Raw genomic sequence first — 57308 nt, forward strand, 5'->3', positions numbered from 1 at the left:
AGGGCGTCATCGGCGCGGCGGGTCAGGGGTCTCCATCTGCGCCGAGGATAGCGGCTGCGGCCTGCTCGCTCGACATTCTCGAACGGCAACCGGCTCGGTCCACATCGCCGCCCGCCGTCGGATGTCGAGCGCCCCTGCTGAGGCTTGCAGGGGACGCTCGGCTGCGAAGGATGATTGGGACCCGTCAGCGATTGAGCCAGACGTTTTCCAGCCGGAGCTCGAGGGTCGGGTTGACCGTCGAGCCCACGACATCCTTCTTCATGAGGTAGTTGATCGTCTCGTAGTGGGCGAAGATCAGCGGCGCGTCCTCGAAGACGATTTGGCGGATCGCGACGTACAGATCCTTGCGCTTGGCAACATCGGTCTGGGATCGGGCCTGATCGATGAGCTGATCCAGTTGCGGGTTCGAGTAGAACGTCGTATTGATCGAGCCGCCAGTTCGCAGGACGATCGCGTAGAAGTTGTCCGGGTCGATCGTCCGCTCCTGGTACGCCGACGTGATCTCGTAGTTCCCTTTGGTGAAACGATCGAACCAGACCGAGACGTCGACCTGCTCGATCGTCAGGTTGATCCCGATCGCCTTGAGCTGGTCGCGAACGACCTCTCCGGTCTTGAGCAGTTCAGGGTATTGCGGCAGGCCCAGGTACTTGATCGTGAACGGCGTCGTGATGCCCGCCGCTGCGAGTTGGGCCTTCGCCTTGACCAGATCAGGCCCATTGGCATCCGGATCGCTGCCCCCGAACCACGGTGAACCGCTGGGCACTTCCTCCGAGCCGACTTCACCGGCACCGAAGTAGGCGACATCGCGGATCTGCTTACGGTCCAGGGCCCAGGCGATCGCCTGGCGGAGAGCCTTGTTGTTGAACGGCGGCTTGGCCGTGTTCATCGCGAGAAAGTCCGGGATCCCGGCTATCGGTGAGGTGATGTGCGTGAAGGTCGGGTCCGCGGAGAGGGCCTTGAGCGACTGGAGCGGGATAGCGTCGGCCCAATCGAGGTTCCCCGAGCGGAGCGACTCGATCCGACTCTGGTCGACGAGCAGGAACTTGAACTGGACGCCGTCGAGGTACGGCCTGCCGGCTCGGAAGTAGCCGTCGAACTTCTTGAGCGTGATGTGGTCCCCCTGGACCCATTCCACGAACTGGAAGGGCCCGGTACCGACCGGGTTGCGGGCAGGATCCTTGGCTGAGATCGCCTTCTTGTTGACGATCTCGCCGTTGTTGGCGAGATTATTCAGGAAGGGCCCGAAGGGCGTCTTGAGTTTGAAAGTCACGCGGGTGGGGCTGGTCGCCTCGATCGAGGCGATCGCGTCGTACAGGGGAGCGTAGCCGCTGGCTGTCTTCGGATCGAGCATCCGCTCGAAGGTGTACTTGACATCGGCCGCCCCGAATTTCTCGCCGTTGTGGAACGTCGCGTTGTCAACGAGATCGAACACCCACGTCAGTGGATCCGGCTGCGCCCACTTCGTCGCGAGGACGCCGACGATCTGGTTGTTCTCGTCGAGGTCGACGAGTTTGCTGAAGATGTTGTCGTAGACCTGCGCACCGGTGTAGATCGAAGACGTCGCCGGGTCGAGGGAATCAGGCTCCCCGGTGAGGGCCGCCTGGAGGGTTCCTCCGGACTTCGCCGCTGCGCTGGCTGCGGCTGACGCGCTCGCTGGCGCCGAACTCGAGCCTTGGCTCGCGCCGCCCGCCGGGGACGCGGTAGCCGACGTGCCACCGCACGCGGTTACGACCGAACCTAGGCTGGTGGCTGCGAGGACCGCACCACTGAAGCCGGCCGCGCGGCGCAGGAAGTCGCGTCGCGAGAGGTCGCCGCGCATGAAGCTCCGAGCGAGCGCTTCCGCTCGTCGCTGCTCAGGATCGTGGGGATGGGACACGGATCTCCTCCTTCGGTGCTGGGCCGCAGTCTCAGCGGTGTCGGGCGATGAACGCGAGAACGGATTCGTTGAATGGCTTCGGGTGCTCCCAGATCGAGGCGTGGCCCCCGGGCGTCGTCGCCCACTCCGCCCCATCGATGGCTTCGTGCAGCCGGCGCGAGAGTTCGACCGGGATGAGGATGTCTTCCGCGCCGGCGATAACGAGCGTTGGTACCGAGATTCGGTTGAGCCGACCGTTCGTGTCGTGGGTTCGAATCGAGCTCAGCTGGGCGAGATACGCGTCGAGCGGTTGCGCGAGGTCGGCCATCGCTATCTCGAATTCCCCGAGCTCGGCCTCCCGGCTCTCGAAAAACGGCACCGTAAACGCCCAGAGGGTCACGTCGCGCATGACGAACGACACGCCGAGTACGGGCGCGAGATCCGCCCACATCGCGAACATCCGACCGCAGAACGGACCAGGTGCCGCGTAGGTCGAGCTGAGGACGAGGCTCTTGAGATCCGAGCCATACGCGATCGCGTATTCCTGGGCGATCATCCCGCCCATGCTGGTGCCGAGTAGGTGGAAACTGCCGATTCGAAGATGGTCGACGAGCGCCTTCGTATCCTCGGCAAAGAGCCGGGTCGTGTATGGGCCGGGAGGCTTGCTCGTCTGGCCAGCGCCGCGGTTGTCGAACCGAAGGACTCGGTGGCCGGCGGCCAGGAAGTCTTCGGTCTGATAGGCCCACGACTCAAGGTCATCGGCCAGGCCGTTGACCATGACGATCGTCTCAGGGCCGTCCCCTTCGAGGCGATAGTTGATCTCGATGTCGTTAACAGTGGCGACTGGCATGGGCGCTTCCTCCTGATCCGGTCAGTGGCTGGTCGCTGCGTGGACGACTGGATCGCCCGCTTCCGACCCGCAGGCCGAGTCAGCCCGGACGCGAGCGACGTGGCAGGCCGCGCGGTGCCGAAGGCCGAAGGCGGTGAGCTCCGGCACCTCGGTCCGGCAGCGCTCGATGGCGACCGGACAACGAGGGTGGAACCGGCAACCGGTCGGTGGGTTGATCGGACTCGGGATCTCGCCGTTGATGCGGGCTGCGGTCACCCGGCGTCCCGGGTCCGGGTACGGGATCGCGGCGATCAACGCCTGCGTGTATGGGTGCTCGGCCCGGGCGAAAAGCGCGTCGGTCGGGCCCTCCTCAGCCAGCCGACCGAGGTAGAGGACCGCCGCCCGATCGCAGACGTGCTCGACGACCGCGAGGTTATGGGTGATCAGGACAAGGGCCAGCCCAAGATCGCGCTGGAGTTCGGCGAGCAGGTTGAGGATCTGCGCCTGAACCGAGACATCGAGGGCCGACACCGGCTCATCGGCGATGATGAGCTCGGGCTCCAGGGCGAGCGCTGCCGCGATTCCGACACGCTGACGCTGGCCGCCCGACAGCTCGTGGGGTCGCCGGGCGGCGAGCCGGCGCGACAAGCCAACCCGGTCGAGAAGCGTCGCGACCCGCGTCTCGCGCTCGGCAGGCCGGCCGATCTTGAACGCGTCAAGCGGCTCGCGGATCGTCCGAGAGATCGGCCAGCGCGGGTCGAGCGAGGCATACGGGTCCTGGAAGATCGGCTGGACTCGTCGGCGGAACTCGCGCCTGTCGGCGCCGCGCAGGCGGGTGACGTCCGCGCCATGAAACCAGATCTCGCCGTCCGTCACGGCCGTCAAACCGAGGACACAGCGGGCGAGCGTCGTCTTGCCGGATCCGGACTCCCCGACGATCGCGACGAGCTCACCCGGAGCTACGATCAGATCCACACCATCAAGGGCGTGGACGACCGTCGACCGACCCAGGAGCGCACCGCGAACAGGGAAGTGCTTGACGAGTCCGCGGACTTCGAGCAGCGCGCCGTTCATCGGGCCGCCTCAGAGGCCTGGCCGGTCATCTCCGCTGCGGCGCGGGTCGCCAGATCATTCCAGCACGCGATCGCATGGTCTGGTGAGGCGATGGCGAGAGGCGGTACGTGATCGCACTCGTCGCGCCGGACGGGGCAACGGGGCGAGAAGCGGCATCCGGCCGGCGGCGCGGACAGCTCTGGCACCTGTCCGTCGATGACGTGCAGCGAGCCGCGCGCCTGCGCCCTGGTCGGGAGCGCGCCGATGAGCGCCTGAGTGTACGGGTGACGAGGGGAGGCGAAGATCTGGGCTACTGGAGCAATCTCGACAAGCTGGCCGGCGTACATGACACCGACCCGGTCGCAGGTCTGCGCGATGACGCCCAAGTCATGCGTGATGAGGACGACCGTGGTCCGGTGGCGCTCACGGAGTACCTTGATCAGTTCGATGATCTGGGCCTGGATCGTCACGTCGAGGGCCGTCGTGGGCTCGTCGGCGATGAGCAGAGCTGGCTCGTTGGCGAGGGCCGTCGCGACGACGACGCGCTGACGCATGCCGCCGGAGAACCGGTGCGGTGGCTCCGCGTAGCGCTCCTCGGCCGATGGGATTCCGACCTCTCGCAGAAGCTCGAGAGCCCGATCGCGGGCGCCAGACCGATCGGTCCTTCGGTGAGCGCGGATCGTCTCCGCCACCTGGTCGCCGATCCCGTAGGTCGGGTCGAGCGCGGTGAGCGGGTCCTGGAAGATCATGCTCATCCGGTCGCCACGCAGTGCTCGTAGCTCCCTCTCACCGAGACCGACGAGGTCGCGGCCGAGAAAGGTGATCTGCCCTTTGACGGCAGCGGTACTCGGCAGGAGCCCCATGATCGCCAATGCGAGGGTCGACTTGCCGCAACCAGATTCGCCGACGAGACCGAAGATCTCACCACGGTTGATCCGCAGTGACACGTCGGCCACGGCCGAGATTCGGTCGTCCTCGACCCGGAACTCGACGCCGACGCGGCGGAGGACCAGGACCTCGTCCAAGCCTCCGGCTGCTTGCGTCGACGCCGGACTCACGGTGGTCGAGATCATCGAGCCATCCCGCGAGGATCGAGTCGCCGTCTCAGTCCGTCACCGACGAGGTTGAACCCGAGCACCGTCACTGCAAGGGCGAGACCAGGAAAGATCTCCACCCAAGGCGCCAGGGTCAGGACGTCACGACCTTCGTTGAGCATGGTGCCAAGCGACGCGGTCGGAGGCTGGGCGCCGAGGCCCAGGAACGAGAGCGCCGCCTCGATCTGGATCGCGAAACCCATGAGGACGGACGCCTGGACGAGGGCGGGTCCGAGCGAGTTCGGCAGGACATGACGGAGCATGATCGAGATCTCCGAGGCACCGCGGGCCCGGGCTCCGTCCACGTACGGCTGCGCTTCGACGACGATCGCAGCGCTGCGGACGATCCTCGCGATGATCGGTAGGTAGATCACGGCGATCGCGACGAGCGCGATGAGCGAGCCTGGACCGACGATGGCGATGAGTGCGACGGCGAGGAGAAGAGCCGGCAGCGCGAGGAGGAGGTCCATCGGGCGCATGAGGAGCCCATCGACCCAACCGCCGCGGAAACCGGCCACGAGGCCGATGGGCGCACCGATCGCGCACGCCAGGGCGACCGAGCCAAAGGCGACGGTCAGCGAAACGCGATAGGCGAACAGGACCCGCGTAAGTACGTCGCGCCCGAGGGCATCGAAGCCAAACGGGTGGCGGAGGTCCGGTGGCGCAAGGAGCCTGGCGGAGTCGATCGCCTCGGGATCGTGCGGTGATATGAGGGGTGCAAGAACCGCGAGCGTAACGAGCCCGGCGAGGATGACCACGCCAACGAATGCTTCCCAACCGCCGACGCGGCGGACGAGTCGTCCGGCGAGCGACGCTCGGTGATGGGAGCCAGGAAGACTCCGCGCCGTCATGCTTCGTCTCCCTCGGCCAATCGCGGATCGAGGACGCCGTAGAGGAGATCCGTGAGGAGATTGACGAGGATGAAGAGCACTGCCACGACGAGCACCCCGGCCTGCACGACCGGATAGTTGCGCTGATTGATCGCCGTGACGATGAGCCGCCCGACACCCGGCAGGGCGAACAGACTCTCGACGACGATCGCTCCGCCGAGGAGCACGCCGAACTGGATACCGACGACGGTGACGATCGGAACGGCGGCGTTGCGCAGGGCGTGGCGGAAGGTGATCTCGCTCTGGCTCAATCCCTTGGCCCGCAGGAAGAGGACAAATGGGCTTCCGAGCGTGGCCTCCATCGCGCCACGGGTCGTCCGAAGGATGTATGCCGCCTCGCCCGCGGCAAGGGTCAGGACGGGAAGGATCATGTCGCGCAGGTTCGAGGCAGGGTCGTCGACGAACGGCGTGTAGCCCGACGGCGGTAAGAGGCGCATCGTGCCGGCGAAGAGGAGGACCAGCATGATCCCGAGCCAGAAGTCGGGCACGCTGATCGCGGCTACGACGAACGCACTCGTCAGACGGCCGGTCCAGCGACCACGGGTCGCCGCCAGGACGCCGAGCGGAACGCCGACGATCAGTGCAACGGCCATCGCCAGGACGGTCAGCTCGAGGGTCACCGACAGGCGCTCGGCGAGCAGGCTGGTAAGCGGCGCCTTACTGATGAAGTCCTGACCGAGATCGCCGTGGAGCAAGCCGCCTAGCCACGCGACGTACTGATCAGCAAGCGGGCGGTCGAGGCCGAGCGCCGCCCGGATCGTGGCAACGTTCTCGTCCGTCGCTCTGAAGCCGAGCATCGTGCGGACCGGGTCGCCAGGCACGAGGCGGATCATGAGGAAGACGAAGATGCTCATCATGACCAAGACCGGGATGGTCAGTAGGAGACGGCGCACGAGGTATCCGAGTCGCGGACTCATCCGATACCCGGCTCGCCGCCTGCGGTGCGCGTCCGGTCATACAGCTCGCGCAGACGCTCCTCCGTGATTGTGAAGTGACGGGCGGCGATTGCCGCCGCCTGGTCGGTGGCGCCAGCAATCACGGCATTGGCAAGATCGCCGTGCTCACCGATCGCCCGCTCCCGGATGGGAAGGCTGTATGGCTCGGCGCGGAAGCCGAGGCTCACGCCGTGGCGGATACGCTCGGAGAGGTCGACCAGATATGGGTTGTGGGCAGCCTCTGCGATAGATCGGTGGAGCGCCTCATCCGCCGTACTCGAAGCCTCGCGGTCCAAGCCTGCCCCGCGGTAATCGGCGAGCGCGCCCTGGATACGATCGATGTCAGATGGGGTTCGGCGAGCAGCCGCCGTCCGGGCGATGAGCGGCTCCACAAGCGTGCGGAAGTCGAACAGCTGCTCGAGTTGCGGCCAGCCCGGGACGAGCGTTCGCCGGATCATCTCGTCCGCGTCGGGGCGAATACCAGCAAGGACGAACGCGCCGCCGTGGCGGCCGCGCCGCACCTCTACGTAGCCGGTGGCCGCGAGTCGAGAGATCGCCTCGCGAACGGTGGTGCGGCTGACCTCAAGCGTCACAGCGAGGTCACGTTCTGTGGGCAGTCGCTGGCCAGGCACGAACTCGCCCAGGGCGAGCGCTGTCACGAGCCGCTCCGCGACGAGCTCGCCAGCGTTCCGAAGGCGGAGCGGAGCGAAGAGGCCAGCGACCAACGCGTTGCCGCCGGGGCCGATCTGCTTCAGATGCGCGCGTCGCGCGGGAGGCTGCGGCGTCGTCCGGGCCGGCGTACCGCTCACGCCCTCTTCTCCGGTTGAGCGTACCAAGCGGCCAGGAACCTGCCGAGCGTTTGAGCGCCAGCGACGATGCTTGCAAGTTCGACCCCCTCGTCGATGCCGTGCATGCGAGTCGTCCGCGGGCCGTAGCAGATCGCGGGAATGTTGTACCGATTCAGGTAGGTTCGGGCGTCAGTCGTGGTTCCCATGACGGACATCTGAGGATCCGATCCGTGGGCGGCGCGATGGGCCGCTCCAAGGAGCCGCGCGAGTGGTTCATCTCCAGAGAGGTCATACCCTTCTGCGCGAAACCCGGATGCACGGACAGTCGGCGGATTGACAGACAACCATGGATCCCGATCTGCGGCCTCCGTGAGTCGCTTTCGAACGAGGGACTCGGCTTTGTCCGCCGTCCAGGTCCACGGGGCGCCAACGCGCACCTCGAACCGAGCTACCGCCGGAACGCTCGATCCCCAATCGCCACCGGCAAAGCGGCCAACGTTGACGATGAACGGGCGGTCCGTGCCGACGATTCGGGGGTCACGTTCGGTCGTGTTGAGCTCATCCTCGAGCGCCCGCAGCGCCGTGATGAGCGGAAAGCTCGCCTCGATCGCGTTGATCGCTGAGCCGGCTGCGTGGGCATGGGCGGCTCGGCCGGTGACCGTAACCTCGAGCCAGAGGATCCCGATGCCGCCGAGGAGCAAGTCGAGATTGGTAGGCTCGAGGAGGACGACAGCTTGGGCGAGAACACCTTGCTCGGCGGCCGCAAGCGAGCCGTTGCCAGTGCACTCCTCCTCGATCGCCGCGAGAACGGTGAGGGGGCCGCGAATGGCGTCGGGCGCTACGTCCAGCAGGGAGCGGATCGCGAGAGCGCCCATCGCGAAGCCGGACTTCATGTCTCCGGCACCGCGGCCGTAGAGCCAGCCGGCACGCCGATGCGGCGCAAATGGCGGAGTGGTCCACTCGTCGGGTTCCTCGGCCGGCACAACGTCGATGTGGCCATTAAGAAGGAGCGACGGTCGATCGGGGCTGTTGGAGCGCCGGGCGACCAGGTTGTAGCGTCCCTCGTAGGACCGAAGCGGGACACCGGCGCCCGGGACGGCGGCGATCTCCGCCGGGATAGGAAGCCGCTCGATCTCGAAGCCGAGGCTCTCGAACTCGCCGGCCAGCACTTCCTCGGCCCCCTGCTCCGCGCCGACAACACTGGGCTCGGCTACAAGGCGCTCGAGGAGTCCGAAGGCATCCTCGGCATGGGCGGCAATCCGGGCGTCGAGGTCGGCGCCGACGACTGTCCCGCCTAAAAGGTCCATTGTATGGGGCATTGACCCATAGTACGGAGCGTGTCAACGCCGGTTCCGCAATAGGCCAGGCCCTGGTCTATTGCAACTTGAGCATCCTCTCTGCGCCCGAACCCATTGATGGGGCGTCCGAATGGTGGGATGATTGACCACGATCCGGATATCTCGCTAGAGCGGTGAGATCGTTGGACAGGCGAATCGTCGATTCCGGTCGAGCACAAGCGGACCGTGCCTGATCGAACCAGCGCGGCCCGTGAGGTCCGGACCGCCTCCCGATCGGCGCCTGGTCCGTACGTCAGCGCGATCGGAAAGGCGATCATCCTGCTCGATGTCGTGGCCGCCGCCGATGGCGAGTTGTCAATGGCCGAACTGAGCCGTCGGCTGCAGATGAGCCGGACCACGGTGCATCGCCTGGTGGCAACGCTTGAACGGCACGGGTTCATCGAGCGCAGCACGTCCGGCCGACTCGCGCTCGGCCTTCACCTGTTCCTGCTCGGCACCGCCGTTCATGAGCGGATCGCGCTCGCACGGATCGCCAGACCCCACCTGCGGGTGCTGGCCGAGTCATTCCGTGTTTCCAGCTACCTGTCGGTCCGGGACGGCGACGAGGCGTTGTGCGTCGAACGTGTCGACGGCGGCGGCGTCACGCTCGCTGCCTATCAGCTCGGTGACACGCTCCCCCTCCACATCGGCGCTGGACCGCTGGTCCTCCTCGCTGGGCTCCCGGACGACGAAGTCGACCGCATCCTCGCCCAGTTGCCGTCGCGCACGACGGCCGACGCGATGGTCGGCCCGGAGGTCATCCGCGCACGCGTCGAGGCAGTTCGGTCGTCTGCCGTCGCCTGGGCAGACGGGGACGTCGAGGTCGGCGTCGTCGCTGCCGGCGTGCCGGTTCGGGACGGCCTCGGGCGAACGATCGCCGCGGTGAGCGTGGCGGGGCTTGACGCGCAACTCACGTCTCGGCGACGAACCGCGCTTGCTGCGGCGGTCAGTCACGCGGCCCGAGTGATCGGCGACGAACTCAACGCGCCGGGCAGGGCGATCTCGTGAGGCTCTACTTCTGCTCGGACATCCACGCTTCAGAACGCTGCTGGCGGAAGTTTCTGGCCGCCGGCACGTTCTACAAGGCCGACGTCATCATCGTCGGCGGCGACATCACGGGGAAGTTCGTCGTACCGATCATCCGCCACCTCCGGGGACCCGCGACAGCGACGTTTCAGGGGATCGAACGCAGGGCGGAGACGACGGCCGAGATCGAGCGGCTTCTTCGACAGATCGCCGACGCCGGGCAGTACGGCACGGTCATGAGCGAAGAGGAGTACGAGGCGCATACCGCCGACGCGGCCCTCCGCGACCGCCTGTTCCATCAGCTCATCATGGCGCGGGTAACCGACTGGATCGAATTCGCCGAGGCGCGTCTGCGGGGTTCCGGCATCCGCTGTCTCGTGAGCGGCGCGAACGACGACTTCTTCGAGATCGACGCCGCCCTCGCGGCCTCGTCCGTGATCGAGGACCCGAATGGCCGCGTCATCGACCTCGGCGGCATCGAGATCGTCGGCATGGGCTACGGCAACCCGACGCCTTGGCCATGTCCGCGGGACATCAGCGAGGAAGAGCTCGGCGAACGGATCGACACCGCGGTGACAGGGGTTCGTCGGATGGACCGGGCGATCTTCAGCTTCCACGTACCGCCCCATCACTCAGGGCTCGACAACGCCCCGCGCCTCGATGCGAACCTCCGCATGGTCATGAGCGGAGCCGGGCCCGAGATCGTTCCTGTCGGCAGCACGGCGGTCCGTGCCGCGATCGAGCGTTACGAGCCGATGCTCGGACTGCATGGCCACATCCACGAGTCGAAAGGGGTGCGAACGATCGGCCCAACGACGGTAGCGAATCCGGGGAGCGAGTACGGGGAGGGCATCCTTGACGGCTTGCTCGTCGACGTGGATGTCGCGATGGGTTCACCGAAGGTCCAGCTCGTAACGGGCTGACCGCAGCGAGGAGGAACGTGCCATGAGTGCTCCGGTACCGGCGACGAAGGGGTTGTTCACGCGGGCGAGTTCGGGGCTCGTACGCGAGGTGGGCGTGGGCGATGTCGTCTTCTACGGATGGGGGCAGATCACCCTCGGGTTCATCATCTTCACGATCGCTGCCTGGCAGTTCTACCCGGGCGCGTCGATGGAACTGGCAACGGTCGCCGTCACCCTTGGCGGGATCGCCCTCGGTCTCGTCTACGCCCTCATGAGCTCGGTCTACCCCCGCTCGGGCGGCGAGTACGTATTCCTCTCACGCGTGCTCCACCCGGCGATCGGGTTCGTCGCCAGCGTGTCGTTCGCATTCTGGGAAACGTTCTACACGGGCATCGTCGCCGCGTTCCTCGCGATCTTCGGGTTCTCGCCGTTGTTCGCCACGCTCGCCCTCCAGACCGGCAACTCGAGCCTCGCCGACATCAGCACGTGGTTCGCCAGCCCGATCGGGATCTTCGTCACCGGCGCCATCACCATCCTCCTCGCCGCGACGTTCGTCTACCGCGGCCTCAGCCGGTACTTCACGATCCAGCGCATCGGCATGTGGCTCGTCGCGGGCAGCATCCTCGTGACGCTCGGTGTCCTCGTCGTGGCGGCGGCCGGCGGCCTCTCGTTCAAGGCCAACTTCGACGCCCTCGCCGGCGCCGGTTCGTACGACAAGATCGCGGCGGCCGGCGCCGCCGGAAACGCACCCTTCGATCTGGGTCAGACGGTCCAGTTCATGATCTGGCCCGCGTTCTCGATCTGGTTCGCCGTCGCATCCGTCTCGCTGAGCGGCGAGGTCAAGAACGTTCAACGCAGTCAGCTCGTCGGCATCCTCGTCGCCATGATCACGATGGGGGCAGCGTCGATCGGGCTGATGTTCTTCTCGCGGGTCGTCTTCGGCAGCGCGTTTCTCGTCGGCGCCGGCTCGCTGGCCGCGGGTCAGTTCCCGCTCGCGGCGCCGGCGTACATCAATGTCTTCGCCGGGATCGCCGGCGGCAACGTCCTGCTGACGATCCTCATGTCTGTCTGGGTGATCGGGACGATCGCCCTCGACGTCGGCGCGACGATGATCTACGCAACGCGGGCGATGCTCGCGTGGGGGATCGACGGTGTCGCCCCGACGAAGCTCGCCGATGTATCCGAGCGCTACAACTCGCCGACCTGGGCGATCGCGACCTCGGCCGTCGTCGCGATCGCATGCCTGGCGCTGTACGCGTTCACCTCGCTCGTCGCCATCCTCTCCGGGTTCATGGGGTTGGCGATCACGTTCGTCCTGGTCTCGATCGGCGGCATCGCCTTTCCGTATGTCAGGCGCGGCGTGTTCGAGTCGTCCGCCGTGGCGTTCCGGGTGGCAGGGGTTCCGGTGATCTCGATCCTCGGCGTGATCTCGCTCGTGTTCACGGGGTACGTCTTCTACCGGTTGTTCCTTGACAGCGCGTTCGGATCGAACCAGCCGTTCCCGATCGCGATGACGATCGTCGTCGTCGTCGCGGCAGTCGCCTGGTTCTACGGTGCCCGCTGGTACCGGAGCCGACACGGGACCGAGTTCGACGCACGGTTCAGAGAGATCCCCGTCGAGTAGCAGCGATCCGCGATGTTGAGGGCGCGCCCGTGGCGCCGTTGCTGGAGCATCGGTCACTCGCACCCGTCGTCCTCGTGACGGGTGCGAGCAGCGGCATCGGGCGGGCCACGGCCGAAGCGTTCGCCGGGGCCGGCTACCTCGTGGCGGTGAACTATCGGACGCAGCGGGGACCGGCGCTCGAGCTTGCGGGTCGGCTCGGTGGTCGGGCGTACGCGGCCGACGTGGCTGATGACGTGGCCGTCGAGGAGATGGTCCGCCGGATCGAAGCCGAGCTCGGCCCGATCTCGGTCGCCGTCTGCAATGCCGGCTTCTACACCGAGCAGCCGCTCGCCGAGGTGACCGACGAGCTCTGGGACCGGACGCTGAGGACGCTCCTCGGGGGATGCTTCCACGTTGCCCGCGCCGTCGTCCCCGGCATGCGAAAGGCTGGTGGGGGTTCGATCGTCACCGTCGCGTCTGAACTGGCCCTCATCGGCGGTGATGCCATCGCCCCATACGTCGCGGCCAAGGCGGCCGTGATCGGACTCACCAGGTCGCTCGCTCGTGAGCTCGCCCCGACGATCCGCGTCAACAGTGTCGCGCCCGGGGCAGTCGACACTCCCCTCCTGCCCGATCGGGACCGCGGACCCTCGTACACGTCGACGGTTCCCCTCGGCCGGATCGGCCGACCGGCTGAGATCGCCTCGGCGATCCTCCATCTCGCCGAGGCACCGTGGACCACCGGCCAGGTCTATTCACCGAACGGCGGGGTGGTCATCCAGTGACCGAGCGCCCCGCCTCGGGCCCACGCGTGGCGCTCGTCACCGGCGCCGGGGGCGGTCTCGGTCGCGCGATCGTCGATCGTCTGACCGCGAGCGGATGGCGCGTCGCTGGGGCGACCCACCGTCGCGGGCGGTTCGCCGCGGATGTGGGCGATCCGCGTGAGGTTGACGACCTCGTCCGGCGAGTCGTACTCGAATTCGGTCGGCTTGATCTCGTCGTCTCCAACGCCGCGGCGATGACGATGGCTCCGCTCGAAACCCATCCGCCCAACGACTGGTGGGCGATCATCCGAACGAACCTGTCCGGCGGGTTCTACCTCGCTCGAGCAGCGCGGCCGCACCTCATCGAGACACGTGGCGCCATCATCTTCATCTCGAGCGAGTGGGGCGTCACGGGATGGCCGAACGCCTCCGCCTACGCGGCGAGCAAGGCAGGCCTCATCGGACTGACCAAGGCCCTCGCCTGCGAACTCGCTCCAGCGGTGCGGGTGAACGCCATCGCCCCAGGCGTGATCGACACGCCGCAGCTCGCCGTCGATGCCGCCGACGCGGGCGTGAGCGTCGAGACGATCAAGGAGCAGTACGCTCGGGCGGCGCCGCTGCGCCGAATCGCGACTGCCGCGGAGATCGCCGCATCGGTCGGGTTCCTCGCGTCTGGCGACGCCACCTACTACACGGGACAGGTGCTTCAGCCGAACGGCGGGACGACGATGGCATGACGACCCGCCGCCACATCGGAGGTTCGCGATGACCGGATGGCCACCTTACGATGTCGCCGCGCTCCGCGCAGCCCGGAGCGAACGGGTCACCGGATTCATGCGATCCCGGGGCCTCGACCACCTTCTGCTCACCGGCTTCGACACGATCCGCTACGCACTCGACGCCCGCTTCCAGATCATCTCGGAGGGATTCGACTGGTTCGTCGCCCTCATGGACGGTTCAGGCGAGGGCGAGGTCTTCGTCCCCTGGGTCGACGAGGACGTCGCGGGGCCGGATCCGGATGCACCCGCGGTCCGCGCGACCCACCCGCTGCCATCGTGGGCGCCGGCCGTTGCCCAGGTGGAGTACTGGACGAGTGCGGTCGCGGCGGCTCTCTCGCGACTCAGGGCCCGGAGGGTCGGGTTCGACCTCATCGATGCGACGCTCCTCGCCGGCCTCCGGGTCGAGCTCCCGGAGGTCGAGTTCGTCGGCGTGGCGCGCGACCTGTACGACCTCCGGGCGATCAAGCTGCCGGCCGAGATCGCCCTGCTCGAGGCAGCGTCGCTCGTCAACTGCGCCGCCGCTGACGCGGCGATCGACGGCGCGCGTCCCGGGATGACCGACTACGACGTGCTCGCGCTCGCGATGGCGTCGCTCCAGACCGCCGGGGTCGAGTACCTCACCCACTCGCTCTGCAACGTCCGACGCGGGTCGGGCACCTGGTTCGCGGTCGGCCAGACGCTCCGCGAGGGTGATGCGTTCTTCTTCGATATCGGTTGTTATGGGCGGGGCGGCTATGCCTCGGATATCGCCCGGGTCGGCTTCGTCGGCGAGCCGCCGGCTGTCGTCTCGCGAGCCTACCGACAGCTTCTCGAGGCGCTCCACGTCGGTGAGGAGGCAGCGCGGCCGGGTGTCCGGGTGGCGGATGTCCACGCCGCCATCAATGACTACCTGCGCCGGCAGGGACTGCCGATCACGCCGTACGGCACCGGTCACGGCATCGGGCTCCGGGCGTGCGAACCGCCGACCATCCATCGACGCGACCGGAGCTCCCGCGACGAGGTGCTCCTCGAGGGCATGACGATCGCCATCGAACCAGAGACGCAGGTCGAGATCGACGGTGCGACCGTCCTGCTCAAGGTGGAGGACAACTATGCGGTCGAGGCGGACGGGCTCCGGCGGCTGACGACCGCGCCTCGGCTGGTGCCGACTGCGGATTCTGTGAGGGCTCCTGCTGGGTGACGGCCGTCAATGGATCGGCCGGCTCGTCCTCCTCGAGCACGTCTGCAGTCCCAGGCACGCGGTACGGGCAGTCGAGCGTGCACTCGACTTCTTCACGTCGCGCCTTCAGCGCGACCACCTGCCGCGGATCTTGCTCCAATCCGATCAGTCGTTTCGGAGGTTTCCGATCACCCGCCCGTGAGGCCGTCAGCGCGCTGACGTGAGGGCACCACGGTCCGCCATCGTGGCTCGGACGATCAGCCGTTCGAGGACCGATGCCGGTGCCACGCCCCCGTTCCGCCATGCGCAAGATTCGCGAGATCCTCCGCCTCGCCCTCGGCGAGGGCCTGAGCCGCCGCGCGACCGCATCTCGCTTGCATCCATGACCGATGCAAGGATACCCGGGCCGTCGCTGGCTACGACCACGAGCGACGTGGGTCAGGGAACTGCCACGTTCATCGTCACGTCGGCGTCATTGTTGCGAAGAGGACTGAAGATCGTCGCACCGACCGGGGAGTAGATATATTCCATACGGTACATAGTGATGCTACGATGGGATCGTGGCGGATGAACTGATCGACAGCCTCGAGCGCCTCTCGGTGTGCTCGGTCGCCGTCACGGCACGAGCCATCACCGCCGCGGGCGCGGACCTTACCTTCACGCAATGGCGGGTCCTCCTCGTTGTCGGCGAACGGACCGAAGGCGCGACCGTGAATGAGATCGCCACCCGGATCGGCGCACACGCCTCGCCGGCGAGCCGCCTCGTCTCGCGCCTGAAGCGGCGCGGCGTCGTCCGCACCGGAAAGGACGACCGCGACGGTCGCGTCACGCGGGTGACGTTGACGGAGGTCGGCCGGGACCTGCGCAGCCGTGTGCTCGAGCGTCGTCGTCGCGATCTCACCGTCGTGCTGGAATCCGTATCGATGACGCCCGCGGAGGCCGAGGCCGTGGCCAGGCTGGCCCGATCGTTCGAGTCGTTCGCATGACCCGCGCCCGGTTCCTCCGAGTCGTCCGCCGGCGCGTTCGCACGGCAGCGTACCTTCGGAAGTGGGTCGTCCTCGGGGCCCTCATCGGCGTCATCAGCGGCCTCGGGGCCGCACTCTTCTTCGTGGCGCTCGACGTTGGGAGCAGGTTCTTCCTCGGCGTGCTCGCCGGCTTCGTCCCCGCCTCGCCGCTCGGCGAAGGCGCCCGACCGATCACGGACGCGCTCCGGCCGTGGGCACTCCCGCTCGTCGTCGGGCTCGGCGGACTGATCTCCGGGGTCATCGTGTTTCGCCTCGCGCCGGAGGCCGAGGGTCACGGGACTGATGCGGCGATCGCCGCATTCCACCACGGCCCGAAGCGGATCCGGGCGCGGATCCCCCTCATCAAGCTTGTCGCGTCGGCGATGACGATCGGGTCGGGCGGATCCGGTGGCCGAGAGGGCCCCACGGCCCAGATCGGCGCCGGGTTCGGATCGTTCCTCGCCCGGCTCCTCGACCTGGACGCGCGCGATGCGCGGATCGCCGTCAGCACCGGGATCGGCGCCGGCATCGGGGCGATCTTCCGGGCACCGCTCGGCGGAGCGGTCCTCGCCGCGGAGATCCCGTACCGCGACGACGTCGAATCTGACGCTCTTGTCCCGGCCTTCGTCGGCTCCATCGTCGCCTTCTCCATCTTCGGCGCGATCATCGGCTTCGATCCGATCTTCGGGCGTGTCGCCGGCGCGGGGTTCACGGATCCGCGGCAACTTCTCTACTACGCTCTCATCGGCCTTGCCGCCGGGGTCGTCGGCCGCCTCTACATCGCGAGCTTCTACGGGTTCACGCGATGGTTCGGGCGGTGGAGCCTCCCACGCGCGCTCCGACCGGCCGTCGCGGGCTTCGCCGTGGGCTGCCTCGGCCTCGCTCTGCCGGGCGTGCTCGGCACCGGCTACGGCTGGGTTCAGGCGGGCCTCGACCGGACGACACTCCTCGGGCTGCCGCTGTGGGTCGTCCTCGCGCTGCCGTTCGCGAAGATCCTCGCCACCTCGCTCTCGATCGGCTCTGGCGGTTCTGGCGGGATCTTCGGTCCCGGGATGGTCATCGGCGGCCTCCTCGGAGCGGGGATCTGGAGACTCCTCGAGCCGGTGGCGCCCGCCGTCCCGCTCGATCCATCGCCGTTCGTCATCGTCGCGATGATGGCCCTGTTCGGCAGTGTCGCACGTGCCCCGCTCGCAGTCATGCTCATGGTCGCCGAGATGACCGACAGCCTCGCCATGCTCGCCCCGGCGATGCTCGCGATCGGGATCGCGACCCTCGTAGTCGGCGACCGCTCGATCTACGCGTCCCAGCTCCGGAGCCGGGCCGAGTCGGCGGCCCACCGTTTCCGGTTCGCCCTGCCGCTCATGGCGGCGATCCCCGCCGGCGATGCAGCCCGAGTTCCTCGGGCGGTGGTCACGCTCGATGATTCGACGATGAGCGTCCGGGCCCGGCTCGTCCGCGCCGGTGTCCCGGGTGCGCCGGTGGTCGACCGAGCCGGTTCCGTCCTTGGCTCGATCGATGTGGTGGCCCTCGAGACCGCGGCCGACGGCTCGACCATCGGTGATCTCGATCTTGCCGGATCGACCATCCCCGCCGATGGCGCGCTCGACGATGCGCTCGCCATCCTGACCGACGCGCATCGGAGCTGGGCTCCGGTGGTCGCCGACGATCGGCTCGTCGGGATTCTTTCTATCCGCGACATCGTCGCCGCGTATCGGCGGGCGCTCGCCGGCAATGTCCAGCGGGTCCGGGGCGTGGATGGCGGCGGATCGCTCGTCGACGCGGAGATCGGCCCGTCCTCGACGCTCGTGGGTTCCTCGGTCGCCGCCGTCCCGTGGCCGCGGCAGGCGATCCTCGTGTCCGTGACGCGCGGCGAGGAGGTGATCGTGCCGCGGGGCGATCTCGTCCTCGAAGCGGGCGATCGACTCACCGCGTTTGCGACCCCTGCGGCGCGAGAGGCGCTCGAGGGGCTCCTCGCGAGCCGGATCGCCGCCGCCGCGCCCGAGGCGTGAGCGCGGCACCTGGTTCCTCAGCGATTGCCGTTCGCCATCCGAGTGGCGTCGGGCCGGCCGCGGAGTCTGCCCATCGCGAAGATCCCGACCAGCGGCCCGGTGGCGAGCAGGCCGAACGCGATCTGCCAGCCCACTGCGTCGGTTGAGCGGAGGAGCCCGACGAGGGTGATCGTCACCCCGGGCAGGAGGAATCCGGCCGCCGTCTGGAGCGCGAGAGCGGATCCGGCCGTGCCGGGTGGTCCCAACTCGGTGACAGCGACGGAGAACTGCGCCGAATCGGCGACGACGCTGATCCCCCAGACGACCCCGAGGGCGAGGGTCAGCGCTGGCGGCGCACCGAACAGGAATCCGATGGCGACGGCGCAGGAGCCGCTCACCGCCATCGCAGTCATCGTCAGTGTCGTCCGACCAATACGATCTGCGGCGAGCCCGGCGGCGGCGCAGCCGAGCCCACCCGCCGCCACGACCACGAATGCAGCGAGGCTCGCCGGCGCCGGGTCGCTGAGGCCGGCGGCGGCGAAGCTCGCGGTGAGGAACAGAGGGATCCAGGTCCACATCGCGTACAGCTCCCACATGTGACCGAGATACCCGAGGCTGGCCAGCTGGACCGACGGCTCGCGAAAGGCGGTGCGAGCCACAGCCAGGCTGAACCGTGGCGCCGGGACGTCGAACGGACCGCTGGACACCGTCCGGATGACCAGCCAGGCCGCCGAGGACGCCGGCGACGCTGGCGGAGGCGACGATCGCCCGCCAGTCGAGGCCGGACAGCTTGCCGAGGGCTCGGAACAGGTAGGGCAGGGACGCTCCCACGGTGAGGGCCCCGACGAGGATGCCGATTGCCAGGCCGCGCTCGCGCCGGAACCAGCCCGCGACGATCTTCATCCCGACCGGGTAGACGCCGGCCAGGGCGAACCCCGTGAGGAAGCGGAACAGGATCGCACCGGCTTCATCGCGTGCGACGTAGGCGAAGCCGAGGTTGGCGGTCGCGGCGCCGAGAGCTCCGACGAGGAAGAGGATGCGGCCCGGCAGGACGTCAACGGCGCCAGTGACGGCGAGCAGGAGTGCACCGGCGACGAAGCCGAGCTGAACGGCGATCGTCACGAGCGGGAGATCCATCCCCCCGAGATGCCAGTCGACCACGAGCAGCGGCGCGACGGCGGACGCGCTGAACCAGGGCGACATCGCGAGCAGTTCGCCGAGACCGAGGAAGACGAGGAGACGCCAGCGGGCCAACGGCTCGGGATCGCCGGCCTCCCCTCCCGACGCGACCGCGCGGAGCATCGCGTGCCGCGCATCCTCCCCTCGCAGGCCTTCGACCCGCCCTATCCGAACCACAGGAGGCCTTGGGTCGCCTCATCCAGTGGCACATCGGGCGGCACTTCCGCAAGGACGGCGGGCTCCGCCGCCCAGGAGGCCCGGGCCGACTCGAGCGGTTGGCGTCGAATGACCCGCGCGTCGTTCTCGTCAAGCGATGCCGGTCCCGGTTCACTGGCCTGAGTAGCCGGCGCCTTCGGATCCGTCATGGTCGATTCCAGTCGTTCCCGGCGCATTCGAGGCCGGATGGGGCCGTGTTCCGTCGCCACGCGTCTCGGGTTCGGCGTCAGCGAGCGCGGACGATGGTGCGATGCCTCCGTGGCGCTGGGCCCTCCATCCAGCTCGGTCGCCGGTCCCCGAAGCATAGGCTCGAACCAAGCCCGCTGGATGTGACCCGCGTCACGCTTCGTCCCGGATGTGTGCCTCGCCCTCGGGGCGGTCCGATCTCGGTCCTGTCGCCGAACCGGATCCGGCACGGCCAGCCGTGTGTCGTGCGTCACGGCGGCCATCCCGGCAGCACCGGTAGTCTTGGCTCCAGATGCGGCTACCCACGAGATGGAGGGCGAGCAGCGTGCTCTACACGAAGGAGCTGGTGGCCGCCGGGGCAACCGTCCGTCTCGTCTTCGACGGTGCCGGCACCGGTTGGCTGGCCCGCTGGGGGCGCAGTGATGGCCCGGCGTCCCGCGCCGCGGAGCTCTTCGCGGAGCTCAAGGCGGCCGGCCTCGCCTACGAGGTCTGCGACTACTGCGCCGGTGCGTTCGACGTCCGCGAGGAGCTGTCCGACGCCGGTGAGGCGCTGACCGGCTCGTACATGGACCATCCGAGCGTCGCCGGGCACGTGGCGGACGGGTTCCAGGTGTGGATCCTGTGACGGTCGCGAAAACGGGCGCCCGATCGCGATAGGTCTCCCGACGAGTCTCCCCAGGACCTCTGGCGGGTTGCCCGGTGATGCAGCCGCGGCGACGATCGTCGGAACTTGGCCGGACCACGCTCCACGAGACGAACACCCTTGACCATCCGTCCACTCGTCCTCGGCGGTCGACCGTCGCTCTCTGCTCCGAACGTCGTCGCGAGCGCCCTCGAATCGGCGCGCGCCCCCCTCGTGGTCGGCGCGATCGGCGCCGGACTCGTCCTGCTCGCCGGGCTGCCGGCGCTCGTGCTCTCGACGTCGGCTGACCGGGTCACGGTCGGCGGGCTGAGCCTCCTCGGCACGGCCGCGGTGGGCGCCACGCTGTCCATCCGGCCGCGCGATCGGGTCGTGAGTTCGATCGCGACGGTGCTGGCCATCGCCTCGATCACGGCTCTGGCGCGGGCCGTCTTCGCCGAGGTTCCCACGATCGTCTGGCTGTTCGCGTTCGTCGTCCCGGCCGTCGGCCTCGTCCGCGGCCCGGCGCAGGGGGCCCTCGCCGGGTTGCTTGCCGAGCCAGCTCTGCGCTGGATCGAGACCGGTACCGCGGTCGGCCCCCTCGATGCGCAGGCGCCGTTCGGGTTCCTCATCCTCGTCGCCCTCGGATCCGTGCCCGCCTATCTGTTGGCGGTGGCGCACAGCCGGCGTGAGGCGCTCGATGCTCAGCTCGCGCGAGCCAACGAACTCCTGAGCATCGCCGTCGTGGCCCGCGAAGCTCTGAAGGAGGCCCAGGATCAGGCGATCTTCATGCTCGCCCGGGCGGCCGAGGCGCGGGACGGCACGACCGGCCAGCACATCCAGTCGGTGCGTGCTCTCGCCGGCGAGCTTGCGCTCGCGCGCGGGATTGGCGCCGCCGCCGCTGAGGAGATCGCCTGGTCGGCGATGCTCCACGACCTCGGCAAGCTGCGGGTGCCCGATCGGGTGCTCCTCAAGCCGGGCAGCCTGACCGAGGAGGAGTGGGCGATCATCCGTCAGCATCCCGCCTGGGGCGAGGAGCTGCTGGCGGGCACGGCGGGCTTCGCGGTCGCCCGGCTCATCGCCCGCTCCCACCACGAGAACTGGGATGGTACGGGCTACCCGGACCGCCTCGTCGGCGAGGCCATCCCCCACGCGGCGCGGATCGTCCGGATCGTCGATGTCTACGACGCGCTTCGGAGCGACCGCCCGTACAAGCCCGCCTGGTCGCCGGAGCGGGCGCTCGACGAGATCCAGGCGATGCGCGGTCGCGGCCTCGACCCGGAGTTGACGGATCTGTTCCTCGGGCTGGCACATTGACTCCCCGCGGATGAGGGGGGTCGGCTCGGGTGACGCGTGGCCGCGCGGACTGTGGGCCACATCACGGCGGCGGTGAGGATCCACCCACGATGATCGTGGCTCAACACTCGCACGGAGCCCGTCATGCGCAGCGATATCCGGCCCCGAGCCACATTCCCCGACTTCGAGCTCCCGGACCAGTCCGGCCGGCGTCGGCAGTTGTCCGAGATCCAGGGGATCGATCCGATGATCGTGGTCCTCTCCCGGGGACGCTACTGTCCGAAGGACCGGCGCCAGCTGCGTAACCTCGTCGAGCTCGCCCCCGAGTTCAAGGTGGCGTACACGAAGATCGTGACGATCTCCACGGACAACCTGCTCGAGACCAACGAGTTCCGCGACGGCCTCGGGGCGACCTGGCCGTTCCTCTCGGACCCCGGACGAATCGTCCAGAAGGATCTCGACGTCGCCGAGTACACGGATCCCACCCACGATCCGATGGTCCCTCACACGTTCGTGCTGGGCCCCTGCCTCGTCATCCACTCCATCTACAACGGCTACTGGTACTGGGGGCGCCCGTCCAACGAGGACCTCCGCCGCGACCTTCGCGACGTCACGCGCCGAGCCCGCTCCGACTGGGACCTCGGGGCTCCCGGCCCTCGGGAGAAGTGGGAGGCCGGAGAGCGGGCGGAGTTCTGGCCCTACGGCCGGTCCCTCCGCGAGGTCCTCGCCGCGGAACGGGAGATCGCGTGACCCGCGCGCTTCGATCCCGGGACACCGAGGGCTCGTCGGTCTCGCGACGCCTCCTCGCGGCCGTCTCTTCGCGCTCGACCGCCGAGCTCCGGGGAGACCAGTGAATCTCTTCCGGCTCCTGCGTCGCGTCGTCGTGGCACAGCCGGCGCCGGCGCCCGTTCCGATCGACGTTCCCCCGGAGCTGACGGTGTACGGGGCGGACTGGTGTGGGGATTGTCGTCGGGCGAAGCACCACCTCGACACGGCCGGCGTCCCGTACCGCTGGGTCGACCTTCGGTCGGATCTCGCGGCGAAACGGATGCTCGCGGCGGCAGGCCTCCGGGCGATCCCGGTCATCGCCACGCCGGACGGGCGCGTCCTGGTGGAGCCGTCGAACGCGGATCTCGGTCGACTTGTCGCGTCGCTCGCCTGAGGTCGCGCCACCCGGGTCAGTCGTCAGCCCGTGATGGCCGGCGAACCGGGAACCACCGATCTGGTCCGAGCCGCGGACCGCTCGCTCACCGGCTGTTGGAAGACGCAGTCGAGTGGGGCGACAGCGTCGTCGCGCCGACGTTTCCCTTCGTCGTGGGCCCTACCAACGATGCGGTAGCACTCCCGCAGATGTCGAGCTCGAGGTTCTGTCACGGTGTTGCGAGCACTCCCTCCGGCGGGTCGAATCGCGCCGGGTGGTCGAGATAGTCGATCCACAGCTCCGGGCGTCGGAGCCCCACCGCAAGGCCTCGTCGGAACGAGAAGCGGCCCCATCGCAGCACGACTCCGGCGTCACCGATGAGGCCGAGCAGCCGCCGCTTTGCGAAGAGCCGGATGCCGTCGATCGGTGCAAGCTCGACGAACTCGGTATCCGGTTCCGTGGCCCTCCACCCCACGGTCAAGTCGCCGACCCAGGTGCCGCAGCACCAGGAGCGGAACGAATCGATGACGAGAATCCGGCCGGCCGCCAGTCCGCGGAGGGACGACCGCAGCGCGGCATCCACCTCGACCGAGATCGTGGACGGGACGACCGGGTGGCCGCCCGGGGTTGCCGCGATGTTCTCCACTGCTGACCTCTTCCTGGGTACGCTCGAGATCGTGGTCAGGCCTCCGCCCTCCGTCGTCCCGGAGCAGGCGGCGACGCGACCATGCGCCCGGAACGTAGGGCGGGGTGGCGCGCCCGTCTGTGGCGTGGATCACGCTCAGCGCGGTTCCAAGGTTAAACCCGGATCGCCGTGTTGCCCCGGGCATGCATCGACCCCCGGCCGCCGACCGGGGGTCGATTGCGAGAAGGCCCCTGGGGTGGGTTAGTTGTTGGCGCGGAAGACGAACCGGTCGAGGACGAGGCCGAGCACGCTTCCGTACATGAACGTGTGGGCCACGAACTGGACGGCCACATTCTGGCTATCCGGGAACCACGTCCAGCCGAAGACTCCGGCGAGGACGAAGAAGTTCATGATCCAGAGGCCGAAGCCGGCCAGGCTCGCGACGACGAGGACCGCGGCGGTCGACCGAGAGAACGACGGCACGAGCGCGAGCACGCCCGCCACGACGACGCCGTACATCATCGACAGCGCCATGTGAACCACGAGTCCGGCACCGCCGGACGTGAGGAGCGAACTCGTCGGATCGAGCGCTGTCTTGCCGAGCGCGATCGCCCCGATCATCCGCAGCGGCATGAAGAACGCAGCGCTGCCATTGAGCACGACGGCCATGATCATCTCGAACATCGCAAAGACGATCCCGCCGACGATCCCGCCGACGATCCCGTAGCGGATCCAGGTCCCCGTGGCGATGCGTCGGTCGGTGAACGTTGCGGTCGACATGTGCGGACTCCTTATCCAATCGTTGATAGGACCCGACCGTAGTCGCACCCGTCGCGATGTTCTGTAGCCTCCCTCACAAAGCCTGCAGGACACCGCCTGGGCAAGGCGCCGCGTAGGCCAGCCCGCCGCCGGGTGTGGGCTGCTGGTACGCGATGAGGAACCGCCAGCGGCTCATTCGACCAGCCTCGATGGACCTCTGGACCAGAGCCTCTTCGGCGAGGATGAGGAGCATCGCCAGACGGCCTCGGGACGTCGCCGTCCGCTCGCGAAGCAGGGTCCGCGCCGCGTCGGCGCGTCGGCGACTGCTCTCGTCAAGAGCCGCCGTGACGTCGTCGAACCGCTCGACTCGGACGTCGGCCGCGTGGAGCGAGCGGCCCAGCCGATCGCCGGCATTCGGACCGGTGACGAGGAGTGCAGCGAAGAGTCGACCGTTGGGACCCAGTGCTTCCCCGATGCCCCGGACCGACGCTGCGAGGTCCGGCGCGAACATCAGGGAGTCGATCGCGTAGGCGCTCGTGGCGCCGAGGAGCGGTGGGCAGGCAAGATCGCCGGCGTAGAACCGGACCGCGGCACTGACGCCAGCACGCCGGGCTCGCCTCGTCGCCGCGGCGACGGCCCGCCGGGAAACGTCGACGCCGACGATCTGTGCTCCTGAGCGGCGATGCATCTCGAGCGCCAGGCTGCCGATCCCGCAGCCGAGGTCGAGCAGCCGATCGCCCGGCGCGGGATCGAGGTCCGTCAGCAGGAAGTCGCGGTCCTCCGTGGTGAGATAGCCGTGGGCAGCCACGCCCCCGGCCGCCGTGAGCGTCAGGAAGCGACGTCCCGCGACTGATCCGACGAGGAGCGCGTAGGAGATGTCGAAGTAGATCCGGGCGATGACCCCGGCCGCGACTCGACCAAGCCCCCGCCGCTGCCGCCACGTCACGCGCGGGGCCTTCGGGCCGGGCGGAGCCAGGCAAAGGCGATGGCGGCGCCCACGACGATGACGACGGCGATCTCCGCCGGTTTGTCGAGCGCCCCGCCAGCGGATCGGACCGCGACGAGGCCAGCGCCGGTCACGATCGCTCCGCCCACGATGACTTCGGCCCGTGGACGGATGGTCATTCGCCGGGCTCCGGAACGCGGCGCTTCCGCCGAGTGAGCGAGCGGCCGGCGATCGCCACCAGCGCGACCATGGGCAGGCCAACGATCGCGACGAGGAGCAACGGGGTCCGCACGGCGAGGTCGCGCACCCCACTCTCGATGGAGAGGGCGAGATCCGCGGCGCCGAGGGCTGCATAGAGGCCACCCAGGGCGTTCGAGCCCTGGAACACGATGAAGGCCGCGCCGAGCCCGATGAACAGCAGGCTCGAGATGACGACGGAGCTGTGGCGGCGGATCGGACCGAGCTGCAGCTCCCGGCCGCGCAGGCGGCCGCGACCGGAGGCCCCGAGTCGGTCCCAGGCGAGGGCGAGGGCGAACAGCGGGGCGGCCATCCCTGCCGCGAAGATCGCGAGGAGGACCGCGCCCTCGATCGCGCCCCCGGAGGCGCCCGCGATCGTCAGTACCCCGCCGAGCAGCGGCCCCGAGCAGAACCCGCCGATCCCGTACACGAGACCGAGCACGTACGTGGCGGCAAGGGACTCGCCGCTCGCGGCGAACCCTCGTCCGGAGAGGCGTCCGGCGCCCGGCACCTCGAACCCGCCGACCGCCAGCTGGAAGGCACCGATCGCGATGAGCAGGAGGCCGGCCACGATCGAGACCTCTGTCCGGTGCTCGAGGAACAGGCTGCCGAGAGCCCCGACGCCGAGGCCGAGCGGGACGAAGAGGGTGAGGAGTCCGACGTAGAAGACAGCGGTCCGCAGGAGCAGCTGGCCGCGCGACGGGAATGCATAGGCGAAGAAGGCCGGCAGGAGCAGTGCCGAACACGGGCTGAGCAAGGACAGCACGCCGCCGGCGAACGCGACGACCGTCTCGATTCCCATCGCTGCGTCTCGCGGCTACTTCGACGCGAGGGCGGCATCGATCGCCGCCTGGAAGACCTCGAATGGCTGGGCGCCGACGATCCGCTGCGTGCCGATGAGGAACGTGGGAGTGCCGTTGAAGCCCTTCGAGGTGACGTCGGCGAGATCCGCCTGGACCGCGCCGGCGTGGGTACCCGCGTCGACGCAGGCGTCGAACTTGGAGACGTCGAGTCCGAGGCTGGCGCCGAATCCCTTGAGGCGGTCCTTCGAGAACGCCCCCGTGTTCTCGCCGCCCTGGTTCTCATAAAGGAGGTCGTGATACTCCCAGAACCTGCCCTGATCGCCCGCGCAGCGCGCGGCATTCGCCGCGTCCCGCGACTCAGGGCCGATCCAGGCGAAGTCGTGCCACTCGAGGCGGACCGTGCCGGTGTCGATGTAGGCGGTCTTGATCTGCACCTCGACCGAACGAGCGAATGCCCCGCATGACGGACACTGGAAGTCGCCGTATTCGCGGATCAGGACGGGCGCGGCGGCCTGGCCGAGAACCGGGTGCGGGTCCGCGACGCTGCCTGTGGGCGTGCCCGCCGCGCCGATGTAGAGGATGCCGACGACCGTGGCGGCCGCGACCGCGAGGAGCCCTGGCAGCGCCCAGCGCCGGAGACTGCGCGGCGAGCGCCGCGCTGGCATCGCGCTGCGGACCGTCGACCGCCCGGATCGGTCCGTCGCCCGTAGGCTCGTCCGGACACCAGCGCGCTCGGTGGAACCCAGGGGCGTGGTTGTACCTTCGCGCGGATCTGCGCTTCGGCGACGCTTGCCCAATCGATCCTCCGTCCGGTCCACGTCAAGCGGCCGCGCCGCGCACCCCGGGGGATGGTAGGCGGGTCACTGTGTCGCGGCTGTGACGGACATCACGAACCGGGGACGTGACGCACCACACAGCGATCCTGCCGGGGATAGATCAACATTCGCGCCGATGAACGATCGCACTACCATCGACGACGTTGGGCCGATCGTCGCCGAGGTCAGCGCGCCCGCCGCCCTCGTGTTCCAAATGATTGGCGCGATCGGCCAGGGTCCCCAGCGTCCTGGCGACCGCGCCGACGTTCTTGCGCGCGATGGCGATTCGCTCATCTGCGATTTCCGGACGACCGTCCGCCTCCCACTCGGCCGGAGACGATCCGTGCGAACGCGTGAGGCCGTGCGGCTCGTGCCACCGGACCGCGTCGAGTACGAGCACCTCGACGGTCCGGTCCGCGGTCTTCGCGAGTCGATCACGGTCGAATCGATCGAAGACCATCGCAGCCGGCTCGTCTACCGGGGCACGTACGGTTCGCGGGGTCGCCTCGCCCGGGCGGTCTTCCGGCTCCTGTCCAAGGGCACGATCGAGCGCGCGATGGATGAGCACTTCACCGACCTTCGGCAGCGGGCCGAAGCTCGGGCGGTGCGCAGCCGAGCGTTCGCGGTCGAGCCAGCCGTCGAACCCGTCGACGACTAGGGGTCGGCCTGGGCAACCGCCGCGAAGTACCGCAGATCCCCCCGCCGCACCGCGGCGCGGACCTCGTCTGCGAGGCGCTGCGCCTGCGCCGGTCCGATCCATGCTGAGCCAGCGGACCCGGCGAGCGCCCCGAGATCCAGTCCCAGGTCGCGCGCCGCGACCGCCGCCAACCTGATGCGGGCTTCGATCCGATCGACGAGGGCGCAGATCGACGCCGTCCGATCCCACCGTCGCTCGATCCTCAGGCCGGCAGCACCGAGCTGCCGGCCGAGCTCGCCGGCGCGCCAGGCATCGGTGACGCACAGCGCCGCGCCGAGGATCCGGTGGTCGGTCAGCGCCGGGATCGGGTCGTCGCCGACCTCGACATCGCTCAGGATGAGCCGGCCACCCGGGCGGAGCACTCGGCGCATCTCGATCAGCGCGTCCGTCCGGGGCAGCGTCGAGAGGACGCACTCGGCGAGGATCCCGTCGAAGGTGGCCGATTCGTACGGCAGGTTCAGCAGATCGGCCCGGCGCCAGCGCACCCGACCGATTGGCTCGCGTGATTCGGCGTGCGCGATCACCTCGGCGCTGGCGTCCACGGCGTCGACCTGGAGACCGAACTCGCCGGCTGCGAGGCGCGAGCTTGCCCCCGGACCGCAACCGGCGTCGAGCAGCCGCGTTCCCGGCTTGAGCTCTGACGCCGCGAGCAGCTGGCGCGTGCTCTCGAGCCCACCGGGGTGGAACGACTCTCCGATGAGGAGCTCGGCGAGCGGATTCCCGTAGACCGTCGAGCAGCAGGCGATGACGCTGGCTGGCTCACGCCGGAGTTCGACCCTCGGGCTGACCGGCCCCGGGTCGCCCGAACGCTCGGCCGTCATCAACGCGGCTCCAGGACCGCAACGGCGCGGCCACCACGTCGTCGGGCGGCGAGGCGCTGGCGGGTCTCCTCGCGGTAGCCGACCGTGTTGTACGTGCAGAAGGGGATCATCCGTCCGTCATCCTGGAGGACCCCGATGCAGCACTTCATCGCCTTCTTGACGTCGAACGTCCAAGGATCGAGAAAATCCCGCATTTGGACCATGAAGACCCGCCGGGCGAGGTCGGTGAGCGCCGGCAGATCGAGATCGCACGCAGCGCAGACGAACCGTTCGCTCGTCGAATCGCCCGGCACGGACCCGGCCGACCAGAGCCCCTCCAGGGCGTGCAGGATGTTCCGGTCGATGTTCGGCAGCGTCCGGTTCGTGATGTAGTCGAGGTACTGGTCAACCTCGAGGACGCGCGGCAGCGGGATCACCTCGCCGTCGTCGCCGAGGTAGGCGTAGGTGACCGAACTGCAGGTCGGGAAGCAGCACGGGATCGGGACAAAGTCGCTCGCCCGAAACGTCTCGCCGCCGGTCTCGAGAGCGCGGAGCACGTCCGGGATCGTCATTCGCCGCAGCGGGTCGTGGTCGGGGTGGCGCCCCGTGTGGGTCACGGGCTGGAACATCACGCCACGGACCGCCGGGTGCTTGAGGCCGAACTCGACGATCGGCCCGACCTCGTGCTCGTTCACGTCCCGCTCGATGGCCGCGACGAGGATGACGTGCAGGTCGGCTTCGGCCAGGCGATCGAGGGCCCGGAGCTTCGTCTCGAGGAGCGGCTCGCCCCGGATCGTCCGGTACGTCTCGTCGGTGAGGCCATCGAACTGGAGGTAGATGAGCGGCCGGAGCGCGGCGAAGCGGGCGAACCACTGCGGATCATTCGCGACGCGGAGGCCGTTCGTATTGACCATCACGTGACGGATGTCGCGGTGCTGGGCCGCCGTGATCATCTGGAGGAGGTCCGGGTGGATCGTCGGCTCGCCGCCGGAGAACTGGACCACCTCGGGGTGGCCCTCGAGCTCGACGAACCGGTCGAGCATCGCCTCGACCTCGGCAACCGTCAGGTTGAAGCCGGCCCCGGCGTTCGCGAAGCAGACCGGGCAGTCGAGATTGCACGCCGTGTTTACCTCGATGAGGGCGAGGCACGTGTGCTGGCGGTGCTCCGGGCAGATCCCACAGTCGAGCGGGCAGCCGCGGGCCACCTCGGTCGTGACCCGCAGCGGTGCCTGGCCGGGTTTGTTGAACCGAGCGTTCTCGACATAGGCGCGGGAGTCGGCGTAGATGAGTCCCTCGAACCAGCCGTGCGTGTCGCAGCGCTTCCGCATGAAGACCTCGCCGTCGCGGAGGAGGACCTGGGCGTCGATGACGGTCCGGCACTCCGGACAGATCGAGCGAGTCACCTCGTGGAGGATCTCGCCCGCTGGGCGCGGCTGCGGGGGGAGCGTCGGGAGCATGTGGCCTCCAGGGGAGCGGTCGGTGGACACGTCGGCTCGGTCGATGCCGGTCCCGCCTTCGGTCAGCGAGCGGCCGGAGCGGCCGGCAGCCGCTCACCAGCCTCGATCCGGATCGGCAGACGGTTCTCGCCGGGGGTCAGGGGGCAGGAATAGGTATCGGCGTAGACGCAGTACGGGTGATACGCAAGGTTGAGATCGAGCGCGTACGTCCCGTCGTCCTCCGCCTCGAGATCGAGGTAGCGTCCGGCGCCGTAGGTCTCGACGCCGCTCGTGCCATCGAGGAATGGCACGAAGAGCGACTCGGCGCGTCCCCCGTCCATGACATACGCTGTCAGCGAGCGCGGTGCTCCGCCCACGGGGAAGGTGAACGAGCCCGCTCGATGCGCCGGTCGAAGCTGGCCGTCCGAGGTAGGGATCTCGAAGGCCGAGGGTGCTTCCCCGTGATATGGCTCGAGCTCCAATCCTTCGAATCGGAGCGTGGGATCGATCGGGAAGTACGGCAGTCCCGAGAAGGCGGGGCGCTGGGAGGCCGGGATCGGGCTTGACGGTGACGCCTTGAAGAACGCGTCCTTGGCGGCCCGATGGCGCTCGATCTCCGCCGCGTACCCGTGTTGGTGGTCGTCCGCCACTGGCTGATCTCCCTGGCCTGTCCCGTTCGCCGCGATCATGGGGCTTCGGCGGTCCCGGGGCCGTAACCGAGCCCACACTCTCCAACGTGACGCGCGCCACAGCGGGCGAGGCGGCGATCCGCATAGCCTCGGTGAGCCGCGACTCTCGTGGCGCGGGGTCGGTCGGCGATCGGGCAGGCGACGGCCCAGCACGACGCCCGCACCAGGAGAACATCCGCCGATGGAAGAGCAGTTCGACTTCGTGATCATCGGCGCCGGGTCGGCTGGTGAGGCTGCGACCTACATGGCACGTGGCCGCGGTGCTTCGGTCGCGATCGTCGATCGAGAGCTCTTCGGCGGATCGTGCCCGTTTTGGGCCTGCATGCCGTCCAAGACGCTCCTCCACGCGGCCGCGGTCCACGCGGGTGGCGGCGGCTACGACTGGCCGCAGGCCTCCGCCCGACGCGACTACATGATCAACCGTGAGGGGACTGATGTTCCGAGCGACGCGGGTCACGTGCATGGGCTCGAAGATGCCGGCGCGGTCGTCGTTCGCGGGACCGCCCGGATCGTCGGACCGGGTGCGGTCGCGGTCTCTGGGGACGGGGACGAGCGGATGCTGCACGCACGGAACATCGTGGTTGCGGGCGGCACGTTCCCGACGATCCCGAGTATCGAAGGACTCGACCGGATCATCTTCTGGACGAACCGCGAGGCCACCACCACCCGCGTCCTCCCGGCAAGCCTTGTCGTCCTCGGCGCCGGACCGACCGGCGTCGAGCTGGCACAGGTTTTCGCCAGATATGGCGTCCCCACCGCCCTCGTCGCGTCGCAGTCGAGGGTCAATCCCAAGGATCATCCGCGGAACTCGAGCGCCCTGGAGGCCGGCCTTCGACGAGACGGGGTCGATGTGCGGACCGGTGTGCAGGCGCTGCGCGTGCGGGGACGCGCGGGGGCATCCGGAGCCGACGTGGTGGACCTGTCCGACGGCACGACGGTCGAAGGTCACCGGATCCTGCTCGCGGTAGGCCGAACCGTGCCCGTCGCCGGACTCGGGCTCGAGACCGTGGGGGTGAAGCTGTCAGATGGCCGTCCGGTCGTCGGTCCGGACCTGAGGATCGCCGACCACGTCTACGCCGTCGGGGACCTGGCAGGACCGGAGATGCACACGCACCTCGCGCACTACCAGGGCGAGCTCGCCGTCCGCATCGCGCTCGGCGACGACGTTCGGCCCGACTACTCGGCGATCCCTCGCGTCGTCTACACGGACCCTGAGGCCGCCGGCGTCGGGCTCACCCTCGAGCAGGCGATCGCGGCCGGATACGATGCCTTCGAGGAAGTGGCCGACCTTGCGACGAGCGCGAAGGGCTACGTCGTCGAGGCGACCGGGCACGTCACGATCATCGTCGATCGACGGACGCGGACGTTGCGCGGGGCGTTCATCGCCGGACCGGCGGCATCGGAGGTCATCCACGAGGCGGTTCTCGCCATCAGGATCCAGGCGACCATCGACGTCCTCGCCGACACGATCCACGCCTTCCCGACGACGGCTCGGGTCATGGGCGGGCTCTTCTCACAGGCCATTCGCACGCTCGACGCCACGAAGCGGCGCTGATCTCGATGCACGCGCCACCGACGCTTCTGTTCGCACGGCGGTAGCAGTCGAGTGACCGATCCTGGCGCATTCGTTCCCGTGATCCCGGCCTCGGCGGTCCCGAGCGTGACCGCGACCGTGATGACCGAGGTCGACAGGCTCGCTATCGAGATGTACGGCATCACCCTGCTCCAGATGATGGAGCAGGCCGGCTCCCACCTCGCGGAGGTCGTTCGACTTGAGCTCGGTGGCGACCTCCGTTCACGAAACGTCGTCGTGGCGGTCGGGCCCGGCAACAACGGCGGCGGCGGGCTGGTGGCAGCCCGACACCTTGTCAACCGCGGCGCGAGCGTGCGGGTCGTCCTGGCGCGGCCCACGCTGCGTATGACCGAGGCGGCCCGGCACCAGCTGGCGACGCTCATCGCGATGGGGACGAGCTGCTGCGTGGCCACGTACGACCTTGGTGACGAGGAGCTCGACGTGGTGCTCGCGAATGCCGACGTCGTCGTCGACGCGATCCTGGGCTACAAGATCCACGGCGCGCCGCGCGGGGAGGTCGAACGGCTCATCGGCTTCGTCATCCGCTCGGGCCGCCCGGTGGTCAGCCTCGACCTGCCCTCGGGCATCGATCCGGACACTGGCGACGCGTCCGGCATCGCGATCTCCGGCGCGGCGACCCTCACTCTCGCGCTGCCCAAGCCGGGCCTCATTCGCGGGGTTGGCGCCACTCGCAGTGGCCGGCTCTACCTTGGAGACCTCGGGCTACCAGCGGCCCTCTATGCTGGCCTGCACATCGACGTCGGCCCATTGTTCGCCGCCGGCCGTATCGTCCACCTGGATCGGATCGCGTGACCAGACTCACCCAGGCGCGTTCGTTGACCGAGAAGCTCGGCCTCCTCAGCGAGGTCGCCCTCTTCGCCGGGCTGTCGGAAGCCGACATCGAGGCGATCGGCCATGCCACGACGATGACCCACTGCGTCCGTGGCCAGCAGATCCTCTCGCCCGACGACGCGCCGGACCGGATCCACATCATCAAGAAGGGCCAGGTGCGGGTCTTCCGCGTCACGCCCGACGGCAAGCAGCTGACCCTCGACATCTACGAGAAGGGAACGATCCTCGGCGACATGGGCCTCCTCGGGCAGGACCGGCTTCCCGAGGCGTATGCCGAGGCGATCGGCGACGGGGTGATCTGCACGATCACCCCGGAAGAGCTGCGCCGGCTCATCGAGCGCCACCCGGTCGTTGGCATCAATATCATCCGGCACCTCTCTCGGCGGCTCCAGGCCGCCGAGCGGGAGCTCGAGGCGATGGCGTACCAGCGGGTCGATCAGCGGCTCGCCCGGAAGCTGCTCGATCTCGGCCAACGCTTCGGCGTCTCGACGCTTCGAGGCACGCTGATCGAAGCACGGCTCACGCAGCAGGAGCTCGCCGAGATGATCGGCACGACCCGCGAGACGCTCGCCCACACGCTCGCCGATTTCCGGCGGCGGGGCTTGCTCGACACGGCCCACCACGAGGTCGTCATCCGCGACGCCGAGCGCCTCGCGGAGATCGCCGACGGGGACCTTCTCTAGGCGCTCCGGCTCGTCCTTCTCGGAGAGCGTGATCCTCCCTACATCCTGCGAGGCCGAACGTCGCTACGGTCGCGCCATGGACATCCTCCGCCTCATCACCAGATCCATTTCCACCACCGCATGCGAACATGTCCCCGCCGAGACCGCGGCACCCCAGGCTGACCGCTGTCAGGAATGCGGCAGTTCGTTCAGCCTCCGACTGTGCGCAACCTGCGGCCACGTCGGTTGCTGCGAATCCCAGGCCGGCCACGCCCGCTCCCACGCCTTGAGCGCTGATCATCCGGTCATCTACCAGGTGCCGGCGGGCTCCGGCTTCATCTGGTGCTACCCGGATCGAAGGTACGTCGGCTGAGGCGCCGGCTTGGGCGGGGGGATACCGTTGCGTGGTATACGAATACGGTATATCGTGTGGATAGACGTATCGACACCCTGGAGTTCCCGACATGACCCAGCCCATCGTCTACATCGACCTCGGCATCGGCGGGATGACCTGCGACGACTGCGTCGTTCACGTCACCGAAGCGCTCGAGTCAGCCCCGGGGGTCGAACACGTCAGCGTGGACCTCGAGTCTCGCAGTGCGGTCGTCACGGCGAGGGCGGACGTGTCGACGGCGGCCCTCGCCGCGGCCGTCCGCGCGACCGGCCAGTACAACGCGTTCGAGCGCGGACGGCGACCGGCCTCCGATGCGTGACGCGTTCGACTTCCTCATCCTCGGCTCTGGCTCGACCGCCTTCGCCGCGGCGATCAAGGCGTCCGACCTCGGCGCCCGGGTGGCGATGGTCGAGCGCCGGACGCTCGGCGGAACGTGCGCGAATCGCGGCTGCCTGCCCTCGAAGAACCTCATCGAGGCCGCCCGGATCGTCCACGAGGCGGCCCACCCGCGGTATGCCGGGCTCGCACCAGCCGCCGTCGGCGTCGACTTCGGGGCCCTCGTCGCCCAGAAGGACGATCTCGTGCGGGAGTACCGGGCGAAGAAGTACGCCAGCGTCGCCGACGGCCTGGCCGACCTGGAGCTGCTCGAGGGCGACGCGTCCCTCCTCGATCCACACACGATCGGTCTCGGCGACCGGCGGGTGAGCGGCGACCGGATCCTCATCGCCACCGGCAGTCGTCCGACGATCCCGTCGATCCCGGGCCTCGATACCGTGCCCTACCTCACGAGCGACCTCCTCGACGCCGATGAGGCCGGCCGACTGACCGCTCTGCCCGCCTCGCTCGCCGTCCTCGGCGGCGGCTACGTCGCGGTCGAGCTCGCCCAGCTCTTTGCCCGGCTCGGCAGCCGGGTGACGATCGTCGCCCGCTCGGGGCTGCTCTCAGGGTACGAACCCGCCCTCGGCGAGACGCTCGCCGAGGTGTTCGTCGCCGAGGGGATCGAGGTCCTCACCGCCACCCCCATCGAGCGGGTCGAGGGCGACGCGCGGGAGGTGCGGGTCCATGTCGAGACACCGACGGCCGGCCGGATCGTCCGCGCCGAACGGCTCCTCGTCGCCACCGGCCGGACCCCGAACACCGAGACGCTCGGGCTCGAACGGGCCGGCATCGCGGTCGACGGCGACGGCTTCGTCACGGTCGATGCCGAGCTGCGGACGAGCCAACCGCACATCTGGGCGGCGGGCGACGTCATCGGTCGCCAGCACGGCTCCCAGACCGCGACGCCGGTCGGCGCACGGCAGGGACGACTCGTCGCCGAGAACGCGTTCGCTGGCGCGAAGCGGCGCTTCGACGGGACCGTCATCCCGCGCGCGATCTTCACCGACCCACCGATCGCGGTCGTCGGCGAGACGGAAGCCGAGGTCCGCGCTCGCCGCTACCCCGCGGTCACCGCAACGACGCCACTCGCCTACGTCCCGCGGGCCGGGGCGATCCATCGGACGACCGGGTTCGTCAAGTTCATCGCCTCGACGATCGACGAGCGGGTCATGGGCGTCCACGTCATCGGCGAGGCGGCGCCGGAGATCATCGGCGAGGCGGCGATGGCCATGAAGTTCAAGGCCACCCTGGCCGACTTCATCGACCTCATCCACGTCTACCCCACGATGAGCGAGGCGCTCAAGATCGGCGCCCAGGCGTTCAGCCGCGACGTGACGAAGCTCTCCTGCTGCGCAGAATGACGAGCAACCTTCCTGTCGCCGCCCGGCGAGCCGACGAACTCGATCGACCGGCGGTCCTGGGCGCCTTCTTCGCGGGGCTATCCGACCCGACCCGGGTGCGGATCCTCGAACTGCTCGCCGAGCGGGCGCAGACGGTGACCGAGCTCGTCGAGGCGCTCGGCCTCGCGCAGGGCCGGGTGTCGAGCCATCTCTCGTGCCTGCGCTGGTGCGGCTACGTCGAGGCGCGCGTGGAGGGCCGCTACAACCGCTATCGGCTCGTCGACGAGCGGGTCCGCGAGATCCTCCGGCTCGGCGAGGCGATCGTGCGCGACAACGCCGACCGGCTCACCTCGTGCCTCGTCCTCGCGATCGAGGACGCCGCCGGATCGGGCGACGCGCCGTGAGTGAGAACCGAGGGAGACCCCGGGTCACCGGCGCCGTCCGCCGGCCACCTCCAGCAGGACCGCCTCGTAAGCGTCGACGGCCGCGTCCAATCCCAGGCGCCGACGGGCCGAGGCACGCACGCGAGCGCGGTCGAGCCGTTGCGCCCGACTGACCGCCACGACCAGCGCGTCCTCATCGTCGGGATCGACGAGGAAACCGCTCACCCCCTCCTCGACGACCTCGGGCAGCGCGCCGCGCCGGTAGCCGACGACGGGAGAGCCGGCCATCTGGGCCTCCGCGGCCACGAGGCCGAATGGCTCTTCCCAGGCGATCGGGAGGAGGGTCACCGCGGCGCGGGCCATCAGCCGCCACAGCGCGTGCCGCGGAACCGTGGGCAGCAGCTCGACCTGGTCCAGCAACGGCCTGACCTCGGTCTCGAAATAGGTGCGGTCATACGCCTCGCCGACGACTCGCGGTCGGAGCCCGGCGCGGAGGGCAACGCGGATCCCTGCGGCGACCCCCTTTTCCGGCGAGATGCGCCCCGCGATGAGGGCCACGGGCTCCACCGTGGCGGGTTCGGGGGCCTGGTCCGGGATCCCGTTGCGCAGGACCAGCACATCAGCGATCCCGGCCGCTGCCCAGTCACGTCGTGCGGCCTCCGAGACAGTGGCCAAGACGCCATGGGTGCGCCGGGCGGCGGCCACGACCTCCGGGACGATTGGTGGAAGGTGGAGGGTATGGAGGACCGGACGACCGGTGGTGCACTCGATCGCCGCGGCATCGAAGGCGTGGCCGCTGATGGCGTCGGCGCCCTGCTGATCGATGGCGTCGAAGGCCCGGCGGAACGTGTCGCGCACCGCAGCAGCTGCTCGCGGGGCGGTCGGGCGCGGCCGGGCCAGGCTCGAGGACCGATCCGCCTGCCGCTCGGCCACCGGCCGCACCAGCGTCGTCGTGACCAGGGGGCTGACCGGAACCTCGACAAGCTGCAGGCCCGGGGCTGTCGAGCCGGCGGCACAATACACACGGACTTCGTGGCCTCGGCTCGCCAATGATCCCGCAAGGTCCAGGAGGAAGGCGTGCGGCCCGTACGGCATGGCCGGCCGCAGCGGCGCGAAGAGCGGCGCGACGACCGCGATCCGCAGCCTCATCCCCGGCGCCCGGGTGCGTTCGAGCTCGGCTGGAGGGCCGTGAGCATCGATCGGGCTACACGGCTCGCCGGCGCACTTCGACCTGCCCGTCGGTGACCCGCACGTCGTAGCGCGGCTGCGGGAAGGTGGCCGGGCCACGCAGGACCGACCCTTCGGCCGGCCGGAAGCGTGAGCCGTGCCAGGGGCACTCGACGTACCCCCCCGTCAGGGTCCCCTCGTGCAGCGGTCCTCCCGCGTGCGAGCAGACGTCCCCCAGCGCGCAGAGTCGGCCTTCGGTACTGACGATGAGGACCGCATCGCCACCGACGTGGACCAGGTTCAGCCCCTCGACGAGCCCCGACAGCGGACCGACCGCCGAGTACTCCTCGGGCCCTTCGCGAAACGCGTTGTGATCGACCATCGACCCGAAGGCGAAGGCCATCTCGCCTCCCAGGTAGCCGCCGGCGACGAGCGTGATCCAGCCGACCACCGCGACGAGTCGGGCGCCGGGGCTCTCGAGGGAGCCGGTCACCCGGAGGAGGCCGCTGACGAGGTAGAGCAGCGTCGCGACCAGCATGACCAACCCGTGCACGAACCCGACGCGCTGCTCGTAGCCGTACGTATCTTTCCAGTCGGTCGCGCCGCTGGCGATCGAACCGAAGGCGGCGACCACCCCGAGCCACAGCGCGATCGCGGCGGCCAAGCCGAGCCCGGCGCCGGGAACCGCGAGGGCGATGAGGTCCAGCACGAGCACGATCGTCCAGGCGCCGATGGGGACGTCTGTCAGCATCGGATGCAGCGGATGGCCCAGCCAGGTGCCGTTCAGGAGGCCCTGGACGGGACGTCCGAGCGGTCCAAGGGCGCGGTAGATCGCGGCGATCAACCCGGAGGTCCAGCCGATCGGCCGGTTCCACGCCCTCCGGTGTCCGAGCAGCCGGTCAACCAGTGGCGAGGTCACAAGACTCGGCCCTCCTGCACCAGGCTGGATCCGCCGCCCGAGGGACGGCCTCGCGATCCGGCTCGCTCTAACAATAGCATCTGCTAGTCAAAGAGCAGGATCGCGGAGGCTCGCCTAGAGCGTCGCCGGCGCGGGACGATAGCGCAGGAACAGGTGGTTGCCCGCACGTCGGGCCGAATGGAGCGTGGCCCACGGGGCGGCCGTCGCCGCGAAGGCGTGACCCTCGACGAGCGCCAGCCGCTCGACCGTCCCGCTCCGGCCGAGCAACTGCGGCGCCAGGGTCAGGAACAGCTCGTCGCCGAGGCCCGCCGCCAGCAGTCCGGCGAACAGATGCGGACCGCCTTCGCAGAGCACCAGCCGAGCGCCGAGGCGGACCAGCAGGTCGAGCAGTGGCCCTGCCGCCACATGCCCTGCCTCGCCGATGACCTCGACCCGCACTGCGGGGCGCAGCCCGGAGGCCGCCAGACGCGTGGCACCGGCCGGCGTCGTCGCGATCACGACCGGCACCGTGGTCGTACTCAAGCCGGGGTGGCGGGGGTCGAGGTTCCCGGCGGCGGTGACCACGACTGTCGTCGGCTGCGGCTCGAGGCCGAGCGTCCGTCGCCACGTGGCCGTTTCGGCCGCCGTGGCCGGATGGACGTGATCGGCACTCCAGCGGTGGTCGGGCGCGGCGCGCACGGTGCCGGCGCCGACGAGGACGACGTCGGCGAGCGTGCGCAGCAGGGCCATGACGAATCGGTCGGGCTCGAAGAAGCCGCTGATCTCGCCGCCGCCGGCGCCGGCCGAGCGGTCCAGGGCGACGACGCCGTCGAGGCTCTGCACGAAGTTCGCCACGATCGTCGGCCGATCGGGGTGGAGCGGGATCGTCAGCTCGCCGCCATAGCGGTCGCGAAGGTCGGCTGGCATCGGTCGGCCTCGGGCGCGGTCCGGGACGGTGACGTCCGGGCGCGCCTCCCAGAGAGCCTCGAGGGCCGCTGGCGGCTGGCGGTCGCTCACCAGCCCGCGTCACCGACCGGGTGACCCTGGGTCCTCATGCCGGGCGGCGCAGCCCGGCGACGTCGAAGAACTCGCTGCGCAGCGCCGCATGCTCGGTGTAGGTGCCCCGGAAGGCGGTCGTTCGAGTCTTCGGGTGAAGCTCGCGCACGCCGCGCATCTGGGTGCACAGGTGATGGCCTTCCACGTACACCGCCACGCCGTGGGGCTCCATCATCCGGGTGAGCTCGTCCGCGATCTGGTGGGTCATCTGTTCCTGGACGCCGAACCGTCGGGTCACGACCCGAACGAGGCGGGTGAGCTTGCTGATGCCGATGATGCCCTCGTGCGCCACGTAGCCGACCCAGGCCTCGCCGAAGAACGGCAGCGCATGGTGCTCGCACAGCGAGAAGTACGGAATCGGGCCTTCGACCACCTGCGCGAGCTCGCAGTTCGCCCCGCCGTGACAGACCGTCGGAAACGCGGTGAGCAGCTTCGGGTCGCCTTCGTAGCCGATCGTGGCCTCGTACAGCGCTCGGAGGTGACGACGCGGGGTGTCCGCGGTCGCCTGGCTGCTCAGGTCCAAGCCGAGCGCGGTGAAGATCTCGGCGAGGTAGCCCTCGAACCGGATCCGGTCCGCGTCGCTGATGGCTCGCGGATGGATCAGGTCGGCGATCGGCGCGTCCTCATCGCGGGCCGTGACAGGATGATGGGTCATCGCTCGCTCCTTACGGCCGAGGTCGTCAACTCGAACTCGACGAGGATACGTCCGTTGGTTGCGCACGCGAACGGCGCGTCCGGCGACGCGCGCCAGTCTGCAGCAGGTCAGACCTCAACGGCCTCCATTGGCCGCGGCCACGTATCCTTCGTTCACCTCGCCCTTGTGCGCCGAGAACGCAGCCAGGACCTCCTCTTTCTCCCGCTGAGGCACCTTGACGAAGTCGAGAGTGCGCCCAAGCTCAGCCGCGACTTCATCGAACTCCTCGGGAGAGATCCGGAGCTCTCGATGGGCTTCTTCCAGGCCAAGGAGAGTGCTCCCTGGTCTCGTGGCTGTAAATTGGAAGGGTCCACCCGCAACGCTGCAGACCCACAGCGTGCGCATGAACTTCAGGCCCGGCAGTCTGCCCAGATTGTTCGTATGCCATTCCCGGAGGGCCGGATTTTTCGATCCTTGACCAACGATCGGGTTCTCGACGACCGCATCGCTGAAGTGGTCAACGACTGCCGCGATGGCAAATGCGCCACCGAGCCTTTCGTACAAACTTGACTCAGACATTGTCAGCACCTCGTCTCATGGGTTTCCTGTGGGCGCGGCCCGCCGCGAACTCAATGGACCTCGCGACGAGCGGACGGCTCTCGGCATCCAGCCTGTCCGCGTCTATCGTTAGCAGTTGTTAGTTGTACATTGCTCAGCAACGCATGTCAACGCCTTGCGCAAGGACGTACTTGCTTTAGAATCGCAGCCATGCCAACCACTCGGGCCGACATCCAGGCAGTGGCGCTGCTCGATGAGCCGGTCCGCCGCGCGCTATACGAGTGCGTCGCCGACGCCAGCCGTGCGGTCAGCCGTGACGAGGCCGCGGCTGCGGTCGATGTCTCGCGCGCGCTCGCCGCATTCCACCTTGATCGGCTCGTCGGCGCGGGCCTGCTCGTTGCGGAATATCGCCGCCTGTCCGGCCGTACCGGCCCCGGCGCCGGACGGCCGGCCAAGCTCTATCGGACCGGACCTCGTGAAGTCGCTGTCTCGCTGCCCGAGCGCCACTACGAGATCGCCGCGCTGCTGTTCGCGAAGACGATCGAGCAACTGGCCGAGCAACTACCGCCCGACGCCCTGCGCTCGGCGGCTCGCGAAGTGGGCGAGTGGGTCGGCTCAGAGGCGCGTAAACGCGCGGGAAGGCGACCCAGCCAGAAACGACTGCGCGAGGCATTGATCGACTCGCTCGCTGAGCGCGGCTATCAACCAGGCGAGACGTCGGGCGAGATCCGTCTTGGCAACTGCCCGTTTCACGCGCTCGTTGACGACCATCGCCAGCTCGTCTGCGGCATGAATCTGGCGCTGGCTGCCGGGCTGATTGTCGGGCTTGGAGATCGCAACGGTGAGGCCCGCCTGGATCCCCAGCCCGGCCAGTGCTGTGTCGCCATCGGGCGAGCCGGGCGGGAGCGCTCGATCGTCTACACGACCTCACGCAGGCGGCCGGTCTCGACCTCGTAGACAAGGCCATGGATGGGAACGTCCTTGACCCACGGGTGGGCGCGGATCCGCTCGATCTGCGCGCGGAGGTTCGCCTCGAGATCAGAGAACGCGAGGAGGGGCAGCTCGACGTCCGTCCCGGTCCGGGCCGCGAGGTCTCGGCGCACGGTTTCGTCCTCGAACGTGAGCATGCCGCAGCCGGTGTGCTCGATGACGATGATCTCCTCGGTCCCCAGCAGGTGCTGGCTGATGACGAGCGATCGGATCGCGTCATCGGTCGCCAGGCCACCTGCATTGCGGATGATGTGGGCGTCGCCAGTCCGGAGTCCGAGGACGTCCTCGACGGTCAGGCGCGCATCCATGCAGGCAAGGACAGCAAGCTTCCGGCCGGGCGGCAGCGGTAACGCTGAACGGTCGAACTGGGCAGCGTGCCGCTCGTTCTCGTTGAGGGCACGGACATATTCAGGGGTGCGGACGACAGGAGCCATCGGGACGGAGCCTCCGGTACGCGCTGAGGGATGAGTCAACCGCGGAAGATGCGGGCTCAGACCAGCAAACGGCTCCAGTGCGATCGAGGTGCGCCGACCTTGAACGTCCGCGCGTGGAGCAGGTCCGAGACCCGCTCGATACACAGGCAGCGGACGAGAAGGCGGGGTCCGATCACGCCGGGTATCGTAGCCGAAGGCTCTCCTCACTGGAAGCCCTGTGCCTGGCCTCGTCGGGGTATCGTCGACCTCGAAGCGCTGAGCGGCCGAAGGCGACGCTGGGGGCACTCATCCCCATTCGGAACTCGCCGGCACAGTGGGATCTCGCGCAGGACGAACGTCGAACGATCTTCGAGGTCCGTTCGAGGCACCATTCGCACGGGACTCGACTACCTGCCTGCCATCGCTCGCCGGCTGCTCCATGGGCGGGACATCGGCGAGGCGTTCGACTTTCTGACCTGGTTCAGGTTGGACGTGACGGATCGCGACGCTACGAGAGGTGCCGGAGGCTCGGCCAGATCGCGACCCACGGCGCCCGCAGGCCGCTGCACACGGACACGTGCTGCCCCTGCTCCTGGTTCTGGATCCCGAGCCCATTGTCGATCCGGGCGACGGTTCGGCAGCCGACGAAGTCAGGACTCCAGTCGGCGCTCGTCCAGTCGCCCACGTGCACCACCACGGTGCGGTCGGCCGGCGGGGGTCCCCAGTCCCAGAACGCGTTGTGGCCCGAGTAGACCGGGGGCAGCCCCGTGCCCAGCAGCTCGAGCGCGCCCGCCTCGCCGTAGTTGTTGGTCAGGATCACTGCGTGGGCGCGCTCCGCCGCGGGCAGGGCGGCGACCACGCCCCCCACCGTCGCGACGAGCTGCGGCCAGCCGATCTGCTCGGCCGAGTCGGGGACCGTGGATGGGAGCGACGTGGTCGCGAACGTGGCGACTGGCAGGATCGGCAGGGTCAGGTACGCGATGAGCGCGACCGAGATCGCCGCAGCCGCGGTGAAGCCGGTGGCCCGCAGGCGCCGGTGGCCGCGCGCCAGCCAGCTGTCCGTGAGAATGGCGCCCGCCGCCATGAACGGGGGCAGGGCGCCGACGGCGTAGTAAGCCTTGCCGCCACTGACGACCACGAGGATGAGCGCGACCATGGCGGCCATCCCGATCGCCCGCCAGGGTGCGGCTGCCTTCGCCCGCAGCATCCAGGCCCAGCCGGCGACGGTCACCGGGAAGAGGAGCGGACCGGTGAACAGCCACAGCAGCGGCACGAGCTGGGACCGGTTCGACGCGGCGTCGCCTGCGATGTGGGAGGCCATCGTCAGCTGGGGGAAGCCGTGCGTCGCCTGCCAGGCGAGGTTGGGCGCCCAGAGCAGGAGCGCGATCCCGATCGCCGCCCACGCCCACGGCGAGCGCACGACGTCCCAGCGCCGGGCGAAGACGAGTCCCACTGCGAGCCCCGCGCCCAGGAGGAGGAGCGTGTCCTTGTTCTCGAGTCCGATCCCGGTCGCGACGCCCAGGGCCAGCCAGAGGCGCCGGTCGCCACCGGCGAGGAGCTTCACGAGCAGCCACAGGATGAACGCCCAGGCGAGCAGGTCGTATTCGGCGGTGTCGTCGAGATGGCCCGCGGCGAGATAGCCCGAGAGGGCGACCGTGATCGCCGCGAGGATCTGGGCCCGTCGTGAGCCGCCCAGGTCGCGCGCGATGAGCGCGGCCAGGACCGCGATGAGCGCCATCGCGAGGGCGGGCAGCACGCGCACAGCCGTCGGCGAGACCCCGAGCACCGCGGCCGAGGCGGCGCTGAGCAGCGGGGTCAGCGGCGGCTGGTCGACGTAGCCGAAGGCCGGGTGGCGACCCGCCACGATGAAGTACATCTCGTCACGATGGAAGCCGTAGGCGCCCGACACGGCGAGCAACCCGACGACCATGAGGCTGGCGACCAGGAGCACGGGCCAGGGAATGGCGCGCAAGGAGAGACGGTCGTGGGATGCGTTGGCGGTCGAGCTTGTCATTGTCGTGTCCCTGATGGAGCCGCGTGAAGGGGCTCACCACCGAAGGTAAGCATCCCAACTTCTGTGCTGACCTGCCGTGAATCGGGTGAGCCCCATCCGCCACGCTGTTGGTGTCAAAGCAAACCAGCAGGCGGAGGGGCTCACCATGGAGTGTACGGTTCCGGTCGAGGTCCACGTCACGACGGAGCATGGCGGCCATGTTGTCTGCCCCCCGATCCGCGATCGTGCGCGTGAGGCCGTGGCTCGCCCCATGGCGCGCGATGGCGGCGAGCTGGGTCTCGGCGACCCGCACCGCTCGCCAGGCGGCAGCGGCGGTCCGCTCGGCGGCGGCGGCGCGGGACCACGCGGCGCGAGCGTAGGTGGCGGCCCGGCTCGCATCGGCCGCTCGGGAGTGCTTCCAGCCGGCGCAGGCCTCGGGATCGCCCCAGCGGCAGGGTCCGGCAGCGAGGGCCGCGGCGGCCGCGGCATTGGCATCGGCGCTCCGGGCGGCGCTCATCGCGCTCGAGGCCGCGGCGGAGGCGGCGACGGCCACTGCCCGGAGGACATCGAGCCCGCGGGTCTTCGCGATCCCGGCACAGTCGTCGGTGCCCAGGCGGCAGGCGGCATGGCCGTCGGGATCGATCAGCGAGGCCGGGTTCGCCTCGGCGTAGAGGTAGCGGTTGAGGCTCAGCGGATCGGCCACCTGGCCGAGGCTCGTGTCGAGCGAGGTGAAGGCGGCGCTCGCGGGGTCGTACTGGCGGGCACCGAAGTCGTACTGCCCGGAGACGGGCTCGAGGAGCCGGCCGCCGAAGCGGTACGGGTTGACGCTCGTGCCGGCACGCTCTCGCTGAGCGGGGCATTCGTCGCGGAATAGGTGAACGTGCTGTTCGCGGTGACGCTCGCCGCGGAGGACGTCTCATTGCCGGCGGCGTCGTACACCGGGTGGGCGCTCGTTAGGCGAGACCGATCGGTACGCGAACAGCGGTCGGGTCAATCCGGCGATCACTGGCTGTTGCTCGCGCGTCGCGGCGCGTCTGATCAGGTCGAGGCGAGAGGAGTTGGAGCGCCACTTTACGAGCGAAGGTCTGGATCGTGGCACCGCCGACCCGAGTGGGCGTCGTCTGGTCCGCCTGACCCCTCGGGAGGCCGGCATCTTGCAAGGCCCTGGAAAGCGGCCCACGACGCGTCGCATCCGACGCGGTCTCCACGCGATGGCAACATCGTGTGAACCCGCGCGACGATCAGGCGGGCGAGAAGGCGCCGTTGGGGCGGCGCCCCGGCCGCACGCAAGAGGGTTTGCCGAACACGTGCGCCGTGTGGCTGAGGGTCAACGCTTCGTGAAGAACGCCCGCATCGGATCGAAGTAGTTGTCCCGCCACCCTTGCTCGTACCCGCTCTGGCCCTCCGGGATATTCGTTTGGTGGAGCGTGATCAGGGTGCCCGGACCGGCGGCAACGTGTTGCGTCCCGTCGAACGCCACGTCAATCCGGTCGAGGCTGTGGGAAGATCGCATCCAGCACGTGCTCGGCTTGGTCGGGTCGACGCCTGTGTCGCAACACCATCATTCCCGATCATTCCCGATCAGGCGGGCACTTGTTCCGCTGTCCCGGACCGTGATCAACTCAGCGATTTCCGGTCGCCAGCGCGTCCCACCGGCGACTGACCGTCGACACGGCCACGAGGATCCAACGATGAGCGGAGCGCAGCCGCGACCCGGGGCAAAGCCGTCAGGTGCCCCGCTCGACCGACCCCGAGATCGCGGCCGCTGTCCGGTTGTCGTTCCTCGGCCGCGTGCCGACGGCGTCACTGATGCGGCTCCTCGACGATGCTCTCGACTTCGTCGTCCCCGCCGGCGGCGTCATCCATCCGGAGGGCGGGCCTCCATTCGCCATGTTGGTGGTCAGCGGTCTCGTGAGGATCGTCGCGTCGTCACCAGACGGCCGACAAGCGACGATCCGTTATGGACGGAACGGGGCCCAGCTTGGGTTCGGGTCGCTATTCTCGGAGCTCCCGAACGTCGTCGCGGCGGTGGCGTTACGCAACACGCGAGTCGTCGCGCTTCGACCTGGCCGTGCGCGCGAGCTGGCGACGACGAATCCCGCGATCGCCGCCGCGCTGCTGGCCGAGCTCTCCGACCGCATCATCGCGTACCAGGGCGAGCTCATCGGGAGCACCTTCTCGGGACTCCGCCAGAAGGTCGCGCGACACCTGCTCGACATCGCTCAGCCCGCCCGAGGTTCGGGACCCCTCGTCGCGCACGTCTCGCAGGCGGCCCTCGCCGACGCCGTCGGGACGAGTCGGGAGGTCGTCGTCCGGGTGCTCCGCGACCTCCGGGCCGCCGGTCTGATCGAGACGGGACGCGACGGGGTCGTGCTGCTGGCGCCGGAACGGGTGCACGAGGAGTCGTGGCCGACGACGCCCTGAGGAGCAAAGGTTCCCCGCTGCCGGTGCCAAGGTCGCTGACGGGCACGGCCCTTGCGCCACAACCTCCGAGGTACGCGAACAGCGACCAGCCGCAGTGAAGGAGCGACACCGTGTCTGACCACGAAACGACCAGCCGGGACCTGCCCGAGGGTGCCCTGGCGGCCCTTGCGACCCAGGTCTCTGGGCGCCTCGTGCGCCCGAGCGACCCGGAGTATGGCGGCGCGCGACACGTCTGGAACGGGATGATCGACCGGTATCCGGCCGCGATCCTGCGATGCGCCTCGAACGCCGACGTCACGGCGGGCATCCGGTTCGCCCGCGAGGCCGGGCTCGAGATCTCCGTGCGCTCCGGCGGCCACAACGTCGCCGGGTTCGGGACATGCGACAACGGGCTCGTGCTCGACCTGTCACTGATGCGGTCCGTGGACCTCGACCCGGCCGCCGGTGTCGCGCGGATCGGCGGAGGCCACACGTGGGGCTCGTTCGACGCCGCGCTCGCCAACGCCGGGCTCCACACGACGGGCGGTCTCGTTTCCACGACCGGCGTCGCCGGCTTCACGCTCGGCGGCGGGATCGGGTGGCTCCAGCGCCGCCACGGACTCGCCTGCGACAACCTCGTCGGCGCAGATGTGGTGACTGCGGACGGCACCGTCGTCCGGGCGGATGCGGACGGGGACCCGGACCTCCTCTGGGGCCTTCGCGGCGGCGGCGGCAACTTCGGGGTCGTCACGTCGATGACGTTCCGCGTTCACCCGGTGACGTCGGTGACCGGCGGCATGGCGATGTTCCCCGCCGGGCGGGCGGCGGAGGTCCTCCAGGCGTTCGGAGAGCTCTCGGCCTCCGCGGACGACGACCTGACGCTGCTCGTAGCCATGATCACCGCTCCGCCCGCGCCGTTCGTGCCGGCCGACCTCCAGGGTCGCCCGGCGGTGGCGATCGCCGCCTGCCATGCCGGCGACGCGGGCGCCGGCGAGCGTGCGCTGCGGCCGGTCAAGGCACTCGGGCCCAGCGCCGACCTGCTCGGGCCGATGCCCTACAACGTGCTCCAGGCGATGCTCGACCCGACTGCGCCGGCCGGCCAGCGGCAGCACTGGAAGTCCGGATACCTCCGGTCCCTCGAGCCCGCGTTCCTCACGACCCTGCTGGAGTGGTCGGACCGCAAGCCTGTCCCGTTCGGGCAGGTACACCTCCATCAGATGGGAGGCGCGGTCGCCAGAGTCGCGCGGGAGGCGACGGCCTTCGCCCATCGAGACGCGGCGTTCACGCTCAACATCATCGGCACGTGGGACCGGGCGGACGAGGACGAGGCGGGGATCGCCTGGGCACGGGGTGCCTTCGGCGCCGTGGCTCCATGGACCGACGGTGTCTACGTAAACTTTCTCGGCTCGGAGGGCGAGGACCGGATCCGCGACGCTTATGGGTCCGCGACCTATGCGCGGCTGGCCCAACTCAAGCGCCGGCTCGACCCCGACAATACCTTCCACCTGAACCAGAACATCCGGCCGGCGGCGGCCGGCTGAGTTCGCTCCTCTCGCGCGACGGCGGCCCGGTCACGCGGAGGACCAGGCCGACCGTCCCATCCTTCGCGGCCGTGTCCTCGTTGACCTCCGTCGAGTCCAAGGAATTCGCAACCGCGGAGCGAGCTGTACGAGGCGGAGACGTTTCGGCTCGTGGGGTGGCCGCCACCGCCACTGGCTCCAAGGCACGATCCGCGCCACGGCCGCGTCGCTGGCTCCCCCGGGCTCCGGCATCGTCGCGTCCGTGACCCCGGGGCCCGTCCCCGTCTACGAGACGAAGATCCGCCCTGGTGCGAGGACCGGCTCGTCGCTTGGGGCAGCGAGGCCGTCCATGCGGTCATCGACGCGGTCGCGGTCGCGGAGCACCTTCCGAAGGTCACCCGGCCGAGGAGCCGTCGCCGCGAGCCGACCCGCCGCGCGTCCCCGTCATCGCCCCGCCGCCTCTGATGGACGATGCGCCAGAAGGGGACCCTCGTCCGGCCCCTGATCCGTGCGGCGGACGGTCCCCACCCGGGCTGGCCCTAAACCAGGTCTTTCGGGACGACCCCGTGGCGTGGCAAGCTAGCGATCAGCCGTGATCGGCGCCGGACGCCCGAACAGGTAACCCTGGGCGAACTCGACTCCGAGCCTTTCCAGCGCGGCCGCCTCGTCTTCGGTCTCCACGCCTTCGGCGACGAGATGGCAGCCGCTCCGCTGGGCGAAGTAGGCGAGGCCGGCCGCGAGCGCCTGGCGGAGCCCGTCTGCCTCGATTCCCCGGACGAGGCTGATGTCGAGCTTGGCGTACGTCGGCCGCAGCTCGAGGATGTGATGGAGGCTCGCGTAGCCGGCTCCGGCATCATCGACCGCGATCCCCACGTCACCGAGCCTCCCGATCGCCGCGCGGAGGGCCACGTAGTCGTCGATCGGAACATGTTCGGTCAGCTCGAGGACGAGTCGCCGGCTGGTCGACCGGATGAGCTCGTGGAGCCGGTCGGTGCGCTCGAGCACGAGGCCCGGCGACAGGTTGACGGAGAGGAACGCATGGCTGGGCAGGGACGACGCCTCCGCGAGCGCCGCCTCGATCACGGCGGACTCGTAGTCATGGCCGAGACCCACCGACGCCGCCTCGGCGAACCGCAGGTCCGGTCGAGTGCCGTCGTCGAACCGGGTGAGGGCCTCATAGCCGATGACAGCGCGCGATTCGAGCTCGAGGATCGGCTGAAAGACCGGATGGAACGCCCGGGCAGCGAGCACACCCTCGAGCCTGGCCCGCACCGCCGCTGTACCGGCACGCTCGGCGAGGCCCGGCCCGATGACGCCGCTGAGGATGCTCGCGTAGTCGATGGCGGCGGCGAGGAGCCGACCTTTCCGGGCCGGCGTCGACCGCTGCCCTGCGCGACTGACGCCGAGCGAGAGGATGCCGACGGGCGCATCGCCGGCATAGATCGACGCCCAGGCGCCGACGTCGAGGTCCGCTGCCGCGAACGCCGGCGTCGGCACGTCGTCCTTGAGCGGCACGATGTCCTCGACCCACGGGCCCTGACGGGCGCGGGCGACGAGGGCGCGCGAGAGGTTCGGCCCGAGGAGTGCCCCACCGCGCTGCACCCCGGCGATCCGGTTGTACGTCGCGAGCTCGTGCAGCCGATCGCCGTCGACAAGCTGCGAGACGGCGATGAAGTCGGACGCGGTCCGTCGCGCGAGTTCGGCCACCACCGCCTCGGCGGCCTCCTCGGGGACCACGGAGAGGGTGAGGTGTCCGAGGGCCTCGACGACCGTCGAACGACTACGCAGCTCCTCCTCGACGGCGCTCAACCAGGCCGCGCCACTCCGCAGGTGCGCCCGCACTCTGGCGACGAGCTCATCGAGCCGCACCGGCTTGGCGAGAAAGTCGTCGGCACCGGCGCCGAGACCGGCGACGAGGCTGTGCTCGTCGCCGGAGCCGGTCATGAGGATGACCGGCAAGGTCGCCGTCTGCGGTCGCTCCCGGAGTGCCCGGACGACGTCCGCGCCCGACATGCCCGGCAGTCCCATATCGAGGACGACGAGACCGATCAGTTCGCTCTCGACGACGCCGAGCGCGGCCTCGCCGCTCGCCGCCTCGAGGACCTCGAACCCGGCGCGTCGAAGGCCGAGTGCCACGAGGGCGCGGCCGCCGGCGTCGTCATCGACCACGAGGATCGGATTCGGCGAATCGGATGGGCGCGCCGTCACGGACATCGGAGGGTCACCCGTCGATCGTGGGCTTCAGCGGGTCGGCCTGCCGCCTCGCCCGGGCCTGCTGAACCGCGGCGATGAGTTGCGCCCGGGTCACGGGCTTCGATACGAACGCCGCGCCGCGGGCCGTGACCCGCTCGAGGTTGAGCGTCGCGGCGGTGTATCCCGAGAGGAGCACGATCCCCATGTCCGGATAGCGATCCATCGTCCATTCGGCGAGTTCGATGCCGGACATGTGCGGCATGACGACGTCGGTGACAAGGACGTCGATCGGCTCACCGCGTTCGGTCAGCCAGGTCATCGCCTCGGCGCCATCGGCGAGTGCGACCACCGCGTAGCCCGAGCGGGTGAGGAGCTGGGTCGTCATGTCGCGGATGGCCGGCTGATCCTCGACGACGAGGACCGTGCCGGCTCCGACCGCAGGAAGTGGCAGAGTAGGACCTTCCGCTTCGGGGGCCGCGTCGGCGCGCGGGAAGTAGAGCTTGAACGTCGATCCCCGCCCTGGCTCGGAATAGGGCGCGATGTGGCCGCCCGCCTGACGGACGATCCCGTAGGTCGTGGCGAGGCCGAGGCCGGTCCCCTTGCCGAGCTCCTTCGTCGTGAAGAACGGCTCGAAGATATGTTCGCGCGTCTCGCGGTCCATCCCGCTCCCGGTGTCACTGACCGCGAGCAGGACGTACGACCCTGGCCTCACGTCGAACAGGCCTATCTCGTACCGTTCGCCAAACGCCACGTGGGTGGTCTCGATCGTCACGGTTCCGCCGTCGGGCATCGCGTCGCGCGCGTTGACCACAAGATTGACGAGGATCTGGTCGAGCTGGCTCGGGTCGGCACGGATGTGACCGGCGTGGCTGTCGAGCTTGATGGCGAGCCGGACGTTGTCGCCGATGAGCTGACGCACCATCGGCTCGATGCCCTTGATGGCGGCGTTGAGGTCGAGCACCTTCGGGCTGATGACCTGCTGGCGGCTGAAGGCGAGGAGCTGCGCCGTGAGCGCGGCGGCGCGCTCGGCCGCCTGGCTGATCGCGTTGACGCTGAGCAGCGCGCCATCGTGATCGAAACGGACCCGATCCGGCGCGCTGAGATCCTCGGTGAGGAGCTCAGCGTAGCCGTGGATCGCGAAGAGCATGTTGTTGAAGTCGTGGGCGATGCCACCGGCCAGCCGCCCGATCGATTCGAGCTTCTGGGCCTGGAGCAGCTGGTTCTCCGCCGCCTTGCGCACGCTGATGTCGCGGATGGCGGCCGTCACCAGGATCCCCTCCGCGCTCTCGAGCGGACTGAGCATGATCTCGATCGGGAACTCGCTGCCGTCCTTGCGCAGCGCGACGAGCTCGATCCCCGTGCCGATCTGCTGTGCCAGCGCGTCGGCCGCGGATCGAAGGTCGTCCGCGACCAGCCGCTCGGCGAAGCCCTCCGGGATGATGTTCGTCACGCGCTGCCCGAGGAGCTCGTCGCGAGGATAGCCGAACTGCTTCTCGGCCTGCACGTTCAGCAGGACGATCTCCCCGCCCTGGTCCACCACGACCATCGCATCCGGCGCCGCCTCGAGCAACCCGCGGTAGCGGGCCTCCATCTGGGCCAGATGTCCTTCCGCCGCCTTGCGCACGCTGATGTCGCGGATCGCCGCCGTCACGAGGATCCCCTCGGCGCTCTCGAGCGGACTGAGCATGATCTCGATCGGGAACTCGCTGCCGTCCTTGCGCAGCGCGACGAGCTCGATCCCCGTGCCGATCTGCTGTGCCAGCGCGTCGGCCGCGGATCGAAGGTCGTCCGCGACCAGCCGCTCGGCGAAGCCCTCCGGGATGATGTTCGTCACGCGCTGCCCGAGGAGCTCGTCGCGAGGATAGCCGAACTGCTTCTCGGCCTGCACGTTCAGCAGGACGATCTCCCCGCCCTGGTCCACCACGACCATCGCATCCGGCGCCGCCTCGAGCAACCCGCGGTAGCGGGCCTCCGATTCCTCGCTCATCCGGCCGCCGCCGCGGACCCGCGGAGGCCCGGATGGAACCGCACGGCGCGTCCCTTGCCGGTTCGCTTCGCCTCGTACATCGCGGCATCCGCTTCGCCGAGCAGTTCAGCTACGCTCGCCCCGGCGGTGGAGCGGTGCGCCACGCCGATCGAAATCGAGATGCTGACGGGCTGGCCGGCGAGCTCGAGCGGAAGCGCAGCGGCGGCGATCGCCCGCCTGGCGACGGCGAGCGCCTCATCGCCGGAGGCCACCTCCTCGAGCAGGAGCGCGAACTCGTCACCGCCGAGGCGGGCGACCGTGTCCGTCGGCCGGACCACCGTCCGCAACCGCTCCCCCAGGAGGACCAGGAGCCGATCGCCCCGGGCGTGGCCGAGCGTGTCGTTCACAACCTTGAAGTCATCGAGGTCGATGAACAGGACCGCGATGGTCGATTCCTTATGACGCGCAAGCCGGGTGAGGGCATGCTCGACCCGGTCGTGGAAGAGGCTGCGGTTCGCGAGGCCGGTGAGCGGATCGTGGAGCGCCCGGTGGCGGAGCTCCTGGTAGAGCCGTCCGTTCTCGATCGCCATGGCCGCCTCGAATGCGAGCGTTCGGGCGAGCGCAAGCCGCCGTTCGTCGAGCGGTCGATGTCCGGTCGCGGTCAACTCGGCGACCCCGACCGGTCCCCCGTGGGCGACGAGCGGCAGGAGGAGCATGACGTCACGCCCGAGGGCGCGCAGCCGTTCCTGCTCGGTCGGATCGGCCTGCTCGTCCGCGGAATCGAGGACGATCCGCTCCCGGTCGTGGATGACCCGCCCGAGCATCGGCCGCTCCGCCAGCGACTCGGGGTCGGTCACCAGGGCGCGGCCAACGGGGTGCGAGCCGAATGGGGCGAGTCGGCCGGTTTCCGGCGCGAGGGCGTAGATGACGCAGTCATCGTATCCGGTGGCTTCGGCGAGATGGCGGGCGACGATCTCACCGAGCACGGCGGGCTCGGTCGTCTCGGCGAGGTCGGATGACAGCTGGAAGAGCCGGCGAAACTCGCGACTCGACGCCTTGAGTCGCTCGCTCGATCGGTAGAGGAGGAAGAGGACGACCCCGGACACCAACACGAGACCCCAGATCCGTGTGAGCGATGCGGCCAGGACCGGGACGGCCGGGTCGTCGGGGATGTATCCGGTGGCGAGCGTCGCGATCATCCCCGCCCAGGCGAGGAACATGAGCCGGCGGAGGATGCCGCCCTCGAGAATGGGTAGGGCAGCGGCGATCGGGATCAGCAACGCCACCGCTGCAACACCGGCGACGAACGGCTGGAGGAACGCGACGACGACCGGGAGCACGATGAGCGCGGCCGCCATGGGACCGACGACCGACGCCATCGGTCGGTGCACGAGTGCACGGCGCGAGAATGCCGCCAGCCAGATGGTGAGGGCCGCGAACAGCACGCCGACGATGACCGACCGCGGGCTCCCGAACGCAAGACCGGCGGCAACCTGCGTGACGCCAAAGGCGAAGAGGGCAACGATGAGCACATCGATCGTCCGCCCGACCTCCTCCCGCTGAGTGGCCTCATCCGGGTCGAGGGGCGTTCGCTCCAAGATCCGGACCTTCGGACGCGCTGATCGTGTGTGCGGCGTCATGCGATCCACTCGCGCGGGCAGCCCTGGTGCGCGAGTCGGGACACTGCCCTGATGTGACCGCAAGGTTCCGTGGTCCGTCCCTCCGGAGTCGCTCGGCCGAGTGTGCGCGCACCGTCGCGGAATGGGAAGCCCGACATTCGCGAGGACAAGCGTCCCAGCGTGAGTTCCGACGGCACACCTCGGAGCTGCGCGCCACGGAGCTTCCAGAAAGCCTCCTTTCGGAGCGGGTCAGCCAGAGACTCTCCGCCGCACGAATCGGAGGCCGTCGTGCTCGACGCCGGCCGCTCCGATCGTCATGAGGCTCGCCAGCGTCTGGCCACCCGGCCCGGCCCGATTGGTCGCCGCCCCGATCTCGCCGCGACAGCCCCTCGGCCGTCCTCGGGCATCCACGGCGGGCCAACCGTCGCGACGACGGCGGTGAGACGGGCGCGCCTACCGGGGTGGGGTGTAGCTCGGCCTGAACGGCTGGAGCGCGACGTTTGTCGTCGCCTCGTCTGACCTCGACCGCGACGCCACGTCGGCCCGCGCCGTGGTCTCCGGAGCGCCGAGGAAGACGAGAACCCGCCAGACGATCCAACCGCCGGTGATGGCGATCAGCGCCGTGGCGACCGGGTGTCGGTCGGTCATGCCGACGATAGCGGCGGATGCCGGCTCGGCGTCGCGACCGACCGGCATCGCGGCCAGCTCGAGCTCGGCCGGTGGCCGCAAGCTCATGACCTGGGACAGGCCGTCGTCCCCGACGGGGAGCGGCTGCTCGGGCGCGGGTCGCGTCTCTGCCATCGATGATCGGGGCGGGGAGGACTGCCGGGCGACCGACGTGGTCGTCGCGGCCGTGGCCAGCGCGACCATCGACCTCGGCGCGGCCACGGCCGGTTGGCGGCACCAGCGGCGGATCGACTCGCTGGCGGTGGCGGAGCCTGTTCGGGCCGCGCGATCGCGGCCTCCCGGCTCGGCGCGGCGAGGTCAGCCACGAGGTCGCGCCCGCTACGCCTACTACACCTGCACCACGCGCGCCAGGCGAGGGTCAGCCGCGTGCAACCAGCCGCGGCTGTCCAAGGCGGAGGTCGAGGCAGCCATCCTGGCCCAGATGACCGAGGCCTACGCGGACACGGGGTTGGTGGGTGCCGCGCTGGAGGACGCCGCGGCGGCCGGGCGAACGGCCCAGGCCGAGGCCGAGCAGGCCCGCGAGGGCCTCACGCGGGACGCGGCCGAGCTGCGCCGCAAGCTCGGGCGGTACTTCGCCGCGTTCGAGGCGGGCGAGCTCGATGCGCCGCTCGTGCAGTCGCGCCTGGCCGAGCTGCAGGCCCAGCTGGCGGCCATCGAGGCGCGCCTGGCCGAGACACCGCACCCGGAGGCAGGCTCTCCTGCCGGACCAGTCGAAGCGGCCATCGTGTCGTGGGCGCTCAGTCAGGCGCTCAGTCAGGCCCTCGGACAGGTCCTGCGGCAGGGACAGCGAGCCCGGACGAAGGCGCTCCTGCGCCTCCTCATCGGCGAGATCCGCGTCATCTCGCCAGCCGACATCCGGCCGACGTACCGGGTGCCGGCGGCGATTCGCATACCGGACGAGCTGGTAGGGGAGGGTGGACTCGAACCACCGACAGGCGGTGTATAAGGCCGCCCCATAGCGTCCGCGGGCGTCCGCAGACTGTTCGTTTACGCACGAACCGGCCATTTGTTCGGGTCCCGTGACCGGGGCCGTGCGCCCCCATTGCTACCGCGGTTGCTACCTCGATGGCCCCCGTCGACCCCCTGAATCCGCCGGGGCCTTGTGGTCGGGGCGGGAGGAGTAGGACCGACACTTTACGGGTGAAGGTTCGAACCGTCTCGCGGCGTGTCGGCTGGCGCCTGGCGACGGCAGGGTAAGGATCCTGCTCAGAGTGTCAGCGGAGGCACCTCGGGGAACGGCGGGAGCCGCACCGGCTCGCCGAGCAACGCGTAGAGAACGAGATGTGGCACCGCCTCCACGGCGAGGTCCATCGCCCGCTCTAGCTCGATAGCGGCATAGGAGCCCTGGCGGTCGAGCGCGGCCGCCCACTTGGCCGGGTGGTAGCGAGCAAGCATGGAAAGGCCGAAGAGCAGCGCCCACCACGTCATCAGCGGTGAAGGAGGCGGCTCCGTGCCGCTGAGCGCCGGCCGCAGCCACCGGCGACCGACCCAACGATACTGCGGCACGATCTCATCGAGCGCATCCACAGGCCGCCGCATCACGCTCCGATCGCGCAGCAACACGGTGAGCGATTCGCCTCCGGCCGTCGGCCGCCAGATGATGTTCTCGCCACCTCCAGAGATCGGCGGCAGCCTGAAGCCTGCATGTGCCGCCGCTGGGTACCCGAGCAGCAGGTCCTTATGCGTTCTGGGGTCGTAGCCTCGTCCCGATCGAGCGCGAGGCCGATCTGGAGCCACTGCGACCCGTCCATCGAGATCCTCTCCGGGTCAGGACCTGGCAGGGGCTCGACATACAGCGCCCGCCGCCACTCGCGGCCCCGCAGCATCGGCTTGCTCAGTTCGGGAAGCGACGCCATGAGCGCGCCGAGCGCCACAGGCTGAGGAAGTCCTGGCGACCCAGTGGCAGCTGCAGCTGCCACAGTCTGGAACCAACCCCCCTCCTTCGGTGAGACTAACCACTCGAACGGATCGTCAGAACCGACATCGATCGTCAGGCCGTGCTAGAACGCCTGCTCGCTGCCGCGGCTCGCAACGATCGCACGGCCAGCCTGGCTCAGGGCATAGAACAGGGGCAGCGGGCGGGCGGCGTAGCCCGTCGCCTCGGCGGCGTGCAACAGTTCCTCGAACTGCTGGAGAGCCGCCCGATAGGTGGCGGCGCGCTGCGCGTCGGCGGTCGCCGCGGCGGGTGGGGCAAAGAGCGACGCCCGCAGCCAGTACAGCACGTTGCTGGTCAAACCAGCCATGTTGCTCTTCCGCCTACCGATGTCGCCGGCGGCTCGCGGAGGGGAAGCGGCCGTGGCGGCTGCGAGCGCTTGTGATCTGCGGCCCGTCGCCCAGGCTGAATCGGGGTCTTCACTGCTGTTGGTACGCCCGGCAGAGGAGGTGGCCCCAGTACTGATCGCCCGTGTCCCACACTTCGAACGGCGTCGCGGCGTTCCCGAGCCGGCCTGTGCACACGATCGAGTCGTCGAGGGGCACGTCGGTAGCCAGTTCCCAGTTGCCACCGATAGCCAAGTGGTTGTTCTCGACCCAGTAGTCGGCGCAGATGGCCGAGGCGTCTTGGAGGACAAGGACGGCGTCGCCGTCCTTGAGGCGGACTCCGCACCACCCCGTAGCAATCGCGCCGGGTGTGCGCTGGGTCAACTGTTGCGTCGACACAGGCGATGCCCCGTTAGAGGGGGCCGGAGAGGGAGCGCTCGTTGGGATGGCGGTCGCCGCGGACGTCGCGGCCACCGATGCAGCGGCACTAGCGGGTGCCGGTGAGACCCTCGAAGCGGCGATCGATGGCGTCAGGCCCGGTGCGGGCGGGAATAACCCCGACGTCGAAGCGGACGGAGAGCCCGCACTGAGCCGCCAAGCGGTGCCAGTCCAGCGCCAGTACCACCAGCCGCCTGTAACGAAGAACGCCCCCCGCGCCTGATAGATCGGCACGCCGCCGCGCAGCAGGGTCTCCTCGATGGTGCCCCTGTCCCCGGTTACTTCTCCGCAGATACCTCCAGCGTTGCACCCTTGCCGAAGCCGTAGGCAACGTTCGCCTGCGGCGCGAAACAATCCGCGAGCGCGCAGTGGGCCTCGCCGCTGTCGACATACGTGTATGCCTGTGCGAAGTCCCCGGACAGCACAGCGCTATCGAACGCTCGCGCGGTGACTACCAGGGAGGCCTGCGGACTTGGCGGCGT

At 69.4% G+C, this 57308-nt stretch carries 57 protein-coding genes and 2 pseudogenes (1 of these 59 running past the window's edge); 24 read left to right on the top strand and 35 right to left on the bottom strand.

The features are described 5' to 3' along the window. Nucleotides 1–184: 184 nt before the first annotated feature. The 8 genes from IVW53_08715 to IVW53_08750 are packed head-to-tail and all read right to left on the bottom strand — an operon-like array spanning nt 185 to nt 8751. Complete coding sequence (locus tag IVW53_08715; protein MBF6605646.1) at nt 185–1876, bottom strand: hypothetical protein; 1692 nt, start codon at nt 1874–1876, stop codon at nt 185–187. 31 nt (nt 1877–1907) lie between these two features. Then, complete coding sequence (locus IVW53_08720; protein ID MBF6605647.1) at nt 1908–2705, bottom strand: alpha/beta fold hydrolase; 798 nt, start codon at nt 2703–2705, stop codon at nt 1908–1910. 21 nt (nt 2706–2726) lie between these two features. Further along, complete coding sequence (locus IVW53_08725; GenBank protein ID MBF6605648.1) at nt 2727–3758, bottom strand: ABC transporter ATP-binding protein; 1032 nt, start codon at nt 3756–3758, stop codon at nt 2727–2729. Continuing rightward, entirely contained in the window at nt 3755–4762 is a 1008-nt protein-coding gene (locus tag IVW53_08730) for an ABC transporter ATP-binding protein (protein MBF6605649.1), read from the bottom strand. Before IVW53_08730 ends, IVW53_08725 begins: the two co-directional genes overlap by 4 nt. Nucleotides 4763–4806: 44 nt before the next feature. Then, nucleotides 4807–5682, bottom strand: coding sequence for an ABC transporter permease (locus tag IVW53_08735; GenBank protein ID MBF6605650.1), 876 nt, complete (start codon nt 5680–5682; stop codon nt 4807–4809). Further along, nucleotides 5679–6638 carry an ABC transporter permease gene (locus tag IVW53_08740; protein MBF6605651.1) on the bottom strand — a complete coding sequence of 320 codons (960 nt, stop codon included), beginning with the start codon at nt 6636–6638 and terminating at the stop codon, nt 5679–5681. The genes IVW53_08735 and IVW53_08740 overlap by 4 nt, the downstream gene beginning before the upstream one ends. Next, the gene (locus IVW53_08745; GenBank protein ID MBF6605652.1) at nt 6635–7465 is read right to left on the bottom strand and encodes a FadR family transcriptional regulator; all 831 of its coding nucleotides are present in this window, start codon (nt 7463–7465) and stop codon (nt 6635–6637) included. The genes IVW53_08740 and IVW53_08745 overlap by 4 nt, the downstream gene beginning before the upstream one ends. Continuing rightward, the gene (locus IVW53_08750; GenBank protein ID MBF6605653.1) at nt 7462–8751 is read right to left on the bottom strand and encodes an ArgE/DapE family deacylase; all 1290 of its coding nucleotides are present in this window, start codon (nt 8749–8751) and stop codon (nt 7462–7464) included. Before IVW53_08750 ends, IVW53_08745 begins: the two co-directional genes overlap by 4 nt. A 216-nt stretch (nt 8752–8967) precedes the next feature. Between IVW53_08750 and IVW53_08755 the strand changes: the two genes are divergently transcribed. From IVW53_08755 to IVW53_08790, 8 genes are all read left to right on the top strand, one after another. Then, nucleotides 8968–9789: a helix-turn-helix domain-containing protein gene (locus tag IVW53_08755; GenBank protein ID MBF6605654.1), complete on the top strand. Its 822-nt coding sequence runs from the start codon at nt 8968–8970 to the stop codon at nt 9787–9789. Then, nucleotides 9786–10730 (top strand): metallophosphoesterase, encoded by a 945-nt coding sequence (locus IVW53_08760; GenBank protein ID MBF6605655.1) that lies wholly within the window; start codon nt 9786–9788, stop codon nt 10728–10730. Before IVW53_08755 ends, IVW53_08760 begins: the two co-directional genes overlap by 4 nt. Before the next feature lie 22 nt (nt 10731–10752). Continuing rightward, a complete protein-coding gene (locus IVW53_08765) occupies nt 10753–12333 on the top strand; it encodes an APC family permease (GenBank protein MBF6605656.1) in 1581 nt (526 codons plus the stop codon). A 41-nt stretch (nt 12334–12374) separates the two neighbouring features. After that, the gene (locus IVW53_08770; protein MBF6605657.1) at nt 12375–13097 is read left to right on the top strand and encodes an SDR family oxidoreductase; all 723 of its coding nucleotides are present in this window, start codon (nt 12375–12377) and stop codon (nt 13095–13097) included. Continuing rightward, complete coding sequence (locus IVW53_08775) at nt 13094–13813, top strand: SDR family oxidoreductase (protein MBF6605658.1); 720 nt, start codon at nt 13094–13096, stop codon at nt 13811–13813. Before IVW53_08770 ends, IVW53_08775 begins: the two co-directional genes overlap by 4 nt. A 28-nt stretch (nt 13814–13841) precedes the next feature. Then, nucleotides 13842–15035 (top strand): aminopeptidase P family protein, encoded by a 1194-nt coding sequence (locus tag IVW53_08780; GenBank protein MBF6605659.1) that lies wholly within the window; start codon nt 13842–13844, stop codon nt 15033–15035. Nucleotides 15036–15574: 539 nt separating this feature from the next. Continuing rightward, complete coding sequence (locus IVW53_08785) at nt 15575–16000, top strand: MarR family transcriptional regulator (GenBank protein ID MBF6605660.1); 426 nt, start codon at nt 15575–15577, stop codon at nt 15998–16000. Beyond that, nucleotides 15997–18027, top strand: a complete 2031-nt coding sequence (locus IVW53_08790; protein ID MBF6605661.1) for a chloride channel protein — start codon at nt 15997–15999, stop codon at nt 18025–18027. Before IVW53_08785 ends, IVW53_08790 begins: the two co-directional genes overlap by 4 nt. Nucleotides 18028–18044: 17 nt before the next feature. Here IVW53_08790 and IVW53_08795 read toward each other — a convergent pair. Further along, nucleotides 18045–19209, bottom strand: a pseudogene (locus IVW53_08795) (MFS transporter). 703 nt (nt 19210–19912) lie between these two features. Between IVW53_08795 and IVW53_08800 the strand changes: the two are divergent. The 4 genes from IVW53_08800 to IVW53_08815 all read left to right on the top strand — a co-directional run bounded on the left by IVW53_08800 (nt 19913) and on the right by IVW53_08815 (nt 22664). Beyond that, nucleotides 19913–20212 carry a DsrE family protein gene (locus IVW53_08800; protein ID MBF6605662.1) on the top strand — a complete coding sequence of 100 codons (300 nt, stop codon included), beginning with the start codon at nt 19913–19915 and terminating at the stop codon, nt 20210–20212. A 138-nt stretch (nt 20213–20350) separates the two neighbouring features. Beyond that, complete coding sequence (locus IVW53_08805; protein MBF6605663.1) at nt 20351–21523, top strand: HD domain-containing protein; 1173 nt, start codon at nt 20351–20353, stop codon at nt 21521–21523. A 123-nt stretch (nt 21524–21646) separates the two neighbouring features. After that, nucleotides 21647–22252, top strand: a complete 606-nt coding sequence (locus IVW53_08810; protein ID MBF6605664.1) for a redoxin domain-containing protein — start codon at nt 21647–21649, stop codon at nt 22250–22252. Nucleotides 22253–22415: 163 nt separating this feature from the next. Continuing rightward, complete coding sequence (locus IVW53_08815; GenBank protein MBF6605665.1) at nt 22416–22664, top strand: glutathione S-transferase N-terminal domain-containing protein; 249 nt, start codon at nt 22416–22418, stop codon at nt 22662–22664. Nucleotides 22665–22872: 208 nt separating this feature from the next. On the opposite strand, the gene IVW53_08820 is transcribed toward IVW53_08815, so the two are convergent. From IVW53_08820 to IVW53_08845, 6 genes are all read right to left on the bottom strand, one after another. Further along, the gene (locus tag IVW53_08820) at nt 22873–23289 is read right to left on the bottom strand and encodes a hypothetical protein (GenBank protein MBF6605666.1); all 417 of its coding nucleotides are present in this window, start codon (nt 23287–23289) and stop codon (nt 22873–22875) included. A gap of 240 nt (nt 23290–23529) precedes the next feature. Then, complete coding sequence (locus IVW53_08825; GenBank protein MBF6605667.1) at nt 23530–24048, bottom strand: hypothetical protein; 519 nt, start codon at nt 24046–24048, stop codon at nt 23530–23532. 73 nt (nt 24049–24121) lie between these two features. Then, the gene (locus IVW53_08830) at nt 24122–24973 is read right to left on the bottom strand and encodes a class I SAM-dependent methyltransferase (protein ID MBF6605668.1); all 852 of its coding nucleotides are present in this window, start codon (nt 24971–24973) and stop codon (nt 24122–24124) included. After that, nucleotides 24970–25152, bottom strand: a complete 183-nt coding sequence (locus IVW53_08835; GenBank protein MBF6605669.1) for a hypothetical protein — start codon at nt 25150–25152, stop codon at nt 24970–24972. Before IVW53_08835 ends, IVW53_08830 begins: the two co-directional genes overlap by 4 nt. After that, nucleotides 25149–26012: a cytochrome c biogenesis protein CcdA gene (locus IVW53_08840; GenBank protein ID MBF6605670.1), complete on the bottom strand. Its 864-nt coding sequence runs from the start codon at nt 26010–26012 to the stop codon at nt 25149–25151. The genes IVW53_08835 and IVW53_08840 overlap by 4 nt, the downstream gene beginning before the upstream one ends. A 15-nt stretch (nt 26013–26027) precedes the next feature. Then, nucleotides 26028–26678: a DsbA family protein gene (locus tag IVW53_08845; protein MBF6605671.1), complete on the bottom strand. Its 651-nt coding sequence runs from the start codon at nt 26676–26678 to the stop codon at nt 26028–26030. Between the two features lie 286 nt (nt 26679–26964). Here IVW53_08845 and IVW53_08850 point away from each other — a divergent pair, with 286 nt between their 5' ends. Continuing rightward, nucleotides 26965–27486 carry a hypothetical protein gene (locus tag IVW53_08850; GenBank protein MBF6605672.1) on the top strand — a complete coding sequence of 174 codons (522 nt, stop codon included), beginning with the start codon at nt 26965–26967 and terminating at the stop codon, nt 27484–27486. Here the strand turns inward: IVW53_08850 and IVW53_08855 are convergent. From IVW53_08855 to IVW53_08865, 3 genes are all read right to left on the bottom strand, one after another. Further along, nucleotides 27483–28346 (bottom strand): methyltransferase domain-containing protein, encoded by an 864-nt coding sequence (locus IVW53_08855; protein MBF6605673.1) that lies wholly within the window; start codon nt 28344–28346, stop codon nt 27483–27485. The genes IVW53_08850 and IVW53_08855 overlap by 4 nt on opposite strands. Continuing rightward, nucleotides 28346–29782: a radical SAM protein gene (locus IVW53_08860; GenBank protein ID MBF6605674.1), complete on the bottom strand. Its 1437-nt coding sequence runs from the start codon at nt 29780–29782 to the stop codon at nt 28346–28348. The genes IVW53_08855 and IVW53_08860 overlap by 1 nt, the downstream gene beginning before the upstream one ends. Nucleotides 29783–29844: 62 nt before the next feature. After that, complete coding sequence (locus IVW53_08865) at nt 29845–30450, bottom strand: DUF1684 domain-containing protein (GenBank protein MBF6605675.1); 606 nt, start codon at nt 30448–30450, stop codon at nt 29845–29847. Nucleotides 30451–30631: 181 nt separating this feature from the next. On the opposite strand from IVW53_08865, the gene IVW53_08870 reads away from it, so the two are divergent. The 7 genes from IVW53_08870 (at nt 30632) to IVW53_08900 (ending at nt 36053) form a co-directional block, all read left to right on the top strand. Continuing rightward, the gene (locus tag IVW53_08870; protein ID MBF6605676.1) at nt 30632–32005 is read left to right on the top strand and encodes an NAD(P)/FAD-dependent oxidoreductase; all 1374 of its coding nucleotides are present in this window, start codon (nt 30632–30634) and stop codon (nt 32003–32005) included. Nucleotides 32006–32125: 120 nt separating this feature from the next. Then, entirely contained in the window at nt 32126–32836 is a 711-nt protein-coding gene (locus IVW53_08875; protein ID MBF6605677.1) for an NAD(P)H-hydrate epimerase, read from the top strand. Beyond that, nucleotides 32833–33558 carry a Crp/Fnr family transcriptional regulator gene (locus IVW53_08880; protein ID MBF6605678.1) on the top strand — a complete coding sequence of 242 codons (726 nt, stop codon included), beginning with the start codon at nt 32833–32835 and terminating at the stop codon, nt 33556–33558. The genes IVW53_08875 and IVW53_08880 overlap by 4 nt, the downstream gene beginning before the upstream one ends. 76 nt (nt 33559–33634) lie before the next feature. Further along, the gene (locus IVW53_08885) at nt 33635–33910 is read left to right on the top strand and encodes a UBP-type zinc finger domain-containing protein (GenBank protein MBF6605679.1); all 276 of its coding nucleotides are present in this window, start codon (nt 33635–33637) and stop codon (nt 33908–33910) included. A gap of 91 nt (nt 33911–34001) precedes the next feature. After that, on the top strand, nt 34002–34250 hold the full coding sequence (locus IVW53_08890) for a cation transporter (protein ID MBF6605680.1): 249 nt from the start codon (nt 34002–34004) through the stop codon (nt 34248–34250). Next, nucleotides 34243–35670, top strand: a complete 1428-nt coding sequence (gene merA, locus IVW53_08895) for a mercury(II) reductase (GenBank protein MBF6605681.1) — start codon at nt 34243–34245, stop codon at nt 35668–35670. Before IVW53_08890 ends, merA begins: the two co-directional genes overlap by 8 nt. After that, nucleotides 35667–36053 (top strand): winged helix-turn-helix transcriptional regulator, encoded by a 387-nt coding sequence (locus tag IVW53_08900; GenBank protein ID MBF6605682.1) that lies wholly within the window; start codon nt 35667–35669, stop codon nt 36051–36053. Before merA ends, IVW53_08900 begins: the two co-directional genes overlap by 4 nt. A gap of 24 nt (nt 36054–36077) precedes the next feature. Here the strand turns inward: IVW53_08900 and IVW53_08905 are convergent, their stop codons facing one another. From IVW53_08905 to IVW53_08925, 5 genes are all read right to left on the bottom strand, one after another. Continuing rightward, on the bottom strand, nt 36078–37181 hold the full coding sequence (locus tag IVW53_08905; protein ID MBF6605683.1) for a glycosyltransferase: 1104 nt from the start codon (nt 37179–37181) through the stop codon (nt 36078–36080). Between the two features lie 55 nt (nt 37182–37236). Continuing rightward, complete coding sequence (locus IVW53_08910) at nt 37237–38043, bottom strand: Rieske 2Fe-2S domain-containing protein (protein ID MBF6605684.1); 807 nt, start codon at nt 38041–38043, stop codon at nt 37237–37239. A gap of 189 nt (nt 38044–38232) precedes the next feature. After that, a complete protein-coding gene (locus IVW53_08915; GenBank protein MBF6605685.1) occupies nt 38233–39114 on the bottom strand; it encodes a dihydrofolate reductase family protein in 882 nt (293 codons plus the stop codon). Nucleotides 39115–39148: 34 nt separating this feature from the next. Further along, nucleotides 39149–39808 carry a GTP cyclohydrolase I gene (locus tag IVW53_08920; protein MBF6605686.1) on the bottom strand — a complete coding sequence of 220 codons (660 nt, stop codon included), beginning with the start codon at nt 39806–39808 and terminating at the stop codon, nt 39149–39151. A gap of 114 nt (nt 39809–39922) precedes the next feature. Next, nucleotides 39923–40366: a group 1 truncated hemoglobin gene (locus tag IVW53_08925; protein MBF6605687.1), complete on the bottom strand. Its 444-nt coding sequence runs from the start codon at nt 40364–40366 to the stop codon at nt 39923–39925. A 189-nt stretch (nt 40367–40555) separates the two neighbouring features. Between IVW53_08925 and IVW53_08930 the strand changes: the two genes are divergently transcribed. Next, nucleotides 40556–41302 (top strand): transcriptional regulator, encoded by a 747-nt coding sequence (locus IVW53_08930; protein MBF6605688.1) that lies wholly within the window; start codon nt 40556–40558, stop codon nt 41300–41302. Here the strand turns inward: IVW53_08930 and IVW53_08935 are convergent. The 4 genes and pseudogenes from IVW53_08935 to IVW53_08950 form a co-directional block, all read right to left on the bottom strand. After that, nucleotides 41263–41769 (bottom strand): carbonic anhydrase, encoded by a 507-nt coding sequence (locus IVW53_08935; GenBank protein ID MBF6605689.1) that lies wholly within the window; start codon nt 41767–41769, stop codon nt 41263–41265. The genes IVW53_08930 and IVW53_08935 overlap by 40 nt on opposite strands. Before the next feature lie 487 nt (nt 41770–42256). After that, the gene (locus tag IVW53_08940; GenBank protein MBF6605690.1) at nt 42257–43699 is read right to left on the bottom strand and encodes a glycosyltransferase family 39 protein; all 1443 of its coding nucleotides are present in this window, start codon (nt 43697–43699) and stop codon (nt 42257–42259) included. A 667-nt stretch (nt 43700–44366) separates the two neighbouring features. Further along, nucleotides 44367–44573 (bottom strand): annotated as a pseudogene (locus IVW53_08945) (hypothetical protein). Nucleotides 44574–45068: 495 nt separating this feature from the next. Then, on the bottom strand, nt 45069–45254 hold the full coding sequence (locus tag IVW53_08950) for a hypothetical protein (GenBank protein ID MBF6605691.1): 186 nt from the start codon (nt 45252–45254) through the stop codon (nt 45069–45071). Nucleotides 45255–45472: 218 nt separating this feature from the next. Here IVW53_08950 and IVW53_08955 point away from each other — a divergent pair, with 218 nt between their 5' ends. After that, on the top strand, nt 45473–46165 hold the full coding sequence (locus tag IVW53_08955) for a Crp/Fnr family transcriptional regulator (GenBank protein MBF6605692.1): 693 nt from the start codon (nt 45473–45475) through the stop codon (nt 46163–46165). Between the two features lie 242 nt (nt 46166–46407). After that, nucleotides 46408–47685 (top strand): FAD-binding oxidoreductase, encoded by a 1278-nt coding sequence (locus tag IVW53_08960; GenBank protein MBF6605693.1) that lies wholly within the window; start codon nt 46408–46410, stop codon nt 47683–47685. Between the two features lie 558 nt (nt 47686–48243). Here IVW53_08960 and IVW53_08965 read toward each other — a convergent pair. The 4 genes from IVW53_08965 to IVW53_08980 all read right to left on the bottom strand — a co-directional run bounded on the left by IVW53_08965 (nt 48244) and on the right by IVW53_08980 (nt 54243). Next, nucleotides 48244–49878: an EAL domain-containing protein gene (locus IVW53_08965; GenBank protein MBF6605694.1), complete on the bottom strand. Its 1635-nt coding sequence runs from the start codon at nt 49876–49878 to the stop codon at nt 48244–48246. A 7-nt stretch (nt 49879–49885) separates the two neighbouring features. Next, a complete protein-coding gene (locus tag IVW53_08970; GenBank protein MBF6605695.1) occupies nt 49886–51844 on the bottom strand; it encodes a PAS domain S-box protein in 1959 nt (652 codons plus the stop codon). Then, complete coding sequence (locus IVW53_08975) at nt 51841–53421, bottom strand: diguanylate cyclase (protein MBF6605696.1); 1581 nt, start codon at nt 53419–53421, stop codon at nt 51841–51843. The genes IVW53_08970 and IVW53_08975 overlap by 4 nt, the downstream gene beginning before the upstream one ends. A 474-nt stretch (nt 53422–53895) precedes the next feature. Continuing rightward, nucleotides 53896–54243, bottom strand: coding sequence for a hypothetical protein (locus IVW53_08980; protein ID MBF6605697.1), 348 nt, complete (start codon nt 54241–54243; stop codon nt 53896–53898). 52 nt (nt 54244–54295) lie between these two features. On the opposite strand from IVW53_08980, the gene IVW53_08985 reads away from it, so the two are divergent. Beyond that, complete coding sequence (locus IVW53_08985) at nt 54296–55075, top strand: zinc ribbon domain-containing protein (GenBank protein ID MBF6605698.1); 780 nt, start codon at nt 54296–54298, stop codon at nt 55073–55075. 260 nt (nt 55076–55335) lie between these two features. On the opposite strand, the gene IVW53_08990 is transcribed toward IVW53_08985, so the two are convergent. From IVW53_08990 to IVW53_09005, 4 genes are all read right to left on the bottom strand, one after another. Continuing rightward, nucleotides 55336–55557 (bottom strand): hypothetical protein, encoded by a 222-nt coding sequence (locus tag IVW53_08990; GenBank protein ID MBF6605699.1) that lies wholly within the window; start codon nt 55555–55557, stop codon nt 55336–55338. 572 nt (nt 55558–56129) lie between these two features. Further along, nucleotides 56130–56372 carry a hypothetical protein gene (locus IVW53_08995; GenBank protein ID MBF6605700.1) on the bottom strand — a complete coding sequence of 81 codons (243 nt, stop codon included), beginning with the start codon at nt 56370–56372 and terminating at the stop codon, nt 56130–56132. A 109-nt stretch (nt 56373–56481) separates the two neighbouring features. Then, nucleotides 56482–56772, bottom strand: a complete 291-nt coding sequence (locus IVW53_09000; GenBank protein ID MBF6605701.1) for a hypothetical protein — start codon at nt 56770–56772, stop codon at nt 56482–56484. Between the two features lie 332 nt (nt 56773–57104). Further along, nucleotides 57105–57308, bottom strand: partial view of a hypothetical protein gene (locus IVW53_09005; GenBank protein ID MBF6605702.1) — the 3' portion only. Its footprint extends 87 nt past the window's final position; only the last 204 of its 291 coding nucleotides appear in the window; its start codon lies off the right edge, out of view; its stop codon occupies nt 57105–57107.

The organism is Chloroflexota bacterium, from assembly GCA_015478725.1.
Taxonomy (GTDB): Bacteria; Chloroflexota; Limnocylindria; order Limnocylindrales; family CSP1-4; genus C-114.

Bases quoted from the DNA above. Each gene is read 5' to 3' on its own strand.
- IVW53_08865 (MBF6605675.1), bottom strand. From the start codon at position 30,450: ATGATCGCGGCGAACGGGACAGGCCAGGGAGATCAGCCAGTGGCGGAC.
- IVW53_08860 (MBF6605674.1), bottom strand. From the start codon at position 29,782: ATGCTCCCGACGCTCCCCCCGCAGCCGCGCCCAGCGGGCGAGATCCTC.
- IVW53_08835 (MBF6605669.1), bottom strand. From the start codon at position 25,152: ATGACCATCCGTCCACGGGCCGAAGTCATCGTGGGCGGAGCGATCGTG.
- IVW53_08965 (MBF6605694.1), bottom strand. From the start codon at position 49,878: ATGTCCGTGACGGCGCGCCCATCCGATTCGCCGAATCCGATCCTCGTG.
- IVW53_08720 (MBF6605647.1), bottom strand. From the start codon at position 2,705: ATGCCAGTCGCCACTGTTAACGACATCGAGATCAACTATCGCCTCGAA.
- IVW53_08950 (MBF6605691.1), bottom strand. From the start codon at position 45,254: ATGCGATCTTCCCACAGCCTCGACCGGATTGACGTGGCGTTCGACGGG.
- IVW53_08960 (MBF6605693.1), top strand. From the start codon at position 46,408: ATGATCGACCGGTATCCGGCCGCGATCCTGCGATGCGCCTCGAACGCC.
- IVW53_08740 (MBF6605651.1), bottom strand. From the start codon at position 6,638: ATGAGTCCGCGACTCGGATACCTCGTGCGCCGTCTCCTACTGACCATC.
- IVW53_08900 (MBF6605682.1), top strand. From the start codon at position 35,667: ATGACGAGCAACCTTCCTGTCGCCGCCCGGCGAGCCGACGAACTCGAT.
- IVW53_08765 (MBF6605656.1), top strand. From the start codon at position 10,753: ATGAGTGCTCCGGTACCGGCGACGAAGGGGTTGTTCACGCGGGCGAGT.
- IVW53_08845 (MBF6605671.1), bottom strand. From the start codon at position 26,678: ATGCCAGCGCGGCGCTCGCCGCGCAGTCTCCGGCGCTGGGCGCTGCCA.
- IVW53_08980 (MBF6605697.1), bottom strand. From the start codon at position 54,243: ATGGCAGAGACGCGACCCGCGCCCGAGCAGCCGCTCCCCGTCGGGGAC.
- merA (MBF6605681.1), top strand. From the start codon at position 34,243: ATGCGTGACGCGTTCGACTTCCTCATCCTCGGCTCTGGCTCGACCGCC.
- IVW53_08870 (MBF6605676.1), top strand. From the start codon at position 30,632: ATGGAAGAGCAGTTCGACTTCGTGATCATCGGCGCCGGGTCGGCTGGT.
- IVW53_08885 (MBF6605679.1), top strand. From the start codon at position 33,635: ATGGACATCCTCCGCCTCATCACCAGATCCATTTCCACCACCGCATGC.
- IVW53_08905 (MBF6605683.1), bottom strand. From the start codon at position 37,181: ATGAGGCTGCGGATCGCGGTCGTCGCGCCGCTCTTCGCGCCGCTGCGG.
- IVW53_08780 (MBF6605659.1), top strand. From the start codon at position 13,842: ATGACCGGATGGCCACCTTACGATGTCGCCGCGCTCCGCGCAGCCCGG.
- IVW53_08925 (MBF6605687.1), bottom strand. From the start codon at position 40,366: ATGTCTGAGTCAAGTTTGTACGAAAGGCTCGGTGGCGCATTTGCCATC.
- IVW53_08995 (MBF6605700.1), bottom strand. From the start codon at position 56,372: ATGGCTGGTTTGACCAGCAACGTGCTGTACTGGCTGCGGGCGTCGCTC.
- IVW53_08725 (MBF6605648.1), bottom strand. From the start codon at position 3,758: ATGAACGGCGCGCTGCTCGAAGTCCGCGGACTCGTCAAGCACTTCCCT.
- IVW53_08825 (MBF6605667.1), bottom strand. From the start codon at position 24,048: ATGTCGACCGCAACGTTCACCGACCGACGCATCGCCACGGGGACCTGG.
- IVW53_08990 (MBF6605699.1), bottom strand. From the start codon at position 55,557: ATGACGTGGTGGGCGCTGCTCTTCGGCCTTTCCATGCTTGCTCGCTAC.
- IVW53_08750 (MBF6605653.1), bottom strand. From the start codon at position 8,751: ATGGACCTTTTAGGCGGGACAGTCGTCGGCGCCGACCTCGACGCCCGG.
- IVW53_08890 (MBF6605680.1), top strand. From the start codon at position 34,002: ATGACCCAGCCCATCGTCTACATCGACCTCGGCATCGGCGGGATGACC.
- IVW53_08855 (MBF6605673.1), bottom strand. From the start codon at position 28,346: ATGACGGCCGAGCGTTCGGGCGACCCGGGGCCGGTCAGCCCGAGGGTC.
- IVW53_08930 (MBF6605688.1), top strand. From the start codon at position 40,556: ATGCCAACCACTCGGGCCGACATCCAGGCAGTGGCGCTGCTCGATGAG.
- IVW53_08840 (MBF6605670.1), bottom strand. From the start codon at position 26,012: ATGGGAATCGAGACGGTCGTCGCGTTCGCCGGCGGCGTGCTGTCCTTG.
- IVW53_08790 (MBF6605661.1), top strand. From the start codon at position 15,997: ATGACCCGCGCCCGGTTCCTCCGAGTCGTCCGCCGGCGCGTTCGCACG.
- IVW53_08850 (MBF6605672.1), top strand. From the start codon at position 26,965: ATGAACGATCGCACTACCATCGACGACGTTGGGCCGATCGTCGCCGAG.
- IVW53_08810 (MBF6605664.1), top strand. From the start codon at position 21,647: ATGCGCAGCGATATCCGGCCCCGAGCCACATTCCCCGACTTCGAGCTC.
- IVW53_08735 (MBF6605650.1), bottom strand. From the start codon at position 5,682: ATGACGGCGCGGAGTCTTCCTGGCTCCCATCACCGAGCGTCGCTCGCC.
- IVW53_08935 (MBF6605689.1), bottom strand. From the start codon at position 41,769: ATGGCTCCTGTCGTCCGCACCCCTGAATATGTCCGTGCCCTCAACGAG.
- IVW53_08875 (MBF6605677.1), top strand. From the start codon at position 32,126: ATGACCGAGGTCGACAGGCTCGCTATCGAGATGTACGGCATCACCCTG.
- IVW53_08970 (MBF6605695.1), bottom strand. From the start codon at position 51,844: ATGAGCGAGGAATCGGAGGCCCGCTACCGCGGGTTGCTCGAGGCGGCG.
- IVW53_08920 (MBF6605686.1), bottom strand. From the start codon at position 39,808: ATGACCCATCATCCTGTCACGGCCCGCGATGAGGACGCGCCGATCGCC.